The organism is Cohnella sp. 56, assembly GCF_037963805.1.
GTDB lineage: Bacteria > Bacillota > Bacilli > Paenibacillales > Paenibacillaceae > Cohnella.
This window is the reverse complement of the sequence record NZ_JAZDQE010000008.1, coordinates 173,015-230,685: the sequence shown is the minus strand read 5'-3', so window position 1 is coordinate 230,685 and position 57,671 is coordinate 173,015. Positions and strand designations below refer to the sequence as shown.

51 protein-coding genes and 1 riboswitch (1 of these 52 cut by a window edge) are annotated in these 57,671 nt (G+C 62.6%); of the genes, 10 read left to right on the top strand and 41 right to left on the bottom strand.

What is annotated here, in order from left to right; genetic code table 11:
* Positions 1-1,456: the 5' portion of an aminoacyl-histidine dipeptidase gene (locus tag VQ071_RS16010; RefSeq protein ID WP_340515096.1), read on the bottom strand. It extends 32 nt beyond the left edge of the window; 1,456 of the gene's 1,488 nt are visible here — the first part of the coding sequence; the start codon lies at positions 1,454-1,456; its stop codon lies beyond the left edge, outside the window.
* 284 nt (positions 1,457-1,740) lie between these two features.
* Here VQ071_RS16010 and VQ071_RS16005 point away from each other — a divergent pair, with 284 nt between their 5' ends.
* Both VQ071_RS16005 and VQ071_RS16000 read left to right on the top strand, forming a co-directional pair.
* Positions 1,741-3,003 (top strand): nucleoside recognition domain-containing protein, encoded by a 1,263-nt coding sequence (locus tag VQ071_RS16005; RefSeq protein ID WP_340515151.1) that lies wholly within the window; start codon positions 1,741-1,743, stop codon positions 3,001-3,003.
* Between the two features lie 88 nt (positions 3,004-3,091).
* Positions 3,092-3,952, top strand: coding sequence for an NAD kinase (locus VQ071_RS16000; protein WP_340515094.1), 861 nt, complete (start codon positions 3,092-3,094; stop codon positions 3,950-3,952).
* A 1,193-nt stretch (positions 3,953-5,145) separates the two neighbouring features.
* Here VQ071_RS16000 and VQ071_RS15995 read toward each other — a convergent pair.
* Both VQ071_RS15995 and lipA read right to left on the bottom strand, forming a co-directional pair.
* Positions 5,146-6,330 (bottom strand): YutD family protein, encoded by a 1,185-nt coding sequence (locus VQ071_RS15995; RefSeq protein ID WP_340515093.1) that lies wholly within the window; start codon positions 6,328-6,330, stop codon positions 5,146-5,148.
* A gap of 130 nt (positions 6,331-6,460) precedes the next feature.
* Positions 6,461-7,396: a lipoyl synthase gene (lipA, locus tag VQ071_RS15990; protein ID WP_340515091.1), complete on the bottom strand. Its 936-nt coding sequence runs from the start codon at positions 7,394-7,396 to the stop codon at positions 6,461-6,463.
* A gap of 108 nt (positions 7,397-7,504) precedes the next feature.
* On the opposite strand from lipA, the gene VQ071_RS15985 reads away from it, so the two are divergent.
* Both VQ071_RS15985 and VQ071_RS15980 read left to right on the top strand, forming a co-directional pair.
* Complete coding sequence (locus VQ071_RS15985) at positions 7,505-8,563, top strand: M23 family metallopeptidase (RefSeq protein ID WP_340515090.1); 1,059 nt, start codon at positions 7,505-7,507, stop codon at positions 8,561-8,563.
* Between the two features lie 885 nt (positions 8,564-9,448).
* A complete protein-coding gene (locus tag VQ071_RS15980; RefSeq protein ID WP_340515089.1) occupies positions 9,449-9,955 on the top strand; it encodes a hypothetical protein in 507 nt (168 codons plus the stop codon).
* A gap of 8 nt (positions 9,956-9,963) precedes the next feature.
* On the opposite strand, the gene rbsK is transcribed toward VQ071_RS15980, so the two are convergent.
* The 20 genes from rbsK to VQ071_RS15880 all read right to left on the bottom strand — a co-directional run bounded on the left by rbsK (position 9,964) and on the right by VQ071_RS15880 (position 29,076).
* Positions 9,964-10,878 (bottom strand): ribokinase, encoded by a 915-nt coding sequence (rbsK, locus tag VQ071_RS15975; RefSeq protein ID WP_340515088.1) that lies wholly within the window; start codon positions 10,876-10,878, stop codon positions 9,964-9,966.
* A 91-nt stretch (positions 10,879-10,969) separates the two neighbouring features.
* Entirely contained in the window at positions 10,970-11,245 is a 276-nt protein-coding gene (locus VQ071_RS15970) for a Fe-S cluster assembly protein HesB (RefSeq protein ID WP_340515087.1), read from the bottom strand.
* A 180-nt stretch (positions 11,246-11,425) separates the two neighbouring features.
* The gene (yunB, locus tag VQ071_RS15965) at positions 11,426-12,340 is read right to left on the bottom strand and encodes a sporulation protein YunB (protein ID WP_340515086.1); all 915 of its coding nucleotides are present in this window, start codon (positions 12,338-12,340) and stop codon (positions 11,426-11,428) included.
* Positions 12,341-12,440: 100 nt separating this feature from the next.
* On the bottom strand, positions 12,441-13,847 hold the full coding sequence (locus tag VQ071_RS15960) for an ADP-ribosylglycohydrolase family protein (protein WP_340515085.1): 1,407 nt from the start codon (positions 13,845-13,847) through the stop codon (positions 12,441-12,443).
* Between the two features lie 92 nt (positions 13,848-13,939).
* On the bottom strand, positions 13,940-14,800 hold the full coding sequence (locus VQ071_RS15955; RefSeq protein ID WP_340515083.1) for an AraC family transcriptional regulator: 861 nt from the start codon (positions 14,798-14,800) through the stop codon (positions 13,940-13,942).
* A gap of 155 nt (positions 14,801-14,955) precedes the next feature.
* Positions 14,956-15,486 (bottom strand): YceI family protein, encoded by a 531-nt coding sequence (locus VQ071_RS15950; protein ID WP_340515082.1) that lies wholly within the window; start codon positions 15,484-15,486, stop codon positions 14,956-14,958.
* A gap of 190 nt (positions 15,487-15,676) precedes the next feature.
* On the bottom strand, positions 15,677-16,504 hold the full coding sequence (locus VQ071_RS15945; RefSeq protein ID WP_340515081.1) for a hypothetical protein: 828 nt from the start codon (positions 16,502-16,504) through the stop codon (positions 15,677-15,679).
* Positions 16,505-16,630: 126 nt separating this feature from the next.
* Complete coding sequence (locus tag VQ071_RS15940; protein ID WP_340515080.1) at positions 16,631-17,557, bottom strand: AEC family transporter; 927 nt, start codon at positions 17,555-17,557, stop codon at positions 16,631-16,633.
* A complete protein-coding gene (locus VQ071_RS15935) occupies positions 17,554-18,765 on the bottom strand; it encodes an MFS transporter (protein WP_340515079.1) in 1,212 nt (403 codons plus the stop codon). Before VQ071_RS15935 ends, VQ071_RS15940 begins: the two co-directional genes overlap by 4 nt.
* Positions 18,766-18,856: 91 nt before the next feature.
* On the bottom strand, positions 18,857-19,816 hold the full coding sequence (locus VQ071_RS15930; protein WP_340515078.1) for an alpha/beta fold hydrolase: 960 nt from the start codon (positions 19,814-19,816) through the stop codon (positions 18,857-18,859).
* 141 nt (positions 19,817-19,957) lie between these two features.
* Positions 19,958-20,632 (bottom strand): MgtC/SapB family protein, encoded by a 675-nt coding sequence (locus VQ071_RS15925; RefSeq protein ID WP_340515077.1) that lies wholly within the window; start codon positions 20,630-20,632, stop codon positions 19,958-19,960.
* Positions 20,633-20,818: 186 nt separating this feature from the next.
* A complete protein-coding gene (gene groL / locus VQ071_RS15920; RefSeq protein ID WP_340515075.1) occupies positions 20,819-22,453 on the bottom strand; it encodes a chaperonin GroEL in 1,635 nt (544 codons plus the stop codon).
* A gap of 94 nt (positions 22,454-22,547) precedes the next feature.
* Positions 22,548-22,832 carry a co-chaperone GroES gene (gene groES, locus VQ071_RS15915; RefSeq protein ID WP_340515074.1) on the bottom strand — a complete coding sequence of 95 codons (285 nt, stop codon included), beginning with the start codon at positions 22,830-22,832 and terminating at the stop codon, positions 22,548-22,550.
* A gap of 244 nt (positions 22,833-23,076) precedes the next feature.
* Positions 23,077-24,354: a methyl-accepting chemotaxis protein gene (locus tag VQ071_RS15910; RefSeq protein WP_340515072.1), complete on the bottom strand. Its 1,278-nt coding sequence runs from the start codon at positions 24,352-24,354 to the stop codon at positions 23,077-23,079.
* A 715-nt stretch (positions 24,355-25,069) separates the two neighbouring features.
* Positions 25,070-25,864, bottom strand: coding sequence for a twin-arginine translocase subunit TatC (tatC, locus tag VQ071_RS15905; protein ID WP_340515071.1), 795 nt, complete (start codon positions 25,862-25,864; stop codon positions 25,070-25,072).
* A 169-nt stretch (positions 25,865-26,033) separates the two neighbouring features.
* Positions 26,034-26,261 (bottom strand): twin-arginine translocase TatA/TatE family subunit, encoded by a 228-nt coding sequence (tatA, locus tag VQ071_RS15900; protein WP_340515070.1) that lies wholly within the window; start codon positions 26,259-26,261, stop codon positions 26,034-26,036.
* Between the two features lie 117 nt (positions 26,262-26,378).
* Positions 26,379-27,407: a molybdopterin-binding protein gene (locus tag VQ071_RS15895; protein ID WP_340515069.1), complete on the bottom strand. Its 1,029-nt coding sequence runs from the start codon at positions 27,405-27,407 to the stop codon at positions 26,379-26,381.
* On the bottom strand, positions 27,407-27,901 hold the full coding sequence (locus VQ071_RS15890) for a MogA/MoaB family molybdenum cofactor biosynthesis protein (protein ID WP_090111088.1): 495 nt from the start codon (positions 27,899-27,901) through the stop codon (positions 27,407-27,409). The genes VQ071_RS15895 and VQ071_RS15890 overlap by 1 nt, the downstream gene beginning before the upstream one ends.
* A 51-nt stretch (positions 27,902-27,952) precedes the next feature.
* Entirely contained in the window at positions 27,953-28,396 is a 444-nt protein-coding gene (moaC, locus tag VQ071_RS15885) for a cyclic pyranopterin monophosphate synthase MoaC (protein ID WP_340515150.1), read from the bottom strand.
* A gap of 29 nt (positions 28,397-28,425) precedes the next feature.
* Entirely contained in the window at positions 28,426-29,076 is a 651-nt protein-coding gene (locus VQ071_RS15880) for a 5-formyltetrahydrofolate cyclo-ligase (RefSeq protein WP_340515066.1), read from the bottom strand.
* 228 nt (positions 29,077-29,304) lie between these two features.
* Here VQ071_RS15880 and VQ071_RS15875 point away from each other — a divergent pair, with 228 nt between their 5' ends.
* A complete protein-coding gene (locus tag VQ071_RS15875) occupies positions 29,305-31,245 on the top strand; it encodes an ABC-F family ATP-binding cassette domain-containing protein (RefSeq protein WP_340515065.1) in 1,941 nt (646 codons plus the stop codon).
* 7 nt (positions 31,246-31,252) lie between these two features.
* Here the strand turns inward: VQ071_RS15875 and VQ071_RS15870 are convergent, their stop codons facing one another.
* From VQ071_RS15870 to tsaE, 10 genes are all read right to left on the bottom strand, one after another.
* Positions 31,253-32,068 (bottom strand): class I SAM-dependent methyltransferase, encoded by an 816-nt coding sequence (locus VQ071_RS15870; protein ID WP_340515064.1) that lies wholly within the window; start codon positions 32,066-32,068, stop codon positions 31,253-31,255.
* Positions 32,069-32,418: 350 nt separating this feature from the next.
* A complete protein-coding gene (locus VQ071_RS15865) occupies positions 32,419-33,987 on the bottom strand; it encodes a 2-isopropylmalate synthase (RefSeq protein WP_340515149.1) in 1,569 nt (522 codons plus the stop codon).
* 1,008 nt (positions 33,988-34,995) lie between these two features.
* On the bottom strand, positions 34,996-35,709 hold the full coding sequence (locus tag VQ071_RS15860) for a hypothetical protein (RefSeq protein WP_340515063.1): 714 nt from the start codon (positions 35,707-35,709) through the stop codon (positions 34,996-34,998).
* Between the two features lie 144 nt (positions 35,710-35,853).
* Positions 35,854-40,146 (bottom strand): hemoblobin-interacting domain-containing protein, encoded by a 4,293-nt coding sequence (locus VQ071_RS15855; RefSeq protein WP_340515062.1) that lies wholly within the window; start codon positions 40,144-40,146, stop codon positions 35,854-35,856.
* A gap of 149 nt (positions 40,147-40,295) precedes the next feature.
* Positions 40,296-41,426 carry a response regulator gene (locus VQ071_RS15850; RefSeq protein WP_340515061.1) on the bottom strand — a complete coding sequence of 377 codons (1,131 nt, stop codon included), beginning with the start codon at positions 41,424-41,426 and terminating at the stop codon, positions 40,296-40,298.
* Positions 41,407-44,553 carry a histidine kinase gene (locus VQ071_RS15845; RefSeq protein ID WP_340515060.1) on the bottom strand — a complete coding sequence of 1,049 codons (3,147 nt, stop codon included), beginning with the start codon at positions 44,551-44,553 and terminating at the stop codon, positions 41,407-41,409. The genes VQ071_RS15850 and VQ071_RS15845 overlap by 20 nt, the downstream gene beginning before the upstream one ends.
* Before the next feature lie 57 nt (positions 44,554-44,610).
* Positions 44,611-45,648: a tRNA (adenosine(37)-N6)-threonylcarbamoyltransferase complex transferase subunit TsaD gene (gene tsaD / locus VQ071_RS15840; protein ID WP_340515059.1), complete on the bottom strand. Its 1,038-nt coding sequence runs from the start codon at positions 45,646-45,648 to the stop codon at positions 44,611-44,613.
* Positions 45,645-46,106, bottom strand: a complete 462-nt coding sequence (rimI, locus tag VQ071_RS15835; RefSeq protein ID WP_445293297.1) for a ribosomal protein S18-alanine N-acetyltransferase — start codon at positions 46,104-46,106, stop codon at positions 45,645-45,647. Before rimI ends, tsaD begins: the two co-directional genes overlap by 4 nt.
* 23 nt (positions 46,107-46,129) lie before the next feature.
* Positions 46,130-46,990, bottom strand: a complete 861-nt coding sequence (tsaB, locus tag VQ071_RS15830; RefSeq protein WP_340515057.1) for a tRNA (adenosine(37)-N6)-threonylcarbamoyltransferase complex dimerization subunit type 1 TsaB — start codon at positions 46,988-46,990, stop codon at positions 46,130-46,132.
* Positions 46,987-47,517 (bottom strand): tRNA (adenosine(37)-N6)-threonylcarbamoyltransferase complex ATPase subunit type 1 TsaE, encoded by a 531-nt coding sequence (gene tsaE, locus VQ071_RS15825; protein ID WP_340515056.1) that lies wholly within the window; start codon positions 47,515-47,517, stop codon positions 46,987-46,989. Before tsaE ends, tsaB begins: the two co-directional genes overlap by 4 nt.
* 786 nt (positions 47,518-48,303) lie before the next feature.
* On the opposite strand from tsaE, the gene VQ071_RS15820 reads away from it, so the two are divergent.
* Complete coding sequence (locus VQ071_RS15820) at positions 48,304-48,882, top strand: hypothetical protein (RefSeq protein ID WP_340515055.1); 579 nt, start codon at positions 48,304-48,306, stop codon at positions 48,880-48,882.
* A 109-nt stretch (positions 48,883-48,991) separates the two neighbouring features.
* Here VQ071_RS15820 and VQ071_RS15815 read toward each other — a convergent pair whose 3' ends face one another.
* Positions 48,992-50,434, bottom strand: coding sequence for an aminotransferase-like domain-containing protein (locus tag VQ071_RS15815; RefSeq protein WP_340515054.1), 1,443 nt, complete (start codon positions 50,432-50,434; stop codon positions 48,992-48,994).
* Between the two features lie 261 nt (positions 50,435-50,695).
* Between VQ071_RS15815 and VQ071_RS15810 the strand changes: the two genes are divergently transcribed.
* Positions 50,696-50,905: a hypothetical protein gene (locus VQ071_RS15810; protein WP_340515053.1), complete on the top strand. Its 210-nt coding sequence runs from the start codon at positions 50,696-50,698 to the stop codon at positions 50,903-50,905.
* 154 nt (positions 50,906-51,059) lie between these two features.
* Here the strand turns inward: VQ071_RS15810 and VQ071_RS15805 are convergent, their stop codons facing one another.
* From VQ071_RS15805 to VQ071_RS15795, 3 genes are all read right to left on the bottom strand, one after another.
* Positions 51,060-51,506: a hypothetical protein gene (locus VQ071_RS15805; RefSeq protein WP_340515052.1), complete on the bottom strand. Its 447-nt coding sequence runs from the start codon at positions 51,504-51,506 to the stop codon at positions 51,060-51,062.
* A gap of 226 nt (positions 51,507-51,732) precedes the next feature.
* Positions 51,733-51,933 carry a CsbD family protein gene (locus tag VQ071_RS15800; protein ID WP_340515051.1) on the bottom strand — a complete coding sequence of 67 codons (201 nt, stop codon included), beginning with the start codon at positions 51,931-51,933 and terminating at the stop codon, positions 51,733-51,735.
* Between the two features lie 98 nt (positions 51,934-52,031).
* Complete coding sequence (locus tag VQ071_RS15795) at positions 52,032-52,601, bottom strand: FAD-dependent oxidoreductase (RefSeq protein WP_340515050.1); 570 nt, start codon at positions 52,599-52,601, stop codon at positions 52,032-52,034.
* Between the two features lie 184 nt (positions 52,602-52,785).
* Between VQ071_RS15795 and VQ071_RS15790 the strand changes: the two genes are divergently transcribed.
* The gene (locus VQ071_RS15790) at positions 52,786-53,574 is read left to right on the top strand and encodes a DUF4362 domain-containing protein (protein ID WP_340515049.1); all 789 of its coding nucleotides are present in this window, start codon (positions 52,786-52,788) and stop codon (positions 53,572-53,574) included.
* 47 nt (positions 53,575-53,621) lie between these two features.
* Here the strand turns inward: VQ071_RS15790 and VQ071_RS15785 are convergent, their stop codons facing one another.
* Positions 53,622-53,798, bottom strand: coding sequence for an H-type small acid-soluble spore protein (locus VQ071_RS15785; protein WP_340515048.1), 177 nt, complete (start codon positions 53,796-53,798; stop codon positions 53,622-53,624).
* Positions 53,795-53,980 (bottom strand): hypothetical protein, encoded by a 186-nt coding sequence (locus VQ071_RS15780; RefSeq protein WP_340515046.1) that lies wholly within the window; start codon positions 53,978-53,980, stop codon positions 53,795-53,797. The genes VQ071_RS15785 and VQ071_RS15780 overlap by 4 nt, the downstream gene beginning before the upstream one ends.
* A gap of 149 nt (positions 53,981-54,129) precedes the next feature.
* On the opposite strand from VQ071_RS15780, the gene ku reads away from it, so the two are divergent.
* Positions 54,130-55,140 (top strand): non-homologous end joining protein Ku, encoded by a 1,011-nt coding sequence (ku, locus tag VQ071_RS15775; protein ID WP_340515045.1) that lies wholly within the window; start codon positions 54,130-54,132, stop codon positions 55,138-55,140.
* Between the two features lie 225 nt (positions 55,141-55,365).
* Positions 55,366-55,493: riboswitch (cyclic di-AMP (ydaO/yuaA leader) on the top strand.
* 12 nt (positions 55,494-55,505) lie between these two features.
* Complete coding sequence (locus VQ071_RS15770; protein ID WP_340515044.1) at positions 55,506-56,297, top strand: CAP domain-containing protein; 792 nt, start codon at positions 55,506-55,508, stop codon at positions 56,295-56,297.
* An 81-nt stretch (positions 56,298-56,378) separates the two neighbouring features.
* Here VQ071_RS15770 and VQ071_RS15765 read toward each other — a convergent pair whose 3' ends face one another.
* Complete coding sequence (locus VQ071_RS15765) at positions 56,379-56,606, bottom strand: hypothetical protein (protein WP_340515043.1); 228 nt, start codon at positions 56,604-56,606, stop codon at positions 56,379-56,381.
* A gap of 77 nt (positions 56,607-56,683) precedes the next feature.
* A complete protein-coding gene (locus VQ071_RS15760; protein ID WP_340515042.1) occupies positions 56,684-57,649 on the bottom strand; it encodes an ATP-dependent DNA ligase in 966 nt (321 codons plus the stop codon).
* Between the last annotated feature and the right edge of the window lie 22 nt (positions 57,650-57,671).

Below are 57,671 nucleotides of genomic sequence, written 5' to 3'. Positions count from 1 at the left end.
GCACCTGCAGCAAGTAATGCCAGGTGCGCTCTACGGAGGAGATGCGGAACCGCTCGTCGGGCGTATGGATGTCGTACAGGTCGGGACCGTAGGAGACGGCGTCCAGACCCGGCAGCCTGTCGGCGAGAATGCCGCACTCGATGCCGGCATGGACCGCCTTGACCTCCATCGGCTTGCCATACTCGCGCGCATATACGTCCAGGAAAACATCGCGCAGCCTCGACGATGACCGATAAGGCCAACCGGGATAATAATCGCCGGAGGCAAAATCGCAGCCGAGCGCGCGGGCGAGCGCCTCCATCCGGCTCACGACCGCGTCCAGCTCAGAGCGGAGCGAGCTGCGCGTCGCGCTCTCGAACCGGATCCCGTCCTCCCCGGTGGCTACGACGCCGACATTGGTCGAGGTGCGGGGCAGGCCGGGAATCGCCTTGTCCATCCGCATGACGCCGCTCGGGACGAGCAGGAGCGAATCCACTGCCGTGCGCTTCGTCTCCTCCGTGAACATCCGGCTGCCGTCTTCTCCCAAGGCCGCCGCCGGCTCGAGCGAGACCCGGATGCCGGGATCGACGAGTTCGTACTCGGTCTTGAAAATCGCCGCCCACTCGGCCGTAATCCGCTCGGCCTCGGCGAGCCGCTCCTCCGGAACGTACAGCAAGGCCTCGGCCTCTCTCGGGATGGCGTTGGACGCCAATCCGCCCCGCACGCCGGCGAGCCCGTAGGGCATCCGTGCGCGCAGGCCGTTCAGCACGCGGCCGAGCAGCTCGCAGGCGTTGGCGCGCTCGTGGACGATATCGTCGCCCGAATGGCCGCCGACGAGCCCCGCAATCCGCAGCCGGCGCCTCGCCCCCGCTCCCGCCGCGTCCGTCCATGCGACAGGGACCGTATGATACACCCGCGCGCCGCCCGCGCTGCTGACATAGAGGATGCCCTCCCGGTCGGAATCCAGGTTAATCATTCTCCTTCCCGTCAACTGCCCGACATCAAGCTTCCTGGCGCCTTTCATAGACGTCTCTTCCTCGGTCGTCAACACAATCTCAAGCGCCGGATGCTCCGCATCCCCGGCGTCGAGCAGCGCCATCGCATACGCGACGGCCAGCCCGTCGTCCCCGCCCAGCGTCGTCCCTGCCGCCGTCATGAAGTCCCCCTCCACCCGCAGCCTGATCGGATCACGCAGGAAGTCGTGCACGACACCTTCATTTTTCTCGCCAACCATGTCCAGATGCCCCTGCACGATCACCGTCGGCGCATGCTCGTAGCCCGGCGTCGCCGGCTTGCGGATGATCAGATTGAACGTCTCGTCCTGCAAAGCTTCGTACCCGCGGTCCCGCGCGAACTTCGCCACAAAGTCGCTCGCCGCCCGCTCATGGCCCGAGCTGCGCGGGATCGCCGACAAAGCCTCGAAATGCCGGATTACCGGACATGTCCCTCCGTAGACGCTCGCTGTCGCGTTATCCATTCTTATGCCCCCGTCTCGTTATTCCTCATGTCCGCAAATATATAGCAGCCGCACGCTTTAAGCAACCTCACGGCAGCCGCGCCGCGAACGTCCGATTTGCCGTCTCCATGAAATTTTCCCCGCATACGGCGCATATAATCGGACAAGAAAGCAGTGTTGTCCACGGAAGGAAGTGCGCTGTGACCTACTTAACCTTGTCAGGCCGGGGACGAAGCGGCATCGTCCGCAAGCTCCTGCGGCTGGCCGCCGTCTCCGGCGCCGGCCTGTGCGTGCTGCTCGTCGGCATGCTCGCGCTCCTCATGCCCCAGGTCGCGCTCGACGCTTCCCTGAAGGGGCTGTCCGTATGGTGGGAAGTGCTGTTCCCTGCCTTGTTTCCGTTCTTCGTGCTGTCGGAGGTGCTGCTCGGATTTGGCATCGTCCACCTCGCGGCATCGCTGCTCGACCCGCTCATGCGGCCGCTGTTCCGCATTCCCGGGGCGGGCGGCTTCGTGCTGGCGCTGAGCTTCGGCGCAGGCTATCCGATCGGCGCGAAGCTCACCTCGCGGCTCATCGAGCAGAACCTGCTCACCCGCGGCGAAGGCGAGCGACTCGTCGCGATGACGACGACGAGCGATCCGATTTTTCTGATCGGCGCGGTCAGCCTCGGCTTTTTCGGGCGGCTGGACATCGTGCCGGTGCTCGCGGCGGCGCATTACGGCGGCGCGATGCTGCTCGGGCTGCTGCTCAGATGGCGCAAGGACGGGCCGGACGAGGCGGATGGGCGGAATGGAGCGGATGGACGGAATGGATGGAATGAAGCGGATGGGCGGGATAGAGCGGATGGGCAGGATAAGCAGGATGGCCCGGCGGCTGGAGCCACGATCCGGATCGCGGCGGCGGGCCCGGTGGGGCGTACCCATCTGCGTGAACGCGGCGCGGTACCGGCGCGGGGCCACGATAATAAGGACGGGGCGAGGCAAGGTCGCGGCTACGGGCACGGGCGCGAGTCTGAACGCGAGCCCGGATCAGGCCGCGTTTCCGGACGCGGACCCGGTCGCATCAAGCGTTCGATCCTCGCCATGCACGAGGCGCGGATGGCGGACGGGCGTCCCTTCGGCATCGTGCTCAACCAGGCCGTGAAGTCGTCCCTCGCGCTTATGATCGTCGTCGGCGGCCTGGTCGTTTGCTTTTCCGCCACGCTGCAGCTGCTCCTCCACAGCGGGCTGCTCGCCCCCTTGAAGCACGCCATCGCCCTGCTGCTGCAGGCGGCCGGTCTCGAACCCAACCTCGCCGCCGCCTTCGTGCAAGGCACGTTCGAGGTCACGCTCGGCAATGCCGCAGCCGCGTCGGGCGCCGGTGCGGACGGCGTGCCCGCCGACCTCATCGACCGGGTCGCCGCCGCCTCGTTCGTGCTATCCTGGGCCGGACTGTCCGTCCACGCCCAGGTCGCCGGACTGATGGGCCGCACCGGCTGGCGGTACGGACCGTTCCTGCGATCGCGGCTGCTGCACGCCGCGATGAGCGTGGCGCTCGTCTATTTGCTCTGGCCCTGGCTGTATGGAGCGTGAATCTGGCCGCCATTGTTTTGGGCGCCGATATTGTTTATCATCTATGTCAGATAACGACAGAGCGCTGAAGCTGGGAAGGAGCATACCATTGAAGTACGCGCTGCTTGACCGGGGCGACTCGCTGTCCCGCGAACTTGCGGAACAATTCCATAAGCTCGCCCGCGAACGCGGGCTGATATCCAACCCCGGCAGCCCGGATCTGATCGTCTCCATCGGAGGCGACGGTACGCTGCTGCAAGCGTTCCACTCATTCTCGGACCGTGTGCAGGACGTCGCCTTCGTAGGCGTGCATACAGGACATCTGGGATTTTACGCCGACTGGAAAAAAACCGAACTGGAGGAGCTCGTAACCCTGATCGCCACCTCCGAGCCGCAAAAGGTCAGTTATCCCCTGCTGCGGATCCAGGTCGTCACCGATACGGAGACCAAGTCCTATCTCGCCTTGAACGAATTCACGCTCAAGCGCCCGGGCGGCACGCTCGTCGCCCAGCTCAACATTAACGACGAGCCGTTCGAGATGTTCCGCGGCGACGGCATCGTCGTCTCCACCCCCTCGGGCAGCACCGGCTACAACAAGAGCGTGCACGGTGCCATCATCCACCCGTCGCTCGAGGCGCTGCAGATTGCGGAGCTGGCGTCGATCAACAACCGCGTATACCGGACGCTCGGCTCTTCGGCCATTTTGCCCAAGCACCATCACTGCGACATCGTCACCGATCCGTCCGACGATCTCGCGCTGCTCATCGACCACCTGACCTTGCGGTTCCAGGGCGTGCGATCCATCATCTGCTCCGTCGCCGACGACAAGATCCATTTTGCCCGCTACCGCCCGTTTCCCTTCTGGAACCGCGTGCGCAACGCCTTCATCGGCTCGCCCAAAGAGATCACCGGACAGAACTTTCCCAAGAAAAAATTCACCGGGCTGGACGATGCGGGGGAGGAAAAATAGAGAGGCTGCTGGATGGCGGGACCATGAGCTGAGAGTAACGCGTTGTGCGGCAGTACCGTACAACTCGCACGGGTTGGCGCTGCGCTGGCCCCGTTGTGCGACAGTATCGCACAACTCGCCCAGGTTGGCGCTGCGCTGGCCCCGTTGTGCGGCAGTATCGCACAACTCGCCCAGGTTCGCGCTGCGCTGGCCCCGTTGTGCGGCAGTATCGCACAACTCGCCCGGGTTCGCGCTGCGCTGGCCCCGTTGTGCGGCAGTATCGCACAACTCGCCCAGGTTGGCGCTGCGCTGGCCCCGTTGTGCGACAGTATCGCACAACTCGCCCAGGTTCGCGCTGCGCTGGCCCCGTTGTGCGGCAATATCGCACAACTCGCACGGGTTCGCGCTGCGCTGGCCCCGTTGTGCGGCAGTATCGCACAACTCGCGCGGGTTCGCGCTGCGCTGGCCCCGTTGTGCGGCAGTATCGCACAACTCGCGCGGGTTCGCGCTGCGCTGGCCCCGTTGTGCGGCAGTATCGCACAACTCGCCCGGGCGGCGGCTCCGTTTCACGGTAGCGCCGCGTATCTCCCACAAAACCACACCAACTTGATTCCGTTACACGATAACACCGAGCATCTCGCACAAATTACGCCTCCGCGGCTCCGTTACACGGTAACATCGTGTATCTCCCACCTAATCCCCGCCGCCACAGCTCCGTTACACGATAGCACCGTGTATCTCCCACCTAATCCCCGCCGCCACAGCTCCGTTACACGATAACACCGTGTATCTCCCACCTAATCCCCACCGCCACAGCTGCGTTACACGGTAACACCGTGTATCTCCCACCTAATCCCCACCGCCACAGCTGCGTTACACGATAGCTCCGTGTATCTCCCACCTAATCCCCACCGCCACAGCTGCGTTACACGGTAACACCGTGTATCTCCCACCTAATCCCCACCGCCACAGCTGCGTTATACGATAGCTCCGTGTATCTCCCACAAAATCCCGTCTCCGCGGGCTCCGTTACACGGTAACATCGTGCATCTCGCACATATTCCCGCCGCAGCTCAGCTACGCGGCAATGCCAGCACGCTCGCGACCATTGCACGCTACGACACCGCGACGCCAAAAATGCCCGCCTCAACCGAACGATGCGCAACAGGCAAAACGCATCTTCGAATGAAGCGGGCATTGCTATGCTCCCTATGCTACTCGCCGGTCGGCGATCCCCGGTCCGGCCTGCCGGCCCGATCGGGCCGCGGCGCGCCTCCGGAGCGGGACGGCCCCCGCTGCCCCTGCTCGGGGCGCGAGCCGCCGCCCTCATGGCGCGGCCCGCCCTGGTCGAAGCGCTGCCCGCCGTCCGGGCGCGACCGGCCATGCGCCTGACCGCCCGGCTGCTGCCCCGAGCCGTACGGCCGCGGCGGGTACCCGCCGCCACTGTCCCGGCCCTGCTGGCCGCCGGACTGGCCGCCGCCTTGCGGTCCGCGCCGCCGGTTCTTGCTCTGCCACTTGCCCGGCGCGCCGCCGCCGCGTTGGCCCTCGCCGGCACCGCCTGCCGCATGACCGCCGCCCCCGCCGCCGCGGTAACCGCCGCCGCCTTCACCGCCGGACCGGGGCGGACGATCTCCGCCGCCGTCCCGGCTATCCCGGCGCTGCTCCTGCTTGCCGTAGCCCCCGCCGGAGGATCGGCGCTCGTAGCCGCCTCCGCCGCCTTGGGAGCCGCGGTAACCACCGCCGCCCCCGGACTTGCGTCCGTCTCCCCGCTCATAACGCGTGCCCTCATAGCCCCCGCTGCGGCTGTGCGACTCCTCGCGCGAGCTGGCTGCGGCAGTCTGCGCTGCCGCGGCACGGCGCTCCGCGCCCTCGGACACGGCGCGCGCCACGGCGGACGGGCTCGTCCCCGGCACCCTGCCCCCCGGCCGTTCCTTCAGCGGCCAGCGCATGATGATCCCGCCGCTTGGCGCAGGGAGCGAGATCGCCGCTGCGGGCGCAGGCGGCACGGGTGAGCCCGAGTCGCCTTCTTGCGCATCCGCCGCTTCCCCTTCCTGCGTCTCGGATACGACGGATGTCGAAGGCAGCTCCTCCAGACGTACGCCGGCTCCCTCGGGAACGGTCGCCGGATCCAGCCGCTCGATCACAAAGTACGCGCAGCCGAAGTTGCAATACTCATGTATATAATCGTACAGATGCGAGATGACCGATTCCTTCGGCGCCTTCGGCTGCGGTTCCTTAAAAAAACCCCTCAGCCGAAGCTGGTTGTATCCCCAATCTCCCACGATATATTCGTATCGCTCCAGCACCTCGCTGAATCTTTCCCGGAACGCTTCGGGGTTCCATCCGTTCTTGTGGTCGTGAACAACCGAATAAGCGTTGTTCCCGGTCAGATAGATCACGCAAGGCTCTCCTTCCGTATCCCGTGCCGATCCATGATCGTCCGGGTTGTTGCGCGCGCTCGCGAACCTGGCCGTCTCCGGCGCAGCCTGACATGCCGCTGCGCCGACAGGCCGGTCCGCCAAGGCGGCGTCAGTTCGAGCAGCCGCCCGAAGCTGCGGCGGCCGGCACGGCTTCGCCCGGCGCCTGATCGCGGGAAGCCGCTGCGGACTTCACCTGCGAATGCGCGTGATAAGAGCTGCGCACCATCGGCCCGGACTCGACGTGGGAGAATCCGCGCGACATGCCCTCGCTCTTGAGCTGCTTGAACTCGTCCGGGTGCACGTACCGCGCGATCGCCATATGGGCCGGCGAAGGCTGCAAGTACTGCCCGAGCGTTAAAATATCGACGTCGTTGGCACGCAGATCGTCCATCGCCTCCAGCACCTCTTCATAGGTCTCGCCTACGCCGAGCATGATGCTGGACTTGGTCGGGATGTTGGGCGCCAGTTCCTTGGCCCGCCGCAGCAGCTCGAGCGAACGCGCGTACTTGGCCTTCGCCCGCACACGGTTCGACATACGCGCCACCGTCTCAATATTATGATTCAGAATATCCGGCTTCGCGTCCATCACAATCCGCAGCGACTCCAGATCGCCCTGGAAGTCGGGGATCAGCACCTCGACGCTGCATAGCGGCAGCTTCCGGCGGATCGCCTTGATCGTAGCGGCGAAGATGGAGGCGCCGCCGTCCTTCAGATCGTCGCGCGCCACCGAGGTGACGACGCAGTGCTGCAGGTTCATCTGCTCCGCAGCCTCCGCCACGCGTTCGGGCTCCTGGAGATCGAGCTCCGTCGGCAATCCCGTTTTCACCGCGCAGAAGCGGCATGCTCTCGTACATATATCGCCTAGTATCATAAAAGTCGCCGTGCGGTTCGCCCAGCATTCGTATATATTGGGGCATCTTGCTTCTTCGCAGACCGTGTGGAGCGTCTTGGTCCTCATCATCTGCTTGATCTCTTGATAATTGTCGCCGGTCGTCAGCTTTATGCGCAGCCAGTCGGGCTTAGGCGTCTTTACGCCGTTCTTCATGCCATTCCCCCGCTTTCTGTCCTTTATTATAGCATGATTCACATAAAAACCAACGTTCTGCGAAGGCTACATATACCTGAGAAGGGAGAGCTGAATGGAGGTAGCGCGATGTTAAAGCGGTATGAACGGCGGATGCGGCGGCTCCAGCGTCCGCTGCGTCTCTTCATGGCGGCGGCCGCCCTTGTCTGGGCGTGGGGCGATATGCCGATGACAGCCAGCGGACAGGTTCCCGGCGGAGGCGACCAGGCGCGGCGCGAGCTGTACGACCGGATCGCCGCCGTCACCGGGCTGACATGGCAGAAGGTCGCCGCCATCGATCAATACGAATGGACGATGTCGCGCCTGCGGCCCAAAGAACGCCCGCTGAACCCCCACGCAGTCAGCGGCGCTTATATCTCGCCGGAGCGATGGGCCGGCGCGCTGAATCCGAATCCCGAAGACACCGCTCCGCTATCCATCGCCTATTTCGGAGGCATCGGACAGGACGGATCGGGCGACGGCAAGGCGGACCGGAGCAGCGACATCGACCGTCTCTACTCGGTGGTGAGGCAGACGCTGCTGCAAGGGCCAGACGCGGACAATATGGGGATCGGCTTGTGGACGTACTATCAGAACACCCGCGCCGTCCAGCGCATCCAGCAGTTCGACAAGCTTTATTCGACTTACGGCAAGCTCGTTCTATCCAAGCATGTCTTCCCGCTGCCGCTGGGCAGCGTGTACGCCTACCGCAGCACATGGGGCAACAGCCGAGGCTGGGGAGGCGTGCGCATCCACGAGGGGACCGATATATTCGCGGGTCAGGGCGTACCCGTGCGCAGCACGAGTTACGGCGTCGTGGAGGTCAAGGGATGGAACAAATACGGAGGCTGGCGCATCGGCATCCGCGATATCGACAACCTGTATCATTATTACGCGCATCTGTCCGGCTTCGACAAGAGCCTGAGAACCGGCGACGTCGTCGAACCCGGCCGCATCATCGGCTGGGTCGGCAGCTCGGGGTATGGCAGACCGGGTACGCAGGGGAAGTTTCCTCCCCACCTGCATTACGGCATCTACAGAGATCGGGGACTGGTGGAATGGGCATTCGACCCGTACCCGCTGCTGCACAGCTGGGAACGGGCCGAACGGCAGGCGATTCGCAACCGGAACAGGAACGGCGGCGGTTAGGCACGTGGCGTTACGGACGCGACAAACCCGCCCGCTCACGCTGAGCACGTCTACCGGCGCAGCAATCCCAACGCTCGCGGCAGGCTCGCGCGAATCAGCGCGTTGTGACTCCGTTGTGCGACGATACCGCATAACTCCGCACGAATCGGCGCCTTGGGGCTCCGTTGTGCGATAGTATCGCACAACGCGCACGGATTCGCGCTGCGCTGGCCGCGTTGTGCGACGATACCGCATAACTCCGCACGAATCGGCGCCTTGGGGCTCCGTTGTGCGATAGTATCGCACAACGCGCGCGGATTCGCGCTGCGCTGGCCGCGTTGTGCGGCAGTACCGCATAACTTCGCATGAATCGGCGCCTTGGGGCTCCGTTGTGCGATAGTATCGCACAACGCGCGCGGATTCGCGCTACGCTGGCCGCGTTGTGCGGCGGTACCGCATAACTCCGCACGAATCGGCGCCTTGGGGCTCCGTTGTGCGATAGTATCGCACAACGCGCGCGGGATTCGCGCTGCGCTGGCCGCGTTGTGCGGCGGTACCGCATAACTCCGCACGAATCGGCGCCTTGGGGCTCCGTTGTGCGATAGTATCGCACAACGCGCACGGATTCGCGCTGCGCTGGCTCCGTTGTGCGGCGGTACCGCATAACTCGCGTGGGTAGCTACTCCGTTACACGACAGCATCGTGCATCTCGCACAAAATCCCGCAGCTGCGGCTCCGTTACACGACAGCACCGTGCATCTCGCACAAAATCCCGCAGCAGCGGCTCCGTTACACGACAGCATCGTGCATCTCGCGCAAAAACCCGCAGCGGCGGCTCCGTTACACGACAGCATCGTGCATCTCGCACAAAATTCCGCAGCAGCAGCTCCGTTACACGATAGCATCGTGCATCTCGCGCAAAATCCCGCCGCTGCGGCTCCGTTACACGACAGCATCGTGCATCTCGCACAAAAAACCGCAGCTGCGGCTCCGTTACACGACAGCACCGTGCATCTCGCACAAAATTCCGCAGCTGCGGCTCCGTTACACGACAGCATCGTGCATCTCGCGCAAAAACCCGCAGCGGCGGCTCCGTTACACGGCAGCATCGTGTATCTCGCGCAAAAAACCGCAGCTGCGGCTCCGTTACACGGCAGCATCGTGTATCTCGCGCAAAAAACCGCCGCTGCGGCTCCGTTACACGACAGCATCGTGCATCTCGCGCAAAATCCCGCAGCGGCAGCTCCGTTACAAGACAGCATCGTGCATCTCGCGCAAAATTCCGCCGCTGCGGCTCCGTTACACGGCAGCATCGTGCATCTCGCACAGCCGCCGCAGCGGCTGCCGTACCGCGCAACTACGCAAAGAAACGGCGCCGTCAGGCGCCGCTTCTTTGCCGTCTTTGCCGTATGAGCCCGCGCTTACTCCCGCTCCCGCAAAAATCGCTCGATCTCCGCCTTGTCGGGGATCGAGCTCTGGGCGCCCGGCCGCGTGACCGAGATCGCGGCGGCTGCCGCCGCGAACCGCAGCGCCTCCGCCATCGGCCGCCCTGCGGCGCCCGCCGCCGCATAGGCGCCGATGAACGTATCGCCGGCGGCCGTCGTATCCGCCGGCTCCACCTTGAAGGCCGGCACGCGGTGCACCGCGCCGCCTCGCTCCAGCGCGATCGCGCCGTCGCCGCCCAGTGTCACGATGACGCTGGCGACCCCTGCGCCCTGCAGACTGCGGGCCGCGCGCTCCGCATCGTCCGCGCCATGCACGGCGAGCCCGCTCACAACCTCCGCTTCGGTCTCGTTGACGATCAGCGTATCGATCAGCGGGAGCGCCTCTTCCGGAATCGGAGCCGCCGGCGCGGGATTGTAGTACACCGGGATCCCCCGCGATGCACATAGCCGGAGCGCATGCAGATTGACTTCGGGAGGAATCTCGTTCTGCAGCAGCGCGATCTTCGCACCCGCAAGCGCGTCGTCCGAGATATCCGCCGCAGCCAGCTTGCCATTGCTGCCGGCCGACAGCACGATCGTGTTCTCCCCGCTGCCGGATACGGTGATGAATGCCAGCCCGGACGAGCCTTCTTTGACCGATACGAATAACGTGTCCACGCCGCGCGAGCGCAGCGAATCGGTCAGCACGCCGCCGAATGCATCCTCTCCCACCGCGCCGACCATCACCGCGCCGTCTCCCGCCAAGGCGGCCGCGACTGCCTGGTTGGCGCCCTTGCCACCGGGCTGGTAGGACGTTCCACGTCCGTGAATCGTCTCGCCGGGCTGCGGGAATGCGTCGACCTTGTTCACGATATCCATATTAATGCTGCCAATGACCGCAATCTTGCCCATGTTCCGACCTCCGTCCATTAATCAAGGCCGTCCCCCGGTCGTCTCCCGACCAAGTGACGGCCTTCGCCCGCTGCGCACCTCGCGGCGCCTCTCATCCGACCTTGAACGAGATGCCGCCGTCATCGCAATCGATCGACAGCATGCCATGCTCGATAAACCATATATCCTTGTCTTCCATATAGAAATGAAGACCGTTCGCTTCGGCCTGTGCGGCCGGATCCACCGGATCGTCCAGCATGATGCCGAAGCCGTACGGATCGGTGCCGCCGCTAATATAGCGGACGAAGATGCGGACATTGTCCCCGCTGCGATAGCCCCATTCCTCCAGGAAGCAAGCCGCCGCGGCCTGTGATATGCGAAGCTCCATGCTGCCGACCTCCGTTTCCCGCGCTGCGATATGTGCTGCCTGTATTATAGCAGGCCGCCGCCGGAGTGAACAAGGCGACTGCGCCTCGTCAGCGCGCCGCCGCCACCGCTGCATGGCCGCTCCTGTCGGCGGCCACGCGGCCCATACGATGGCGGCGCCCACCTGCAGCTGACAGCATGCTCACCGCTGAGCGGGCTCCGGCAGGCTCAGCATAGGCGCCTGCGATGCGCCGCTGCCGACCGGATTGCCGCTGCCGTCGTAATAATAGACGGGCGTATCCCCCGTCACCATCACGTACGAGAGCGGGATGTCCGTCTCGATCCGATTGGGCTCCCGGTCGAACGGAATGACGATCGCGATGTCGGTCGTAATATGAATGTACACCTCGACGAGGACGTTGTTGATGCCTGCGCTCGACTGCCGGGTCCGCACCTCCGCCTGGACGGTGCTGATCGGATGCAGCCTGACGGAGACGCTGGGGCCGAGCGAGGACAGGAACGGGCTGTTCACGGCATGACCGATCGGGATCCGCTCGTGAATCGACTCCTGCTGGCTGAGCGTCTGCTCGACGACCTGGATCGTCTGGGCCGTGATTTGCATCTGCTCTTTATAATCGATCTCGAGGCCGGTCGTCTTGCCGTCGGCGTTCGTCTTCCAATGGACCATCTTGCTGCCGTCCGCGCCAGCTGCGATATTCTCGGTGATGGCGGCATTGATCGCATGAACGGCCATCTCCGTAATCCGCTGCTTGGCGAGGAACATGAGCGGTTCTCTCAGATAGCGGTCCATGAACAAAAAGGTTTGAACCGCTGCCGCCAGCGCAATCGCGAGCAGCGCGAGATAAAAGTACCTTCGCGGCAGACGCGGCCCTCGTCTGGCATAGCCGCCGGCCGAGCGCCCACGGCCCCGAACGCGGATCGCGCTCGTCTGCAAGGCCGGTCTGCGCCTGGACGGACGCGCGACGAAACCTCGGCCGCTCCCCTGGCCGGACGCGCCCGGCGCCCGGAAGTACGCGCGTCTCCAGCTTCGCGCAGCCGGCAGGCGCAGGCGCCAGCTTTTGCCGACCGTCAGCCGGCTTCCCCATTTTCTCCGCATCCGGACGGTCACATCCTTCCCTAAGCATGCCGAGTTCCGGACGAACTCTCTTCATGCTTATGTCGGGATGCCGCAAAATAGATCGGCAGACGCCTCGATTCTACCGGCCGCTGCGCGCCGCGGCCTGCTCGCGGATGCGGAGGAATACCTGGTAGCTCCGCTCTGCGCAAGCCGAGATCGAGATCGGATCGAAGCCGGTCATGTCGGCATAAAACGTATCGTGCAGCGGCTCGGTCCAGGATGCGGGCAGCGCCTGCGCACCCAGGCTCGCGCCGAGGATCGAGCCGACCGTCGCGCCGTTGCAGTCGGTATCCCAGCCGCCGAGCACCGCGGTCGTGATGCCTGTCTCGAAGTCGCCGCCCGAATGGATGAGCGCCGCCGCGACCAGCGCCGCATTGTTGTTCGTATGGACGGGATCGTAATGCTTGAACGCCTCCCAGACGCGTGCGACGAGATCCAGCTGATCCCGGGCGCTCCTGGCGATGTCGACGGCTTGTTCAATGTCGCCAGCAAGCCTTGAGGTAGCCGGTATCTCCCGCAGGCCGGCGGCGACGATCCGCTCGGGATCGGTCTCCGTGAAGGCGGCTGCGATCATGGCAGCGGCGAACATTTCCCCGTAGATGCCGTTCTTCACATGAGAAAATGAAGCGTCCCGCCACGCCAGCTCGGCTGCAAGCTCCGGGTTGCCCGCCGCGCCGTAGGCGAATCCGTCGGCCCGAATCTGCGCGCCGATCCATTCGCGGTACGGATTCAGATGCGTGCGCACCCACTCCTGCTTCAGCGCCCAATCGGCCGGCTGCTCCGCGTTCATATGCGACGTGACCTGCGCGAAGTTCAAATATGCCTGCGTCTCGGCCGTGCACACCTGTTGATAGGTCAATCGGGCATGCCAGAGCTTGCCGATATCCCAGCTGTCCCAGTCCAGGCCCTTGTCCTCCAGCATGAGCAGGCCCAGCACCGTGTAGCGGACATCGTCGTCGCTCTCCATGAACTTGATCCGCTCGCGCGTGCTCTTCATGCACCACTTCGCCAGATAGATGTGCTCGGACTCCGCCCGCGACCGCTCCGGCGTATAGCCGCGAATCGGCCAGGCGTCGGCTCCCTCGAACCAGCGCTGGACGTTGCGCCAGCCCGGATTGCCGTTCGAGCCGGCCATCATCGACCACGACTCCAACGGCTTGCCGAGCGCGCAGCCGCTGAGTCTGCCCGCCCATGCGCCGCGGAATTTGTCCCGCCACTGCGCATCCGTCATCGCATCGGCGGTGCCGCCCGAGTGACCGCTCTGCGGGCGGAGCGCCCGGATGCCGGCCAGGTCCGAAGGCTCGACAAAAGGAAAATCCGACGAAGGCTCAAGCGCCTGCAATTCCCCGTAGAGCGCCATGAGCTTGCCTTCGTCTTCGCCGCAGACTGCCCTGCGTTCCTCGTATCCTTCTACGTTACAGCCTTCCTCGCCCCGCTGGATGATTTCCCTGCGTATCAATCCGCTTAAACTTTCCCAGCCCGCCATTTGCCGCACCCCTTCGATATGAATGGTTCCACTGACATCACCATATCGCGAACAGGGTCCGGCGTTCATCTCGTTTTGGATGCGGATGCCTCTTAAAAACGGCTATCCTGCTCCCTGTGCCTGTCGCGGAACCGCTGCGGGCTGAGCCCGACCAGCTGCTTGAACGACCGATAAAAGGGCGCCGCGCTCTCGAAGCCGCAGGCCAAATATACGTCCGTCACCGAGCGTTCGCCGGTCGCGAGCATCCGCTTCGCTTCCTGCACCCGGACGAACGTGAGGTATTCCTTGAACCGCTTGCCCACTGCGCTGACGAAAAGATGGCGCGTCCGCGACTCGCTAAGCGACAGCAGCTCCGCCGCTTCGCGCAGTCCGAACGGCTCGCGGAACCGGGCTGCGATCGCATCCAGCGCGGGACGCAGCCGCTCGAGCGCGTCATGGCGCTCCCGCCATTGCGTATGGCCGAATCTTCCCTCTCCGGCCCGGTGCAGCCAGACGGCGAGCGTCAGCATCGAGGCGCGCAGCAGCGCGACGAATGCGGATGACTTCGCCTCGTATTCGGCGAGCATCGATTCGAACAGCGGCCGCGTCGGCCCCGGCATCCCGGGCATCCGATCGCGCCACTCGGCCTCGCTCCAAGCAGCCGCGCGCACGAACGGCCGCAGCAAATATCGGTCCTCGGGCTGGAACAGCTCCTCACTGAAATAAACGAACGCGAAGCGGCAGCCGCGCTCCCCGTCCGCCATGGCGATATGCGGCTCATAAGGCGGAAACAGCAGCAGCGTACCCGCTTCTACCGGTACCGTCTCCTCCCCGATAAAAAACGTGCCGCGCCCTTCCAGGCAGCAGCCGATCTCGTAAAAGGAATGCCAGTGCTGCTCGGTCCGTACGGGCTTTAAACGATATTCGAACAGATGCAGGGGAACGGCCCCGTCGAAGCTGAACATTTCCAGCATGTCTATATCTCCTCGCTCCCGCGCTGACGGCAACCCGCGCTTATCGCTATTATATATCCGAGAGCCCACCGCCGGGTCAACTGCAGGACAACAAAAAGAAGCGGCAGATTCATCTCTGCCGCTCCGGTAAAGCAACGTATTCGGTCGGTCGACGCTTAAGCCTTGACGGCTTCCAGCTCGAGCGAGATCGCGACATCGTCGCCCAGCATGACGCCGCCTGTCTCAAGCGCCGCATTGTACGTCAGGCCGAAGTCGCTGCGCTTGATCTTGCCCTTCGCGCTGAAGCCTGCGCGCTGGTTGCCCCAAGGGTCCTTCGAGGCGCCTTCGTAGGTCACTTCGAACGTCTCTTGCTTCGTGACGCCGTGCAGCGTGACGTCGCCGGTCACCTTGTATTCGCCGTCGCCCGTCTTGGCGATATTCGTCGCCTTGAAGATCAGCTTCGGGTGCTTCTCGACGTCGAAGAAGTCGGCGTTGCGCAGATGCGCGTCGCGGTCGGCGTTGCGCGTGTCGATGCTCGCCAGGTCGATGGACAGCTCGATGTCGGCCGTCGTCAGGTCGTCGGCGTCGGCGTTGACGTTCGCTTCGAACGTGTGGAACGTGCCTTTTACCTTCGAGATCATCAGATGGCGGATCGAGAAGTCGATCGAGCTGTGCGATGCGTCAATATTCCATTGCGATTTTGCCATTTTAATTTTCCTCCTTATAATTAACTAACATTTTGGAACATGCTTTATTTAGTTAAGTAACATATCCTAAATATAGAGTAATATCGCGCGGCTGTCAACTGTGTATTTCAGGATTACACTTAGCCGATTGCAACCGAAAAAAAAGAGCCGCCCGCCTGTTCGTCTGGCGGACGACGATTCAAAATGCGATTTACTCTCTGGGCAACCAGCCGATCAATTTTTGGGAGGCGCGATCGAATACAGCTGTAATCGGCCCGAGCAGGGCATCGTTTTGGGTATGAAAGGTCACCGATTGCAGCGAGCGGCCGTTCAGCGATTCATCGTCTTGAAACTTCTCTTGCACAATCAGCAAGGACACATGGGCTGTATCGAACATCTCCACCTCCGCCTCCCGCCAATCGCCGACCACGGACTGCTTGTCGCCCTCGGTCAACGCTTCCCAGGCCAGCTCGCGCAAAGAATCAGCTTCGTCGTCGCCTTCGACATGCAGTCCGAAATAATAAGGCACCGCCCCTTGCGGCCAGGCCGCGTTGATCACGTACAGCTGATCTCCCGCGCCTGCAGCCGCCCGGAAGGCTCCGTCCCGCAGCTCGACGGCCTCATCCGGCCGCTCCTGCCCGGGAAACGACACATGCGCATTGATCCCGTCCGGCGGCGGCTCAACCGACCAGGCCAGCGAGATCTCATCCCCTGCCTGCGAGCGCGGCACAGCATTCAAGTTCTCGAACGATGGCGGCATGGCCGCATCCGCGCATACGCCTTTGCCTTTGACATCGTCATGCCAGCAGTAGCTGCCCATCTGCGCAACCACAACTTCTCCGCCGACCGTCACGTCAAGGCGCGGGACCAGATCGGTGGCGGCCGCTTCGACCGATGCCTTGGGCAGCTGCGCATTCGGGGCCGACGATGAAGGCGGCGGTGAATGGCCGCCCTCCGCAACGGGCTGCGCCGTCCGCTCGCCGCAGCCCTGCAGCAGGAGCAGCGCTGAGAGGACCGCGACTATCGCTTGTTTTCTCAATGGAATTCCTCCGTCTCCAGCACCTTCTGACATCCAGACGATTCCAGATCAGGAAAGGTTGCTGTGCGCAGGAGGCCGTCCCGCAGCGCCCGGTCAGGCCGCTGCGCGATCGGCAGCCCTCCCCCGCTAGACGCCGAGCAGGGCGATGACCGCCGCCACTGTCACCGTGCTGACCGCCGTCGAGGCGAACACGGTCTGCGAAGCGAATTCGGGCTCGTTGTCGAACTCCACGGCGAGCAGCACGCTGCTGAGCGAGGTCGGCACAGCGGACGAGACGATCAGGGCGGACGCCAGCAGGCCGTCGGCCCCGATGACGACGCAGGCGAGCCACGCGAGCAACGGTCCGGCCGCCAGCCGCAGCGAGAGCGACAGGCCGATATCCGCCAGCAGGCTGCGGCTGATGCGCCAGGTCATGCCTCCGAGCTGGACGCCGAGCGTGATGAGCGCGGTGCCGATGAAGGCGTTCGACAAGTAATCGACAGAGGTGGCGACGGAGCCGGGCAGCGGGACCGCAAAGTATCGCATCAGCAGCGCGACGGGGATCACGTAGATGACCGGCATCGAGAGAATGACGCGGCGGATCTGAGCCCAGTCCGACTTGTGCGCGTTGACGCTGTAGACGCCGTATGTATTCGGAATGAGGGACTGCATCATCATGATCAGCACCTGGACGGACAGCGTATACGGATTGCTGTGAAAAGCCAGCTGGTTCAGCGGAATGCCGTAGTTCGCGCTATTGTAAAATAGCACGCTGCACCGCATCGCGCTGCGCATCGAAGGGCCGTAGCCGCGAAGGCGGACGACGGCCGCGACAAGCGCATACTGGAGCAGCATGAACAGAGCGAAGAAGGCCATGACCTTGCCGAACAGCGAGAGCGAGATGGCCGTATTGTACAGCAGCTTGAACATGATCGCCGGAGAAAATAAATAAAAGTTCAGCTTCGACAGCGTGCGGATATCCAGCTTGAAGCTCCGCTCGAGCACGATGCCCAGTGCGATGAGAATCGAGATCGGGAGCACGTTGCTCACAAGAATATGAAGAAATATCGTCATACGCCGCCCTCCTCCGCTCCGCGTCCGGGGCGATCCAGCTGCCGCTGGCGGAACAGCAGCGCGGACGAGCACAGCAGCATGACGCCGTTAAGCACAAATATCCAGCGAATCGGCATCCAGCCGGAGAGCAATCCGCCCAGCACGGGGCCGAGCATCGTCGCCAGCTGCGTGGACGACTGGCTGAGGCTGAACGCCCGCCCGCGGAATTCCGGCGCCGTGACCCGCACGATCATCGCGTTGAGCGCCGGATAGACGCCCGCGAAGAACAAGCCGTATATGAAGCGGAGCGCCCCGAATTCGGCATAGTGCCCGACGAAGTATTGCAGCAGGTTGCCGATGCCGCCGCCCGCCAGGCCGATGACGAGCACCTTGACGAAGCCGATCCGCTGCCCGATCTTGCCCCACTGGGGCGCCGCGATCAGCGTCGCAATGCCGACGGCCGAGAATACGATGCCCGCCTGCAAGGAGGCGTCGGACCGCTCCCCGCCCAGCTGCGTCATATAGATCGTCAGCAGCGGCTCCAGAATCATCACGGAGAACGTGCTCAGCCCGACCAGCAGCAGCAGCGTGATGAAGGCGCGATTGTGCAGCGCCTGCGACAGATCCGCGCGAATGTTCGAACGTTTGCCCGACCGGTTGAACTTCTCTTCCTTGACGAAGAAGCTGGCGATCAACGCCGAGATCAGCACGACAGCCGCGGAAAATAAAAAAGCCTCCCGGTTGCTCGTCAGATGGCTGACAATGCCGCCGACGAGCGGCCCGACGATGCCGCCGCTGGCGCCGGCCGTCGCCATGATGCCGAGCGCGTAGCCCGATTTGTCCTCCGGCGTGTTCGTCGCGACGAGGGCGATCGATGCCGGCACGTAGCCTGCCAGCAGGCCCTGACATACACGCACGATGAGGAACACATACGGGTCCTGCACAAAATAAGTGACCAGATAAAGTGCAGCCAGACTGTAGCCGGAACGGATGAGCATCGGCTTGCGTCCGTACTTGTCGGCGAGCGAGCCCCAATACGGCGCGATGAGCGCGCTCGCGAGAAAGGTAACGCCGAACGCGAAACCCGACCACTGATTGACATGATGCTCGACGCCCAGGTCGTTTTTCAGGAACAAAGGGATGAACGGTATGGCGGCCGAGTATGCCATGCTGCAAAAAAACACACCGGTCCAGAGTACGTACAGATTCCTTTTCCACGAAACGTTCAAAGCTATTCACTTCCTCGGGTGAAATAACAAAAGCAGACCCCCCCGCGCTGGGAGAGTCCGTACGCTAATGAGTATACCACGATCGACAGGATTAGTCCTGCAAAAAGAACTGCATCGTCTTGTCGCCCGAGCCGGGCAAGCCTTCGTGACCGAAGTCCGGGTAGATCACCAAATTTTTGTTAGCCGTTATCTTGTTGTAGGCAGCGAACTGCGTCGAAGGCGGGCAGATTGAGTCCATCAGCCCGACGAACATGAGCACCTCGCCTTGAATGCGGTCGGCCAGGTATTGAAGATCGATGTACCCGAGCTTGGTGAACACTTCGTCCTCCCGCTCGTGCGTCGGGTCGAAGCGGCGGAAGTAGTCGCGCAGCTCTTGATAGGCATCCTTCGCCAGGTCCATCTCCCAGACCCGCTTGTAGTCGCACAGAAAAGGGAACACCGGTGCAAGCTTGGAGACGCGGGGCTCAAGCGCCGCGCACGCAATCGTCAGCGCGCCGCCCTGCGATCCGCCGGCCGCATACACGCGGGAGGGATCGACTTCGGGCAGGCCGAGCGCGATGCGCGCCAGCTGGGCGGTATCAAGGTAGACATGCCGGAACAGCAAATTGTCGGGGTGATCGTCTAGCCCCCGGATGATATGCCCGTTGAGCGTATTGCCCTTCACGCTGCCCGCGTCCTCCGACTGGCCGCCTTGGCCGCGGACGTCCATCGCCAGCACGGAGTAGCCGAGCGAAGCGTAGGCGAGCTTGTCGTTCCAATCGCCCGCGCTGCCCGAATAGCCGTGGAACTGCACGACGGCCGGATGCGGCTCCCGCACGTTTTTGGGACGTACGTACTTGGCGTGGATGCGGGCGCCCCGAACGCCTGTGAAGAAGAGGTCGAAGCATTCGGCCTGCGGCGTCTGGAACGGGCTGGGGACCAGTTCGACCTGCGGATCCGTCGCATCCAGCTCGGCGATCGCGCGCTCCCAATACTCGTCGAAGTCGCTCGGGCGCGGGTTGCGTCCCCGGTACTCTTTTAACTGCTCTAACGGCATGTCAAGCAACGGCACAGTGAATCTTCCCCTTTAACCGAATGATGTGCGGGATGGACTAAGTCCCGGTTCCGTCCGTATTGAAGCGTATTCATTGTACCATAGGCTGGAAAAGATGTCCCTTTACATTTCTTGCGTTTTTTGCTCACTTTTATCGCTTTATTGCCACTCAATATGGCGTACGCATGCGAGGTTCTGGAGCACCGGCAGCAGCTGTTCTTTGCCGCACGAGGCCGGCAGCTTGACGGACAGCTCGACGGACAATTCGCCCTTGCCGTCCCGCGTCGTCTCGATGCCGATCAACGCTACCTGCAGTGCCCTCAGCCGACCGAGCAGCTCGTCAATCGCGCCTTCCTCGTCGGCCAGGCGGATGCCGATATGATCGGCGGCGGCGGTGCCGCCGGGCCGGCCCAGGCCGCGATGCAGCAGCGTCTGACCGAGGACGATCAGCAGCACGGAGCCGATGCCCACAATATAAAGCCCGGAGCCGATCGCCATGCCCATGCCGGCCGTCGACCATACGCCGGCAGCCGTCGTCAGCCCCTTGATCGTCTGCTTCTGCACCATAATCATGCCCGCTCCGAGGAATCCGACGCCGCTGACGACCTGCGCCGCGATCCGGGACGGATCGAGCGACAGATTTGCCCAGTCCAGCTGGTCCCTGAAGCCGTATTTGGACAGCACCATCATCAGCGCCGCACCCATTCCGACGATAAAATGCGTTTTGATTCCCGCTTCTTTCATTCTGCTCTTGCGTTCGTAGCCGATAATCGCCCCGCAAATGCCCGCGGCCGCAATGCGGAACAGCCACTCCCATTCCCATCCCCATAACATCCGGATCACGCTCTCTTTCTAGCTTGGATTCAAAATTTCGGATTCAAAAAGGGGCTCATAAACGTTCCATTACCCTCCCCCGGCCGACATGCTCAGCCCGCAATGACAGCCCGATACAGTCCGGTGACAGCGCAAAAAGACCGGACTCCGAGCGGAGTCCGGTCTTCTTGTATGCGGGGACATGGCTTAGAATCCGCCCATGCCGCCCATATCGCCCATGCCGCCAGGCATGCCGGCAGGCGCTTTGTCCTTCTCAGGCTTGTCGGTGACGACAGCTTCGGTCGTCAGGAACAGGCCTGCGACGGATGCTGCGTTCTGCAGCGCGGAGCGGGTCACCTTCACCGGATCGATGATGCCGGCTTCGAACATGTTGACCCATTCGCCGGTAGCGGCATTGTAGCCGACGCCGACTTCTTCCTTCTTGAGACGCTCGACGATGACGGAGCCTTCTTGGCCCGCGTTGGCTGCGATCGTGCGGATCGGCTCTTCGAGCGAGCGCAGGATGATGTTGACGCCCGTCTTCTCGTCGCCGACAGCTTCGACCGCTGCGACAGCGTTGTATACGTTAACCAGCGCCGTGCCGCCGCCGGATACGATGCCTTCTTCGACGGCTGCGCGAGTCGCGTTCAGCGCGTCCTCGATGCGGAGCTTGCGCTCCTTCAGCTCGGTCTCGGTAGCCGCGCCGACCTTGATGACGGCTACGCCGCCGGCCAGCTTGGCGAGGCGCTCTTGCAGCTTCTCGCGGTCAAAGTCGGAGGTCGTCTCTTCGATCTGAGCACGAATCTGATTGACGCGCGCCTTGATGTCGGCAGAGTCGCCGGCACCGTCGACGATGATCGTGTTTTCTTTGTTGACGCGAATCTGGCGGGCGGAGCCCAGTTGGTTCACGTTCGTGGACTTCAGCTCAAGACCGAGCTCTTCGGTGATCACTTGACCGCCGGTCAGAGCCGCGATGTCCTGCAGCATCGCCTTGCGGCGATCGCCGAAGCCAGGCGCCTTGACGGCGACGCAGGTGAACGTGCCGCGCAGACGGTTGACGATCAGCGTCGCTTGCGCTTCGCCTTCGACGTCCTCGGCGATGATGAGCAGTTGCTTGCCGGATTGTACGACCTTCTCGAGAACCGGCAGAATCTCCTGGATGTTGGAGATCTTCTTGTCCGTGATCAGGATATACGGGTTGTCCAGCACGGCTTCCATCTTGTCCGTGTCGGTGATCATGTACGGGGAGACGTAGCCGCGGTCGAACTGCATGCCTTCGACGACGTCCAGCTCGGTGTAGAAGCCCTTGGACTCTTCGACGGTGATGACGCCGTCCTTGCCGACCTTCTCCATCGCTTCGGCGATCAGCTTGCCGACTTCGTCGTCAGCCGCAGAGATCGCTGCGACTTGAGCGATGTCGTTGCTGCCTTCGACTTGCTTGGAGATTGCCTTCAGTTGCTCGACTGCCGCGCGGACAGCCTTGTCGATGCCCTTGCGGACGCCCATCGGGTTCGCGCCGGCCGTGACGTTCTTCAGGCCTTCGCGGATGATCGCTTGCGCCAGGACGGTAGCAGTCGTCGTGCCGTCGCCTGCGACGTCGTTCGTCTTCGTAGCGACTTCCTTGACGAGCTGGGCGCCCGCGTTCTCGAACGCATCCTCAAGCTCGATTTCCTTGGCGATCGTCACGCCGTCGTTCGTGATCAGCGGGGAGCCGAACTTCTTCTCGAGCACGACGTTGCGGCCCTTCGGTCCGAGCGTTACCTTAACGGCGTTGGCCAGTGTGTCCACACCGCGCAGCATCGCGCGGCGAGCGTCTTCGCTAAACTTGATTTCTTTAGCCATTCTTCAATAACCCTCCTCATAATTGGTTGCCAAATAGGTATGGCTTGCGTGCCAGCACAGCTGGCGAATGCCTATGTCAGCGACAAACCGGCGCTTAGCCGACGATCGCGTGAATGTCGCTTTCTTTCATAATCAAATACTCTTTGCCCTCGTACTTGATCTCGGTTCCCGCATATTTGGAGAACAGAACGCGGTCGCCCACGCTGACTTCCAGCGCGACGCGCGCGCCGTCTTTGCCGACTGCGCCGGCGCCTACAGCGATGATAGTGCCTTCTTGCGGCTTTTCCTTGGCCGTATCCGGCAGTACGATACCGCTCAGCGTCTTTTCTTCCTTGGCGCTTGCTTCGACAAGCACGCGATCACCCAAAGGTTTGATCATGAAAATAGCCTCCTTTTTTGCTCCCGCTCGGGAGAAGTATGCGAAGTTTAGCACTCATTAGAGTTAAGTGCTAATAACCAATTCCTATAATACTGATTTTGGATAACCATTTCAAGTCCCTTTGTTCTAAAAAAATAACGCGGAACCGCATGAAGTGCGGTTCCGCGCCAGTTCGACACCGTTCTATCTTTTTCTGGAGCATAGCCGCCGGCCGCATAGCGCTGCGGCCGGCATCGGCTGCGTATTACGTTCTGAAGTTGCCGACCAGCGTCTTGAGGCGAGCCGCCATCGTGCTCAGCTTGTCCGCCGTGCGGGCCATCTCCTCGGTAGAGGACAGCTGCTGCTGGCTCATCGCCGTGACCTGCTCGGTGAAGGACGCATTCTCCTCCGTAATCCGCGTGATGTCGGAGATCGACTGCTGCACCGATTGGCTGCCGGCCGACATCTGCTCGACGGCCGCCGCCACATCCACGATATTGCCGCTGAGCTTGCCGACCTCGCCGACAATCTCGCGGAACGCGGACTCCGCGTTCTGCATGCCCGATACCGCGCCGAACACTTGCTCCGCGCTCTGCTCGAACATCACCGCCACCTTCGTGATGTCGCCGGACATCGCCTCGAGCGTCGTCGCGATCTGCACGGCGGACTGCTGCGTCTGATCGGCCAGCTTGCGGATCTCGCCGGCGACGACGGCGAAGCCGCGTCCGTGCTCTCCCGCGCGCGCAGCCTCGATCGCCGCGTTCAGCGCGAGCAGATTCGTCTGACTGGAGATCTCGGAGATATAGCCGATGACCTCGATCACCTTTTCCGACTTCTGGTTAAGCCCTCGCACCGTGCCCTGCAGCGAACGGAATGCCGCTTCGACCTGGACGATATCGCTCGCCGTCGTCTGAAGCAGCGTGGAGCCGCCCTCGGCGCGATCTCGCGTGAGCTGAGCGGCGTCCGATACGCCGGTCGTCGTCGAAGCGACCTGGGTCAGGCCGCTGATCGTCTCGGTCATGACTGCCGAGATCTGCTGCGACTGCGCAACCTGGGTCTCGGAGCCTGCGGCTACGCGCTCGACCGCTCTGGACACCTCGCTGCTGACTCTCGCGTTCTCGTCCGCACCCGTCTTCAGGTGAATAGCCGAAGCCGCGAGCTCCGCCGTATTGTCGCGCAGCTCCTTCATCATCTTCTGCAGTCCGTCGAGCATTGCGTTCGCGGCGTTCGCCAGATCGCCGACCTCGTCCTTCGTGTACACGGGAATCCGCTGCGTCAGATCTCCTCCGGACCCGGCGATGTTCTTGAGCGTGCCCGTGACGCCTCCGATCGAGTGAAGCAGCTTGCGCGAGACCGTCAGCAGAGCCGAGCCGCCGCCGATCAGCAGGACGGCATAAATAATGATTACTTCAATCAGCAATCCCGCGTGGCCTTTAAAAACCGAAGCGGCAGCCAGCAAAATAAACGACAATACCAGCAACACAACCATGGCGATATAACCGATCAAAAACTTCGTTTGCAAGCTGAAACCCGAATTGCGCATGCTTAACCCCTCCGAATTAAAATCGCTTGCCGCAAAGCCGTATGTAAGCCCTTCCATCATGTCGTACAGTCACATTCTAGCACAAGATGACTATGGATAATATCGGAATATGTCGAATTAATGACGGGATTTTAATTTTTTGTCGCCGAGGCTGGTTGGAAGGCAAAAAGTCTTATGTCCGCAGGCGCAATGCGTAAAAACAAATTCGCCGCTGCGGCGAAGGCGAGGCCGGGTTGGCGGGCGAATAAGACGATGGCACATTCTTATTCTGCACGCGGGGCCGGTTGGCGGGCAAATAAGACGATGGCACATTCTTATTCGGTGCGCGGGGCCGGTTGGCGGGCGAATAAGACGATGGCACATTCTTATTCGGTGCACGGGGCCGGTTGGCGGGCGGATAAGACGATGGCACATTCTTATTCGGCGCGCGGGGCTGGTTGGCGGGCGGAGCTGGTCGGCGGGCGAATAAGACGATGGCACATTCTTATTCGGCACGCGGGGCTGGTTGGCGGGCAAATAAGACGATGGCGCATTCTTATTCGGCGCGCGGGGCTGGTTGGCGGGCAAATAAGACGATGGCACATTCTTATTCGGCACGCGGGGCTGGTTGGCAGGCGAATAAGACGATGGCGCAGCAAATACGCCTGCCGCGGCATGTCATGCCGGCATCAGCAGGCATGACGTACTGCGGCAGGCGTATGGCCCAGCCGACTGGTCAATCGTCTTCGTCGTCCAGCGCCGCCTCGCGTTCGGCGGCGCGCAGGACGCGCTTGCGGTAGGCGCGCGCCGACAGCAGCACGCTAATCTCGTACAGCAGGATGAGCGGCACGGCGACGAGCAGGTCCGAGATGACGTCGGGCGGCGTCACGACGACGCCTACGACGGCCATGATGAACCAAGCAAGCTTGCGCACCTTGCGCAGCAGGTTCGGACTCAGGATGCCGATCCGGGTCAGAAACAAAATGACGATCGGCAGCTCGAACAGCAGCGACATGGGCACCAGTATGTTGAACAGGAAGCTGAAGTATTGATTGGCCCCGTACACCTGCTTCAGACCGAGATTCTCGGTCACGCGCTCGGTAAACGAGTAGGCCATCGGGAAGATTACATAGTACGCGAATGCCAATCCCGCGAGGAACATGAACAGCGCGCCAGGCACGTAACGCAGCGTCGCGCGCGCTTCCTTGGCCCCCAGCGCCGGCCGGACGAAGGCCCATAGCTGGTACAGCGTAAACGGAATCACGACGACGAACGATATGATGAAGGCGAACTTCATATACAGGCTGATCGCGTCCCATGGCGAGAAAGCGCTGAGATCGACCTCGCCCGACGGGGCCGCATCGACCAGATAGTCGAACAGGGGCTCCGCGCCGAACAAGCCCCCGACCAGCGCGAGGACAAGCACGATAATGATGTAAATGACTCTTTTGCGCAACTCGCCGATATGCTCCATGAGCGGCATCCAATCCCGCTCCCGGATGCCGGCCTTGGCGCTCGAGCGCTCCGCCATAAGCGACCTCCGCCCTACCGGGCACAAAAAATTAGGACGGCTCGGTTAAATCAAGCCGCCCTCCGTATTCGTCAACCTGACCGCATCGGATTCGTCCGCGCTCTGCGGAAGAGCTGTCTCCCGGGCCCGCGGCCGATCATGCCGCAGAAGCCCGGCCGCTTGCGCCGGATTATTCCGGCAGACGACGTTCGGCCTTCGCCGGCTCCGCCTCCGGAGCCGCCGCGACTTCGCTCCGCGCCGGACGCTCGCTGTCGTCCATCAGATCGTTCGCGCCTTTTTTGAATTCGCGCAGCGTGCGGCCAAAAGCTCTGCCCAGCTCGGGCAGCTTGTTCGGACCGAACAGCAGCAGGGCGATTAGAATCAGCAGGATCAAGCCTGATGCGCCAATGCCTCCCATGGTGTATCCCTCCCCGTCTCAATGTCCTCAAAATCTGCAAAGCCAATCAAGTAGAAAGCGGCCGACTGTCATCCTAAATGACAATCGTCCGATGAGAGAGCGCATTCAGATGGGCAATCAGCGATGTAGACCGCCGTACCCCATGGCCGCGATCTCCTGCCGGGTAATCGCCTCGCCCGCCAGCACACGGGGCAGAAGCACGTCGAACGACGTATAAGGATCATGCATGACGCACCCGGGCAAGCCGAAGATCGGTATGCCCTCCAAATATCCGAAGAGCAGCATCGAGCCAGGCAGCATCGGCGTGCCGTAGCTCACGATGTCGGCGCCGGCATCGGCGATCGCGCCAGGCGTCCTGTCGTCCGGGTCGACGGACATGCCGCCGGATACAAGTATCATATCATAACCGCGTTCGAGGAAGTAGTGCAGATGGTTGACAATTGTATGTCGATCGTCCGGCGAGAACCGCTGCTCGGCCAGCTCGGAGCCGTACTGCGCCAGCTTCGCCTTGACGGCGGGGCCGAACTTGTCGGCGATGCGCCCCGTGAACACCTCGGTGCCCGTCGACAGCAGCCCCGCGCGCATCCGGCGCAGCGGCTTGACGGCGACGGCGGACGCTCCGCCGTGCGCCGCGCGGTATCGCGCGACGATGTCTTCGGCCGCCGCGATCTTCGCCTCCGGCACGACAAGCGGGATCGCCCTGGACGCCGCGAGCGGCTCGCCGGCCCGCACGAAGCGCCCGCCGACGATCGTGGCGAGCGCGATCTCGCCCAGCGCGTTGATCGCGTCCACGACCTCGCGCGCGATGACGGCCAGCCCGTCCTCTCCCGCCTTGAGCGTGACCTTGCCCTCGTGCGGCTCGCCATAGACGACGCGCTCTCCGCCGAGCGCAGCCGCCAGTCGAAGCGCTGCGTCGTCTTCGTGAAGATCGCCCTCCGCGAGCTCGATCACGTACAGATGCTCCTTGCCGATATCCTTCAGCCTCGGGATATCGTCCGCCGTGACGCGGTGCCCCTTGCGGAACAGCCTGCCCTTGAACGCCCCCGGCACGATCTGCGTCAGATCATGCGCGAGCGCGAGCCCGATCGCTTCCTCCACCTTGACTTCGCGCAGCACGGTCTCCCGGACAATCCCCGAATCGCCCATCAGTAATCCCTGTCCTTCCCGATGCCGGAGACGAGCAGCAGCGCGTCCGGCAGCTGATCCATGATCGCCATCAGCATATCGTTGACGCCCTTCGGGTCGCCGGGCAGATTGACGATGAGCGAGCGTCCGCGGATGGCGATGACGCCGCGATAGAGCATATAATGCCTGCTCCGCTGCATGACGGCCGCCCGCATCGCCTCGGTCATGCCCGGCACCGTGCGCTCGGACACCATCAGCGTCGCCTCGGGCGTCACGTCGCGCAGACCGAGGCTCGTCCCGCCGGTCGTCAGCACCAGGTCGGCCTGAAAGTAGTCGCACATCTCGATCAACGCGGCCCGCAGCTCGTCCTGTTCGTCAGGCACGACGCGATAGTCGACGATCTCCCCGCCCAGCTCCTCCTCGACCAGCTCCCGGATAACCTGCGCGCTCGTATCCTCGCGCTCGCCCCGGGAGCCTTTGTCGCTGGCTGTCAGCAGCGCTACTTTCCATATCATAACGATCCCCCCCGATTCCCGTCCCCTCAATTGTTCGCCGCGCGGCCTGTATCAGCCGAGCGCGCCGTCCGCGCGGTAGTCCCCGCTCTTGCCGCCGGTCTTGCTCCGCAGCAGCGTCGGCCCGATCACCATGTCCTTCTGCAGCGCCTTGCACATGTCGTATATCGTCAGCGCGGCAGCCGAGACGGCGGTCAGCGCCTCCATCTCGACGCCCGTCTTGCCCGTCGTCTTGACCTCGGCCTCGATCGTCAGCGTATCGTCGCCCTCCGTGCCAAACCGCACGTTCACGCCCGTCAGGGGCAGCGGATGGCACATCGGGATCCAATCGGACGTCCGCTTCGCCGCTTGTACGGCCGCGACCTGCGCGACGGCCAGCACATCGCCCTTGGCGACGGTCCGGTCCAGCACCCGGGACAGTGTCGAAGGCGCCATCACGATCCTGCTCACCGCCACGGCTGTCCGCGCCGTCGACGCCTTGTCCGATACGTCTACCATGACGGCACGGCCTTGTTCGTTAAAATGCGTCAATCGTTCCCCGCCGTCCACCCGAGAGCTCCCCCTTTCGCAAACCAAATCAAGCCGTTCTCTGTCGCCAAGCCGTGAAGCGCCAGGTCGTGCGGCTCCGCGGGCAAAGCCTGCCGCGCAATCTGAAGCTCGTAAGCGAAGCCGATCCAGAGCGGCAGATCGCCCGGCCCGATCGCCTCCGCGAGGCGATCGTAATAACCGCCGCCGTAGCCGATCCGGCCGCCGCGCCGGTCGAACGCCATGCCCGGCACCAGCACGACATCCGGCCGCTCGTCCGGCGGCAGCGGCGCCGTGCGCAGCGGATCGGGGGCGGGTACGCCGTATCGACCGGTCTGCCAATCCGCCTGCGAAGCGACGATCCGCAGCTCCATGCCGCCTCCGTCCGCGCGAATGCGCGGGGCGATCGTCCGATGTCCCTCTGACGCGCACCAAGCGAGCACGGCTGCCGGATCGGCCTCGGAGCGGAAGGCGCCGTAGACGGCGATCGTCAGAGATCGGCCCAGCCGCATGCCGAGCGGCTCAAGCGCCTCGCGGATGACGGCGCCGCATAGCCTGGCCGAGCGGTCCGCACGTTCCTCCGGCGGGAGCGCGTCGCGCCGCGCAGCCATCGTCTTGCGCAGCTCGGCCTTCACGGATTCCATAGCGCCCATGCTGTACCTCGCGATTATGAATTCATAGATAGCAACAGTGTATCACTTTTCCATGCGGTTCGCCAAAATCCTTTTCGCCGAAAATCCGAGCGCCCCGGCACGCTGCCAAGCCCGCATTTTGGACGGAAATCCGGATTTGCGATAAACTTGAGGAATGGCGCCAGATCACATACGACGGCGCAGTTCGGCGCGACAGCGACTATATGAATTTATTCGGAGGGAATCCTCTTGCTGCTACAAGCATCCGGCATCGTCAAACACTATGGCGTCACCCCTATATTAGAAGGCGTATCCCTGCAAATCGGAGAGCGCGACCGCATCGGCCTCGTCGGCGTCAACGGCGCAGGCAAATCGACGTTCCTGCGTATTCTGGCAGGAGAGCTCTCCTCCGATCAAGGCTCGGTCTCCAAGCCGCGGGAGCTGCGCATCGGCTATCTGGCGCAGAACAGCGGGCTCGCTCCGCAGCTGTCCATCAAGGAAGTGATGGACGCCGCATTCGGCCCGCTGCTCGAGCAGGAGCGCGCGCTGAACCGTCTGGAGATCCGCATCTCCGATCCGGCGGAGCAAGCGGACGCAGGGCGGTACGAGGCGCTGCTCATCCAATACGCCGAGGCGAACGACCGCTTCCGCGAGGCCGGCGGCTTCGAGATGAACAACCGCATCCGCAGCGTGCTGCACGGCATGGGCTTCGGCGAATTTCCGCAGGAGACGGTCGTCGCGTCGCTGAGCGGCGGTCAGCGGACCCGGCTCGCGCTGGCCAGACTGCTGGTCGTACAGCCCGAGCTGCTGCTGCTCGACGAGCCGACGAACCACCTCGATATCGATACGCTCACCTGGCTCGAGCAGTATCTGCGCACGTATTCGGGCGCGATGGTCATCGTGTCGCACGACCGTTATTTCCTCGACGCTACCGTCTCTTCTATTGTAGAGATCGAACGTCATGCGGCGACGCGCTACACCGGCAACTACACGCGATTCATGGAGCTCAAGGCGGCCGTCTTCGCCCAGAAGGTCAAGCTGTACGAACAGCAGCGCAAGGATATTCAGCGGATGGAGGAGTTTATTCAGAAAAACATCGTCCGCGCCACGACGACCCGCCGCGCGCAGAGCAGGCGCAACGCGCTGGAGCGCATCGAGCGGCTGGAGCGGCCGGGCACGCTGCGGCAGGCGAGCTTCTCCTTCACGGCCGAGCGGCGCACGGGCAAGGACGTGCTGCAGGTATACGATGCTGCCGCCGCGCCGAAGGAAGACGTGAGTCCGCTCTTCCGCCACGTCGGCTTCGAAGTGAAGCGGGGCGAGCGAATCGCGCTGCTCGGCCCCAACGGCGTCGGCAAGACGACGCTGCTGCGCGCGCTCGTCGGGCAGCTCCCGCTGACGGCAGGCACGATCCGCTGGGGCACGGGCGTACAGCTCGGCTACTACGATCAGGAGCAGCGTGGGCTGAATCCGGCCAACACCGTGCTGGAGGAAGTCTGGAGCCGCTATCCGACGCTGCCGGAGGCCGAGATCCGCACCGTGCTGGGCAACTTCCTGTTCAGCGGCGAGGACGTGCGCAAGACCGTCGGCTCCCTCAGCGGCGGCGAGAAGGCGCGCGTCGCGCTGTCCAAGCTCATGCTGATGAAAGCCAACGTACTCGTGCTCGACGAGCCGACGAACCATCTGGATCTGTGGAGCCGCGAGGTGCTCGAAGGGGCGCTCGAGGAGTATGACGGCACACTGCTGTTCGTCTCGCACGACCGCTACTTCCTGAACCGGCTCGCAGACCGCGTCGTGGAGCTCGGGCCTGAAGGGGCGGCGCATTTCCTGGGAAATTATGACGAAATGGTCGCGAAAAAGCGCGAATTGGAGGAATGGGCTGCAGCTGCCGCAGCAAGCGCGGGCGGTTCGGCCGGGTCCGGAAGTGCGAATCAGGCCGCTCAGGCGCCCCTCACCGACTACGAGGCCGATAAACAGGCCAAACGCGAGGAACGCGCCAAGCAGCGCAAGCGCGAACAGGCCGAAGCGGACATCTCGCGTCTGGAGGAGGAGGTCGCCGCGCTGGAGGAAGAGATGGCGCTACCGGAAGTATGCACCGACTTCGTCCGGCTGCGCGAAGTTCAGGCGAAGCTCGAAGGCAAGCAGAAGGAGCTGGAGGATACCTTCGCCGTCTGGGAAGCGCTCATGGAATAGCGGTTCGTCAGCGCGCGGGCACTTGGCCGACATACAGCAAATGCGGAGAACCGCCGAGCACATAGGGACTTTCGGCCAGCTCCGCGAGTAGCCGGACGATCCGACCGAACTCCGCCTCGCCTCGGGATCGCCAAGCCGCCAGCTTGTCGGGCGTCATCCCGCCGACGCTCTCGGAGGCGACGAGCTTGATCGTCTCGAAGCCTTGCCTTTCCATGAAAGGTACGATCTCCGCGAGCGGAAAGGCGTAAGCTCCCGTAAACCTGCCTTCGTCCCGATGGTTGAAAACGCCAGTATCCATAAATTCCCGAATGCCCGCATACGTGTCGCAAGGCGGCCAGCTCGCGGGCTCGAGCAAATACGTCGCCGCCTGCTTTTCCCTGGACATAAAAGCCACGAATACAATGCCGCCCGGCTTGGTCACCCGACGAAGCTCCCGGGCGGCTTTTTCCCGCTGCGACTCCTCCCCGAGATGATACAGCGGCCCCATCATAAGCGCCGCATCGAACGTCCCGTCCTCGAACAGGCCCAAATCCTGCGCATCGGCGATATGACACCCCTCGAACCGGTCGCCCCATTCGCTGACGGCGATTCTGGCTCGCGCCTCCGCCACCAGTCTGGGCGACAGATCCGTCAGCGTCATCCGATAGCCGGCCTGCGCAAGCGCCATGGCGTACTTCCCCGGTCCTGCGCCGTTGTCCAGAATACGCCCTTGCGCAGGCAGATGACTGCGAATCACATGCAGGTTCAGCAAAAATTCGATCGGCTCCCGGTCCAGCCTGCCCCACTCGTCGAATTGGTCGTAATACTTCAAAACATCGTTCAACGCTAACGCTCCTTTCTCAAAAAAAATTGTTATGCACAGCATTACCCACAGGCTGTTCGCAACCGGAGGTTCGGACTTTGCAGACCATGATCCAAAATAAAGGCCGCGCAGCGCCATTTTTAATTAATCTGCCATCATGGCGAGGCGCAGCCGGGAAGCGTTATCCCCACAATCCCCAATTTTGATATTTCCGGTTTGAAAATATCGTCCCCGTTTTCAAAATTACACCGCGTTTACTCTCCCAACACATTTCCATCACTTATCCCCATTACGCACAGGGGATGTGGATAACTTTACCCACATCCTCCATACCCCGATTTGGGATTCGCAACCATTGACAGGGTGCCGGATCAGGCACCCGACTCCATGAGCGCCTCGGACCCAACCGCCATAATCGCGCTGTTGCACGCCGCGACATAAGCGCGCGCTGCCGCCAGGATAATATCGCGGTGAATCGCCGTACCGCGGAAGCGCCGCCCCGCATGCTGCACCGTCACGACGGCTTCTCCCGCCGCGTCTTCGCCGGAGGACAGCGAGTGCAGCTCCAGATCCTCGAACGCCGCGCCCGCAGGCATCGCTTCGCGAATGCAGCCGATGACGCTCTCCAGCGGTCCTTGGCCCGCACCTGTATAAGTCCGCTCGCTGCCGTCCTCGGTCCGCCGGATCGTCACCGAAGCGATCCGCGTCCGGTTCGTACCCGCCAGCACCTGCAGATCAACCAGCGTATACGGCTCGATCTGCACTTGCGTCGATTCGCCGACCAGCTGGAGCAGGACGTCGTCCGTCACGATTTTCGTCTCGTCCGCCTTCTCCTTGAAGCGCGCGTACACATCCTCCAGCTCTTGCTCCGCGAGCTGAATCCCATACTCCGCCGCACGATGCTTGATCGCATGCCGCCCGGAATGCTTGCCCAGAATAATCATGCTGCGCGGGATACCCATGGCTTCCGGGTCCATGATCTCGTACGTATTGCGGTTTTTCAGCAAGCCGTCCTGGTGGATGCCCGACTCGTGCTGGAAAGCATTGCGCCCGACAATCGGCTTGTTGAAGGAGATCGGGAAGTTCATCGCCCGGCTGACCATCCGCGACGTCTCGAAAATCTCGGACGAGCGGATGCCCGTCTCGATGCCCAGAGATTCGCCCCGCGTCTCGATCGCCATGACCAGCTCCTCCAGCGCGCAGTTGCCCGCCCGTTCCCCGACGCCGTTGACGCTGACCTCGACATGCGTGGCGCCGTGGCGGATCGCAGCCAGGCTGTTGGCCAGCGCCATCCCCAGATCGTTGTGACAATGCGTGCTGTAGGCGACCCGATCGCCGCCCCTGACATGCTGACGGACCGCGCTGAAGAGCGGGCCGAACTCCTCGGGCAGCGCGTAGCCCATCGTGTCGGGAATGTTGATGATCGTGGCGCCCTCGTCGATCGCAGCCTCGATGATGCGGTACAGGAAGTCCCTGTCGGCACGGGAAGCGTCCATCGGAGAAAACTCGATCGCTTCGACGAACTGCTTGCCGTAGGCGATCATCTCGCGCACTTGGTTCACAACTTCGTCCTGCGTCTTGCGCAGCTGGAAGTCCAGATGAATCTGCGAGGAGGAGATGAACAGATGCAGCCGCCTGAACGCCGCGTCCGCGGTCGCCGCCACTGCCGCGTCGATGTCGCCGCGGACGCAGCGGGCGAAGCCGCAGATCTCCGTCTGCTGCAGCTCCCGCGAGATCTGGCGGATCGCATCGAACTCGCCGGGGCTCGAGATCGCGAAGCCGGGCTCGATCGTGTCCACGCCGAGCCGAGCGAGCTGGCGGGCGATGACGATCTTCTGCTCGGGCCTCAGCGAAGCGCCGGGCGCCTGTTCGCCGTCGCGCAGCGTCGTGTCGAAGATGCGGATTCTTTTTTTGGCGGGCGCTGGGTTGGATGGGGTCATCGAGCCGGCTTCGGCTGGAGCATTCAAGGCTGCGGCGATTGCGTCGGCGGTGTTGCGGTTAGGGTTGGCGTTGGTCATTTTAAAAAACCTCCATTTTTGTGCGAATATTCTGAATCGTCAGTCTTGTGTGGGACAGCGGGTGAAGCCCTGCCTCCTGGCACGGTGCCTCCCCGAGTATGAAACGAAACATCCTGCAGCTTGCTGCAACAGCGATTCTCCAGCTTGCACAACATACTGCGCCTGCCGGCGCACGGCGGATTGACATCGGACAAACAAAAAAACCCGTCGTCTCTCCTGATGCTGTCAGAAGAGACGACGGGCTCGATGGCCGCCGCGGTACCACTCTCATTGGAGACGCACGAAGCACGCTCCCTCTCGATGCGCCGGCTGACGGTTCCTTCCGGAAAGATGCCGTCAGCCGGCGGCGCCCTGTATCGGGGGCCGGCCGTATGAACGTAGTGCCGCCGCGCGCTTGCCGCGCGGGCGGGGTTCCGCCCATCCGCTCCCAGGCGAGATTCGGATGCCCTTCGGCTGCGTCGCACCATCCCGCAGCTCTCTGTGATTCCCGGGCCTTTCCTACTGCTCCTGTTCATCGCGTTGATTGTATTGTCGTGATCATTGTGCCGCGCCGGTTCGATAAAAAACACAAAACCCGCCGCCTCCTAAGAGACGGCGGGCTCGAAGGCCTACCGCGGTACCACTCTCGTTGACGATCGTCCGGACGCCGAAGCGGCGAGCGAAGGTCCACCTTAGCAGCAGCGCGCACACACCGCACTGCCGCGCCCTCTGACGGAGGCTACCCGTACAGACCTAACGCCATGAAGGCGCTCAGCCGATCCGCTCCCGGGCGAGTTCGGGGTTGCCGTCTGCTGCGTCGCACCATCCCGCAGCTCTCTGATTCAGGCGAGTTCCCTACTGTTCCCGTTCAACGCGTTTAACGTTTGTTCGATTGGTCCTTATTATATGCGAGCGCCACGACGGAAGTCAACCTGATTTTAGGAAGATCGCTTAACGGGCGATCAGCTCCCTGATATCGTCGTCGATCAGTCGGATACCGTCCGGCGAGAAATAAACCTGTGTGCCGTCATCAAACAAGAAGCAGCCCAGTGCGAAGGGACTGTCCGTATAAAAAACCATCATGCGGCTGAACCCATCCCCCGACCTGTTCACCGGAGAATAGCCGGACACATCCGTGCCGGAATCGAGCAGGCGGATAAATGCATTCTTTTCATCTCCAATCAGCGTTCGATACGGTTCGGTCTCTTGGCTGTCGAATAGGGCGACCCGCTCGATGCTGTCCTTGGGGAGACGCATATAGCTGAGCGACAGCCGGTCGCGCTGCCCGTCCTCCACATAGACGCGATAGCCCCCGATGTGCGTCTTGTCCTCGGCCGCGATCGCCTCATCGGGCGCGTATCCTTGAATACGAAACAGCTTCGTGCCTTTGGGCAAAAAAGCGGCGTCTCCCGGCTTCGTCCGGTAATTCGGGTTGGTGACGACGTCCGCGACCTTGAATTTCACCGTTCCGACGACCTCGTCCGTAACGAGCGCAGGATCGGCCAGCACCGTTTCGTATTCGCTCGTATAGCTGTCCTTGCCCAGTTTGACAAAATCGACCCAATCGATGTCGGCATGGCCCATAAACGGATTGTGGGCCATATGGCTGCAGCCGCTTAGCAGCAGCGCGGTCAAAACGAGTAGTGCCAGCCATCTTGTGCGCATCGCGCTCGCCTCCTGTTGCACATAAGACGGAGACCGCTGCAAAAAGGTTTCCATTATTTTGTAATGCCCTATACAGCATAAAAGCGTCCGGACGATCGACTGGGTCGTGTCGAATGCGTCCGGACGCTTTCTTAGTCTGCCAAGCTATTCATTGCTCCCTGCGGCCTGGATATCGGCAAACGCCCAATGCCCCAATGATACGTCCGACCAAAGTTGAGCAGCCTGTCCGGAAGAAGGCATGCGCCCTGTCAACCGGTTAAGCAGCACGGCGGCTTCGGCGCGCGTGAGCGCCCGCTCGGGTGCGAAGCTACCGTCCTCGTAGCCACGCATCAATCCCGCCTCAGCTGCCGCGGAGATCGAGGCCGCCGCCCAATGTTCGCTCGTATCCGAGAAAGGCGCCGCTTGAGCAGCGGCAGACAGGCCGGCGATTCGTGCGACCAAGGTCGCAGCCTCGGCGCGCGTCACGGCTTTGCCGGGACGGAACGTACCATCTTCGTACCCTTGCAGGAGGTTCAGCGCAGTCGCCTGGCCGATCGCTTCGGCGGCCCAGGAGGCGAATCCGGCCTGATCCTTGTACGTTGAAGCATAGACCGTGCCGTTTACGGATGCGTCGCCGTACAACCGCGCCAGCATCGCAGCCAGCTCGGCCCGGGTGACAGATTGATTCGGTCGGAAGGTGCCGTCGCCGAAGCCGTAAATATAAGCAATCCCGTTCGAGCCGGCAGCGCTGTCGATAACAGTAAAGGTACTGAACTTAGAAACGTTGAAAGCAATGGCTGTGCCACCGTCCTCAGCTTTCGCAAGCTCGCCCTTCACCCACTCCTTGGAACCGTCGCTATGCTCGATGTAAATCCGCAGCAGATTCACCTTGGCCGCAGGATAGTCGCCGAGCGGCAGAGTCAGCGTCACCGGCTGCCGCTGCAGATTGGTCTCGATCGTCATCGGTCGGCCGATGACGGAGATGCCGGAACCGACGGCGGGTGCACCGTTCGCCTTGGCGCGGTCAGCCACTTCATGCTGCTCGGCAGCGTCCTTGACCGGTACGACCCTGAAGTACAGGTCTCCCGAAGACGCCTTCAGCGAAGCGGCAGGAATCGAGATGGTCGCTCCGCGCGTCACGATCGTCAGCCCGATGCCGCCGTCCGTCAATTGCTGAAGCGAGGAACGCGGCAGCGAGAGATTCAATTCGGCCACCTCGTCCTTGACGTCCGGGATGACGATGACAGCCTTGTCGGAGCCGGCTGCCTTGAGCTGTGCTGCGGACTTGGCCGCCAGTTCGTCCGTCAGCTTGACCGCGTCGGACTTGCGGCCCTTCGTGTCTGTCGTGCGGACGATCTCGACCTTTGTGACGAGCGCGCCGTCTTTACTGCCGCCCCGTACCTCTGCGGTGACGATCTCCGAGGTTGGCGATGGCGTGGGAGCGACATACGTCGGGGGCGGATCGTTCGGACCCGTCTGGTCCGTCGGATCGTTCGGGCCTGTCGGGTCCGTCGGATCGGTCGGATCGGTCGGATTCGTCGGGTCCGTCGGATCGATTGGATTCGTCGGTTGTGAAGGATCGACAATCGCCTGCGTCACTTGGGCATCCGGGTAACCCGCAGCCTTAACCGTCAGCTGCACCGTACCTACCGGCAGCGTGCCCGGCGCGAAGGTCAACGCCCCTTCCGACAGCGTATAGATGCTCGAGGCAGCCGAGACCCCGTCGTATACGACGTCAGTCACAGAGCTGCGCCATACCGGATTATCCGGGAATGTAATGATGATATCGTGCACCGTATCGTTATCGGTCGTATCGGCGGCGAGCACGGGCGCAGTCCGCGTGACGACCTGCGTGACGGTCGCCTTGGCGTAGCCGGTCGCCGTTACCTCGATCGTGTACGTGCCGGCCGGCAAGCCATCGGCAAGCTTCAAAAGACCTGTCGACAAATCATACGAAGACTGCACGACCTCCGCACCCTTTTTTACCGTTACGTTCGTCACAGCCGCGCGCCAGTCCGGATCGTCCGCGAAGGTAAGCTCCAGCGCATGCTTGTCGTCGTTGTCCGTCGTATCGGCCAGCAGCTGCGGCGCTGCGCTCGCCCCGATGTAATGGGGGTTGGTCGTTCTAAGCGTCTGAACCAGTCCGGAGTTCTGCGTCATGACGCCCTTATCCAGCGAATAATAATATCCGGCTTCGGCGGTCATGCCGAACAGTGCATCGTTATAATCGCCAAGCGTAGCACCCGGTACGAAGTCCGAGTCGTCGAAGTCATAAATATAGGGTACAGGCTGCTGTATGCCCGTTGTCATCGAGACGGATGCGTGAATGCCCCAAGCGCTATCCGTCGCCAACCGGAGAAAAGGCTCCGGACCGTCGGCAACCTTGGTCCATTCGTTATTGATATACTTGTACAGCGCCGATGTTCCGATGAACGGGCCGTTTTTCGGCTGCTCGTTGATCGTGGCGTAGAGCGTGCCGTCCGATGAGGCTGCCAGCCCCGTGATGGAGTACACCTTCACGTTCGTATCGGGAATCGAAGCGATCTCCGACCAGTTCAACGTCATATTGCTCATTTTCCACACTTTTTTGCCGTTGTTCAGGTATACATCGCCATTCTTGTCTACGACGGCCGGATTAATAGCCTGCGCCTGACTCCCTCCAGGAGGCGCCGGGAACGCATCCCAGGTCTGTCCTTGATTCGAGCTGTACTGTACCCGAATTCCGTCCGTCAGGTTGACGGTCGTCAAGTACCACATACCGGAGCGAATCTGGAATCCTACCAGCATGGTCATCATATCGAACGGAAGCTGAATTTTTTGCCACGAAGCATCCTGCAAGCCTTTGTAATAAATCGCTTTATCCAGCGTGCTCGGAAGCGCGTAGACGGTCTGATCGTCGCCTACGAAGACCGAGTTGATCGTCGCCGGCAGCTCTCTGTTCGGATCGAGCTCGTACCAGACGGAAGGAACAAGCGATACCGATTGCGAGACGGTTGCAGGCGCATAGCCGGTAGCGTTAACCTTGATCTCGTAGGTCCCTGCTTTGTCCAGAGGACCGATGGTCAGCTTGCCATTCTCGCCCGCAACATAAATCGGAACGGCCGCGCCCCCGTTGCGGGAGACTGTGACGCCCGTAATCGCCGAGCGCCAAACCTCATCCTCTGCGAATGTAAGCTCGATGGCATGTGCCGTATCGTTGTCAGTCGTGTCGGCGGTTAGCGTTGGCGTCACGGCCTGCATAACCGTCTGGAGGACTGTCGCGTCCGCATAGCCGGTCGCCTTGACTTCGATGATGAAGTCGCCTGCCGTAGTCAATCCGGTAACGCTCAACTTCTCCGCCTCCACCATGTAATTGACAGGAGAAGCCGCGCCGCCGCTTTGGCGAGCTGTAACACCGGTAATTGCATCCCGCCAGTCGGCATCGTCGGCGAATGTAAGCTCGATGGCATGTGCCGTGTCGTTGTTCGTCGTGTCGGCGGTCAGCGAAGGGGCAGATTTGCCCGTACCGAATGTGGGATGGTCGGTGCGGATAACGGGAGGATTCGTATTATTGGCTAAGAAAAAGAAAGTTCCGTCTGATGCCGCACTGAAGCCGAAAAACTGTGGACTGTCAGCTGTCTTAGCGATTGTTGCATTTATCTGAGTACCGTCCATTTGCAGTTTGTAAATATCTTTGGCCGTCATTGGCGACATCATAAACATACTGAAAGCCGGCGCAAAGAAAAGGCTGCCGTCGGGATCACTGAACAACGTGCCGTATACATAGGGTGAAGTCCACTTGCTCACCCAGCTGGAAGTAGCGGTATTGTACATGAAAACTTCGCTTTTGCTCGGACTCGTTGCGTTAAAGTAGTTGGCTGTCGTAATGCTCGCCAACAAGTTGCCGTTCGCATCCGCAATGGCATCCTGAATCCGGTATACGTTGCCGTATTGCACATCTGCCATTTTATCTACTTTGGACCAGACGCCGGCCGGCGTCCGCTTGAAGATGCTGACCGCCGTGTATACGTACAAATTGTCGGAAGCGTCAAAAAAGATTCCTTGCAGCAAATACTGATAATAAGGCGTATCCGAATACCCTCCGCTCGGGGCGGATAATTCGGTCCAGGTCTGCCCATTGTCGGAGCTATAGATTACTTTGCTGGGGACCTTGGGCGTGACATTGTTGTTGCCGTAGTCGACGACATAAACTGCGTTTCCATGGAAAGCCATCCCAATCGGGTTTGTGACATTCGTGAGCGTCGCATAGGTTTTCCAGCTCGACTCGGTATAGCCGCGCGCTTTTATTTGCTTGGTTGTTGCGTCCAGCATATACACATGATTGTCATTCACGACTATCTCTCTCGCGTAGGCCCCTGCATCACCCGTCACATCGCGCCAGCTCGAAGTGGCAGCAGCCCTGCCCGCTCCCACCGTCATGCCGGACCATGCCACCGCAACAGCAAGCAGCACGCTCATTATGCGAGTCCAACCCTTTTTAACGCTCATTTACCCAGCCCCTGTCTTAGAAAATGTCGAATTTCCTCGGCAGGTAAACTATAGCAAACAGCGTTGAACCGATTCTGATCATGCCACTTAACTTACGTATCTCGGCAGGCGCTTCGGTGTCATGCTCCCGCCAGAGCCGCATAAGCTTGCCTGAATGCCTCTGAAGGCGCCTCCCCAAGCTCGCGCTCGATATAGGCGTAAAAGGTCTCGTACTTGCGCTTCATGCCCGCCGTGTCTCCGGATGCCAGCAGACAATGCAGCTCCGACGCTGCCATCTGCTCGGAGAACGGCGCCAGCTCGCAGGACCGCCTTGCCCGCCTGAGCGCCATTCCGGCCTTGCCTTCTTTCAACTCATGGCGGACGAGCCTCTCGGCCAGCTCGACATAGGCCTGCAGCAGCCGCTCTGCGCGCGGCTGCGCCCATCCGAAGTCTTCCTGCTCCAGATAATGTCCGCGGTACAGCGTCCAGCACTTCAAGGCGGATTCGTACGCTGCGGGCGTCCACGCGCCGGACAACGCTTTTTCCGCATCCCGCTCGAACAGGTCGGCATCGCTCTCCAGCCCTCCGCCCGCGAGCCGGTAGCTCTCCAGCGAGTAGTCGAGCGAAGCGGCATCCGCGAAGCTCTTGAGCGCTTGCCGAACCTGATAGACGGCGGTATGCAGATGGACGAGCGCCTTGTCAGCTTCGTACGCCGGCCATAGCTCTTCGAGCAGCAGGCCGCGCGGCAACCAGCGATCGCGATGCTGAAGCATATAAGCGAACAGCTCCTTGGACTTCAGCGTCCGCCATCTGAGCTTGGCGCCGTCCATCGCCGCGGGGGCGATCGCGAACTGGCCGAATGTCTGCACCGCGTATCGTTCCGGCTGTACCTCCGGAGGACCGGCATCACCGCCCAGCGTCTCGCGAATGCGTGCCAGCGTCTTGGCGAAGCGGATGGGATCGATCGGCTTCAGCACATAATCGAGTGCGTTCACCTCAAAGGCTTCGAGCGCGTACGAGGCATAGGCGGTTACGAATACGACCCGCGGCCCGCCCCCCGGATCCGCCAACGCGGCAGCCGCCTCCAGTCCGCTCATCCCCGGCATCTCCATATCCAAAAAGACAAGATCGACCGGCTCCCGGCGCAAATGCGCGATTCCCTCGGCAGCCGTCTGATAGGAACCGACGATCGCGATATCGGACTCCTTTTCAAGCAGCCACTGCAACTGAAGAAGCGCATGTCTTTCGTCGTCAATCAGTATCGCCTTCATCCCAGACGCCTCCCGGTATCCAGTAGCTGACGCGGGTTCCTTCGCCCGGCCAGCTCTCGACATGCAGCTTGCTGCCGTACAGCAGCTTAAGACGCTGTCCGATATTGATGAGACCGACGCCCCCCGTCTCGCGCCGCTCTCCGATGTCCGCCAGCACCTGCGCCGGAATGCCGACGCCGTCGTCAGAGACCGTTACCGCGCATCCGCCGTCGGCCGTTGTCACCGAGATGCGCACCGTGCCGCCTTCGGGCTTCTTCATGATGCCGTGACGGACCGCATTCTCGACGAGCGGCTGAATCGCGAGCGGCGGTACGGGCGAGCCTGGACCGGCCTCGATCTCGTAGACGATCCGCAGCCTCTCGCCGAACCTGGCTTGTTCGATCGCCAGATACGATCGGACCAGCTCCAGCTCCTTGCGAAGCGGCACGCGCTGCTCCAGATTGCCGAAGTCGAAGCTGGCTCTGAGATAGCGGCTCAACTCCAGCAGCAGCGTCTCGGCCTGCGCAGGGTCCAGACGGCATACGGTCATAATCGTGTTCAGCGCGTTAAAAAGGAAGTGCGGCTTGATCTGCGCCTGCAAAAAAGCAGTCTCCGTGCGCACCAGGCCGCGCACGGACCGACGCAGCGCAAGCAAGGTGCCTACGCGCGCGCTCAGCTCCGCCGTGTCATACGGCTTGACCAGTATGTCGTTGGCGCCCGCTTGAAAAGCCGCCAGCGCTTCGTCCGGCCGCCTGCCTTCGGACAGCAGCAGGACGGGCAGCTCGGAGAGCGCATAGCGCTCTCTGATCGCGCGGGTGAGCGACAACCCCGACATATCGTTCATAAACAGATCGGCGATGACCAGGTCGCAGCCCTGCCCGCGCTGCAGCATCGACAGCGTTTCCGCCCCGCTACCCGCCTTCGCGATGACGATGCCTTCCGCGCCGAGCAGATGAGCCGTGACGGACGCGCCCAGCGCGTCGCCTCCCGCGATCAGCACCGTGCCCTCGGATCGTACCGCCGCGGCCTCGGATCGTGCAGCCGTGCCCTCGTACGCGGTCCTCTCTGTCGCTTCCGCCGCCGCCGCGACCATGAGCGCCGCAGTCTCTGTCATGCGCCGATCCGAGCGACCGTCATCCCCCGTCTCACGTTCGTCTGCGAACGGGGCATCGGCGGCGACCGGCCACGATACTTCGATTGCCTGCATGCCGTCCGCCGGCCGGCGCCGGCTGTATCGGCCGTCGCCCAGCTCGATCAGCCGCTTCGTCACCGACAGCCGCAGCGCCTCGGCAGCCTCGCTCCCTTCCGGTGCGGACGGCAAGCCGGGCAATGGCTCGTCGCTATTCATCTCCCATAGCCCCCCGAGATGCGAAGCCGAGATCGTCAAGACGGCGCGGTCGCCTTCTCTCGCTGCGCTCACCAGAACGCCCCGGCCGTCGGCATGCCGGGAGGCGCCGTCTAGCAGGTTGTACACGATCTGTCCGAGCCGCTTCGCATCGCCCATGATCGCGAGCTCGGCAGAGACCGTCTGTCCGTTCGCGGGTACGACCGCAGCCCCGGCGGGCAGCGTCTCGCACACCGACCGCAGCAGCAGCGCCAATCGCACGGGTGCAGGGCGATAATCGACTTCGCCGCTCTTCAACAGGCTGTAATCGATCATATCGTCGACCAGATAAGAGAGACGGCGCGCCACCACCTCGATCGAAGACAGACGAATATCCGCCGCTTCGGTCTCCTCCCGCTCCGGCTCGGCCGCCGGAGCGCGGTCCGACAGCGCCATATTGCGTATCGTCCGGAGCGGCTCGCGAATCTGATACGACGTATTGAGCATGAATTCGTCCTTCATCTCGTCCAGACGAAGCAGGCGCTCGGAGATGCGCTCCGAATGCCGCAGCAGGTCTGCGAACCGGGAGACGAGCAGATATGCCTGGGATACGACGAAGCAGATGATCTCGTACGGCAGCAGCGTCTGGCTCTCCATTCTTCCGAAGCCGTAGAGCAAATAGACCGCCAGCATGCACAAGATGCTCTGCAAGCTGATCGCCAGGACGAGCGCCTGGGCGCTTCGGGCCAGGATAGCCCGGATGAGGATATGTACGATATAAGCCGTCACCGACAGCGCGAACAGCAGCAACAGCAGCTCGCCCCGCGAGAATAGGTAGGTTGGCATGAACAGTCCGACTGCCGTCAGCGCGACGACGATGACAATCATCGAGCGATTGATCAGCCGTACGCCGAACTGCGGGTAGAGAAGGACGACATAACGCGCCAGAAAATAATAAACGAAGTTGGAGGAGATCAGTTGGATGCGGAGCACGGCTTCGTACGGAATGTGCGGCAGTAGCGCGAGCATGTTTTTCTCGCCGTGCGTCAGCACGTACACGAGGCTGAACGCACAAAAAGCGCCGATATGCAGCAAGGGCGCTTCACGCCGGCGGAGCCGGTAAAACAGCAGAAAAAAGAGCGCGGGAATAAGAAAGCCGCCGGCCGTCAGCCAATATTCGAACAGGGCGGACTCCCGTTGAGCGACGATGTCGCTCTGCAGTCCGAACCAGACCGGCAGTACGATGCCTCCGGATGAATAGCTGAAGTTGGCCGTATGGACGACAATATCGACCGCAGACGAATTCAGTGTGAAGTAGCCGGCGAACGGCGTATTGCCCGGCACGGTATCCGCGCGTGACAGCCCCGGACGGCCGCTCGCGCCGATCGGCTCCCCGTTGACATAGATCGCACTGGACATCCGGATATTCGTCATCCGAATGCCGTATGTGCCGTGGGTATCGGACGGCAAGAGCAGCCGCAGGCGATAGGTCGCGGCGCCGAGCCCCGACGACAGGCCGGGCGCTCCATTCCAGTCGCCGGGCACCTTGATATCGGCCGGCTGCCGGACGGGCGGAGCGGATGGTGCTCGCATCGCGCCTGCATCATCCGCAGGAAGCAGCTGGCCGGGATACAGCTCCCAGACTCCGTTCAGCCGGAGCGCCCCGCGGCGTTCAAAGTCCCATCGCCTCAGATCGATCGTGCCGCGCTCGGCCGAAGGCAACGAATCCGATGTCGCCGTATGCAGATCGATTACCAGCCAATAAATGGGGAGGGCGGTAATCAACATAAAGCCGGCTAGCAGCTTGATCCAGTATTTGTCCATTGGATCGCGGCCCCTCTCTGAAGTCGGCATGCTGAACCGGCGTCTCGCGACAAGCCGCTAGACCGACCATTCCTCCAGCGACACCTGCGCGGAGGCGGCCAGATCGAGCGTTGAGAACTGTCCTCTGCGCCACTTCAGCTCGGCAGCCGCGCCGATCATGGCGGCATTGTCGCTGCAGAGCGCCATCGGCGGCACGAGCAGCGGCAGTGCGGCCGCCTCGCACAAGGCGGCCAGCCGTTCGCGAATGCCGCGATTCGCCGCGACGCCTCCGCATAGCAGCATCTGGCGGGCGCCGAATTCGGAGGCGGCGCGCATCGCCTTGGTCGTCACGACGTCGACCACCGAGTTCTGGAATCCGCGCGCGAGCGCGGCGAAGGAAGGCTCCAGCCCCTTCATCTTGGCCCGGTTGATCTCCGCGAGTACGGCGGACTTGAGACCGCTGAAGCTGAAGTCGTACGAGCCCTCCTCCAGCCAGGCGCGCGGCAGCGCGATCTCTTCTTCGGCTTGCCAGGCCAGCTTGTCCACATGCGGACCTCCCGGATAGGGGAAGGACAGGGCACGCGCGACCTTGTCGTACGCCTCTCCGACCGCATCGTCGCGCGTACGGCCGATGATACGGAAGACGCCTTCCTCCGGCAGCAGCACGAGCTCGGTATGGCCGCCGGATACGACCAGCGCCAGCGCGGGATATACGATCTCCCCGATCAGACGGTTCGCGTAAATATGACCCGCTATATGGTGCGTGCCGATGAGCGGCACGTCCCAGGCCATCGCCAGCGCTTTGCCGGCCACGACGCCGACGAGCAGCGCCCCGATCAGGCCCGGCCCCTGGGTGACGGCGACCGCGTCGATGTTCTGCCGCGATACGCCGGCTTCCGTCAGCGCCTCCTGCACGATCATCGTGATGCTCTCGACATGCTTGCGCGAGGCGATCTCGGGTACGACGCCGCCGAAGCGCCGATGCGTCTCGATCTGGCTCGAGACGATGTTGGAGAGCACCGTGCGGCCGTCCCGTACGATGGCTGCCGAGGTTTCGTCGCAGCTCGTCTCGATGGCCAGCAGCAGGCTTCCGTTTTTATTTTCAGCCGACGTCATGACGATATCCCCTCGCTCTCGCGGCCGAGCGACGGGTGCAGATCCGCCCACATGATGAGCGCGTCCTCGTTGTTGTCCGAATAATAGCCAGGTCGCAGCCCTGCCGGACCGAAGCCGAGCTTGCGGTACAGACGCTGCGCACGCTCGTTCGACACCCTCACCTCGAGCGTCATGCGCGCCGCGCCAAGCCAGCTCGCCGTCTTCATCATCTCGCGCAGCAGCCGCTCGCCGAGCCCGCGGCCCCGATAAGCCTCGCGGACCGCGATGTTCGTGACATGCGACTCGTCCACGATCAGCCACATGCCGCCGTAGCCGAGCACCTTGTCGCCTTGCGCCATTACCATATACTTGGCAAACAAATTTTGCGTCAATTCGTTATGAAAAGCTTCGGCCGTCCACGGCGCGGTAAAAGCCTCCCGTTCGATCTCGACGATCGAATCAATGTCCGCCAGCGTCATCGACCGAAACTCGATCCTGTCGCTCAAGGCTGTCCCTCCGTCCGGGCGCCGCCGAGCTTGGTCTCCGCTTCGGTCAGCTGCGTATAGTTGGGCGCGAAGCTATGAACGTCGTCGGTGAGACCCTGTGCCAGACGCGCCGACGCGAGCAGCCCCATCGTGCCCGCATCCATCGCCAGCGGCAGTGCGGATGCGCCCGGCAGCGCCGCGATCGCCCGCTCGTGCGGGGCCGTCTCGCCGACGAACAGCAGCCTGACGCCTGTGTCCAGCGCGCGGTCGGCCAGCTCGCTGCCCCATTCGCCGATGAGCCTGATGCCGTCCTCGTCCAGCCGGCGCCAAGCCGCACCGTCCGTCGTCTCGAAGCGCGCACCGTACACTTGCCCGCGCCTGGCGTCCATGATCGGGACGACCCAGACGGGTTGTCCCGGCGTGTGCGCGACCCGGTTGTCGGTGTCCTTCAACTGCTCCGCGTCGCTCGCACTCGCCCTGGCGTCCGCATTCGCATCGCTATCCGCCGCTGTGTTTTCCCCGCGCAAATAGGGCCCGGCCGACATCGCCAACGTCTCCAGGCTGGAGAGGCCGACGAGCGGCTTGTCCCAAGCCCAGGCCAGCGTCTTGGCCGCGGACACGCCGATGCGCACGCCTGTGTATGAGCCCGGACCGCGCCCGACCGCGATCGCGTCCGCCGCTCCGGCGCCCGCTTCCGCCAGCAGCGCCTTCAGATCGGAGACGATCCGCACGGCGTGATTGCGCTCGGCATGCGAATGCCGGCTCGCGAGCACTTCGGCGCCGCGGCAGACCGAGGCGGCCAATACGGCTGTGGACGTGTCGAAGCACAGCACCAGCGGACTTCCCGCCGGCGACTGCTCTCTGCCGCCTATTGTCATCGCCGTTCTCCTCCTTCCTCCGCCGACCGGAGGTTCAGTTCCCCGCACCATGCTTCATATCGTGCGCCGAGCGGCCTGATGACTGCCAGCCTGCTCTCGGCACCGGTCAGCTCGAGCCGGATATGCAGGCGCTCCGGGGGCAGGAGCGGCGCGATCTGCGACGCCCACTCGACGAGCGAGACGCCGTTGCCTTCGAAGTATTCTTCCAGCCCCAGCTCGTCCGCCTCCTCCAGCGACAGGCGATAGACATCCATATGATAGAACGGCAATCTGCCGTCCTCGTATTCCTTCACGATTGTGAATGTCGGGCTGTTCACCATCCCGGGCACGCCCAATGCGGCGGCAAAAGCCTTCGCAAACCGGGTCTTGCCCGCGCCGAGATCGCCGTCCAGCGCGATCAGCGCGCCTGGGACGCACAAATCCGCCAGACGCTCGGCCAGCTGCACCGTATCCGCCTCGGACCGCAGCTCAAGCGTATATTCATGGACGCCGGCGGCACGCTCGCCGCTTCCGTACCCGTCGTTCATCGCGATATTTCTCCTCACCTATGCGGCTTGCCGCAGGTTGCTCTTAATTATATCGGGGCAGGGGCGAAGTTGCAAAGCTTCGGAGAGGCGGCGCCGCGACCCGCGTCGGCGCATTTTTTCCGCACCTGCCGGTCGCTCGGGCTGTCCGGAGGCAGACGGCCTTGGCTGCGCGCTGCCGCGCCGGCTGGCGCGGGAACCGCACGGTTCGGGGCGGTCCCGGGAGCTCTCGAAGGCGCTCTCGCGGGCGCTCTCCCCTCTCCCGCCAATGTTGTCAGGTTAAGGATCCTGTCGCTCCCCCGCGCGATCCTGACGCTCCCCGGCGCGTGGTCTTCATGAATGTATTGTCCTTGGTCTGTTTGTTGCGTGTGAACGAGCGATCCTGGACAACAGGGATGCGGCTACGTTGAAGTTCTTCCCCAAACCGTTCGTGCAACACAGCCTTGAAAGGGGAGATAACTGCCAAACCGCAGTTATTTCTCCTGCGACAGGACATCTGGCGGCGATAACTGCATTTATACAGTTATTTTCGAGTCTGAGCCGGATGACGGTCGATTTTCGCGAGATTAACTGTATATTCGCAGCTATCGCTCCGATAAATGCCGCCACCACGGAGATTAACTGTATATTTGCAGCTAACCTGACAACATTGCCTCTCCCGCCGCCCTCCCCAGGTCGATCGCTCGCCCCGTCCGAGGTCGGAGCCCAACTATATCCCGGGTACGTGCCGGCGGACCGTGTCGGCGGGTTATGATAGCAGTAGTTAACGACGAGAACGGAGGAATTATCGTGTACAGCGCCCTATTCGGCATGGAGTCCGCATTTTTGCTGCTCCTGCTCGCGTTCGCATGGACGGCCGGCAGCAAGGCTTCCCGGCTCTTGTACTTCGGGTCGGCGGAGCGGCTCGCCCGCAGATCGCGCAAGCTGCTGTCGTGGACGGTCTTCGCTTCGCTGGCGGCGATCAGCGCGGCAACCGCGGTCTGCCTCATGACGCGTTCGTATGACAGCGCCTTCTGGACCGGCCGTGCCGCGCTGCATCTGCCGCTGATCGCGCTGCCGGCACTCGGCATCTGGCTGTCTTCCCTGCCAAGCGTATGGCGCCTGTGGCGGGGAGCCAAGCGGCTGAACGGCGCGCATGTGCCGGCCGAGCTCGCGAAGCTGTCCGCCTCTCCGGCGATGATCGTGCCCTACCAAGCTGCCGCCATCGGCGCAGGCGCGAGCCTGTATTTCTTGTTTAACGCTCCCGTGCCGTGGGGAACGACCGACATCGCCGCCTTCGTGCTTGCCTATATGGCGCTCGCTTCGGTCCTGTGGGTCCTCCATCGGCGCAAAATGAAACGGCTCCGCGAACAGCGGGTCGCCGTATAAACGTATAGCCTGATCGGCATAAACTCTGATCGGCATAAACTCCGGGCCGGATGGCGTCGCGAGGCGACTCCTCCGGCCCAGTGCCGCCGAAGACGCGCCTCCGCACATGCTAGCCGCCGAGCAGCGTCTCCTTCAGCCTTATGACGCCGCGCTCGATCTCTCCGTCCGCCGGCTTCGCGTAGCATAGCCTCAGGCTCGATTCCTCCGCGCCGAATACCTGTCCCGGCACATAGGCCACGCCTGCCGACATCGCGCGCTCCAGCGTCCGGAGCTGCCGCGGATCACCTGGGCCCAGCCACCGGACCCACAGATTCAAGCCGCCAGCCGGCGGCACATAGGACACAAGCCCGGGCAGATGATAGTCGAGGCTGGCCCGCAGCTCGTCCATGCGACCGGCCAATTGTCCCCTGAGCCAGCCGATCTGCCGGTCGAAGGCATCTCCTTCGATCAGCTTGGCGGCGAGCCACTGCGGGATGACGCTCATCCCGAAGTCCATCTGCTGCCTGGCGTCCGCCAGCCTCGATACGATCTCCTGGGGTCCCGCCAGCCATCCGACCCTCAGCCCCGAAGCCGCCACTTTGGACAAGGACCCGACATACAAGATTCGTCCGCCCGGGTCCTCGGCCTTCAGCGGCAGCGGCGGCTTGCCGTCGAACGCGGTCAGGCTGAACGGGTCGTCCTCCACGATCGGTATGCCCGCTTCCTCCGCGATCCGCAGCAGCCTCGCCCTTCGCTCGGCGGACAGTACCGTTCCCGTCGGATTCTGATAATTCGGATTTAAGAAAAGCATCTTGAGCTTGTGCCTGCGATGCAGCCGCACAACGTCGTCCGGATCGATGCCTTCCGCGCCTACGCGAAGCGGAAACACCCGCAGCCCGGCCGATTGAAGCAGCGGCAGGGAGAAACAGTACGAAGGCGTCTCCACCGCCACCGCGTCGCCCTGGCTCAGCAGACATTGCATGATCAAAAAAAGCGACTGCTGCGAACCTGACGTAATGAGCAGCGAAGAGGCCGACGTCCCGATGCGCAGATGCCGCCACAAAAAAGAGGCCAGCGCCTCGCGAAACGGACCGTAGCCCTGCGGGTCGTCGTACCCGAGCGGGCCGTCGTAAGGCCGGCCGGCAAAAATACCGCGGACCGTCTCCCCGGGGAACAAAGTGTCCGCCAATTCCCCGCTCGCAAAATTCACCAGTCCGGCATCCTTGCGCAAGCCGGATCGGATGCGCCGCATCGCGTCCGAATTGGGCAGCATCGTCCCGACATCGAGATACTTCCGCCAATCGGCCGAGCGCAGCGGGGAAGCGTCCGCCTCCGGCTCCGTTCCCGCGACGAGCGTCCCGCTGCCGACCTTCCGCACGACCAGGCCCGAAGCCCGCAGCTCCTCATAGGCCTGGATTACGGTCGTCCGGTTGACTCCCAGCTCGGCAGCCAGCTTGCGCTCCGCTGGCAGCGCAGTGCCTGCCGTCAGCTCTCCCCGCCCGATCCGCTGCTCGAAGTAGTCGGCGATCTGCCTGTATACCGGCTTGTCCAGACTTCGATCGGGTAGCCACACGCTGCATCCCTCCATGACCTCCATTATCCGCTGTTCCGTCCCGACGGGCAAGGAAGAGCGTCCGCCGGCAGCTGCCGATCAGGGGGCTGTCGATCTTAGATCTGTCAGATCGGACAGCTCTAAGATCGGACAGCTATCAGATCGGAGGCCTGTCCGATTGGAGGATGAATTGGATGGGCTGCAAAACCGGCGAATTGGAGGATGCGGACAAACGAAAAGCCTCCTATGCTGGTAGCAAAACCGCAAGGAGGTGCGCCAACCATGAACGTCGCCTATCTGATCGGCGCGGTGGTGTTCGTCATGGCCGCCGGATTCGCGGCCACGCTGGCCGTCGGCTGGTCGAATGCGAACCGCAGCGAGAACACCGGCTACGGCAGCGGCACAGGCAAGAAGTGGACCCGGCTCGGCTTGATTTATGTATTGTGCGTCGCCATCGTGCTGGCCGTTTTTTTCGCCATCCTGAATCGTTAGCATAAAATGCCGGAGGTGAACCGCATGCTTTATATTGTCATCCTGTCGTTCTGCATGGCGGCGGGTATCGCCGCACTATTCGTCGCAGGCAAGTCGATCATCGATTCCGAAGGGGACTAAAGAGACCGGGGCTCCCTTCACCGGGTCGGCTCTTCTACAGCCAGTGCATAAACCGTCCCTGCCTGACGGGCACGCCCTGCTTCTCCGCCCAGCGAAGCAGCAGGAGGCCCGCGCTCCTGTCCTCCAGATCCAGACACAGGCGCACCGGCACGACGCGCTTGCCCCGCGGCAGCAGACCGACGAGTCCGCGATGGATGCGCAGCTCCCGCAGCGCCTCGCCGGTCAGCGTGACGCCGTTCACTGTCAGGCGGCTGCCTGCCAATACCATCTCGGCCTTCAGCGCCGTTCGGCGCACCAGCAGGTACACCAGACAGCCGGCCGAAAAAGCCACCAGCGCGCCGTGCATATACCAGAGCGAGCCGTCGGCTTGATGCAGCAGATTGCCGAGAGACAGCAAGAACAGTAACGTGAACCCCGACAACTGCTTCATATCGAGCGGGTATTTGACGGGTATTATACGGATCGCCGCCTTCTTTTCCATATTGATCGTCCCTTCAGGCGCACGCCTGTCCGAATCCGAGCTTGGGATCATCCTATGCGGACAGCGTGCAGATTAGAACAGCAATCCGTATCGCCCCTTCGATGCTCTGTTCCTGCCGCCTCCACAACCCACAACCGCAAAGACACAGCCCCCTCGGCTGTGTCCAAATGCGTCCCGCCGGCTTCAACCGGCAAGAACCTATATAATAGAAGAATGCACGCGGCGCTTAGCGATCGGTGCGATCTCTGGTGTTTTCCTTCCACTCGCCGATCTCCTGCTGCACCTTGCCCTTGACTTTGTCCCACTTGCCTCTGGCCTGCAGTCCCGCGTCATCGGTGAGGTTGCCCCATTGATCCTTGGCCTCGCCCTTCGCCTGGTTGACTGCACCTTTGATCTTGTCGCTCCAGCCTTCCGTATTGCGATCCATACAGAGCCTCTCCCTTCCTGTGCATGAGTTGGTTATACGGATTGTTACCCGGGAGACAGCGTTTCCAAACATCGGTCAGCCCTGCCGAATGCGGGAAGTTATGTCCCCGGCTTCTGAATATCGTGGTCGACGTAACGTTCGCCGTTCAGCTCGCTGATGACGTTGATCGCTACCTTGGCCCCGTCGCCGGCCGTGATGATCGTATGGACGCTGACGCCCGCCGCCGTACCCGCCGCCCATACGCTGCCGATGCTCGTGCGGCCGTCAGGCGCCGCATCGACGACAGTTTTGATCCGCGGCTCCGTGCCGGGCTTCGTGCGGACGCCGCTCGCTTCGGCCAGCTCGGCCATAAGTCCCGTGGCGAGAATCACATGCTGCGCTTCATAATCGCCGCCCTCCGTCTCCACTCTAATGAAGCCGTCTCCCGCCGTCAGCCGCGTGGCCTTGGCCTGCACGAGCTCTGCGCCGAACTTCGCCGCCTGCCGCTTGCCCGTCTCGACGAGCTCCGGTCCGGAGATCGCTTCGACGCCGTAGTGGTTCTCCACCCAGGCGCGCTTCGTGATGCTCTGGTCGCTGTCGATGACGAGGGTCGACTTGCCCGCCTTCGCCGTGAACAGGGCCGCGCTCGCTCCGGCAGGACCGGCGCCGATTACAATGACATCATACATATTCCTCTCTCCCTTCGGATATGCGGATATTGAACGCACGCCTGCCCATATATTCTAGCACGTTCTGCCAAGCCTTCCCAGATCCACAAGGGCTCATGGCAAGATTGCAGCAACAAATGCTGGAAGTCGACGTCTGTATATGTAAAAAAAGGCGGTGTCCAGCGTGCCTCGAACGAAACTCCCAATGAATACGCGAACAGTCGGCGTCCTTATCCTGCTGCTCGCCGCGATCGCGCTGGCGGGCTGCGAGAGCAAGTCCGGACAGGATTGGAAGCCGGCTGCGGCCGCTGCGCGGGGCTATGTTGTGCTGTCCTTCTCGGGACCAGTGAATCCGGGTCCCCTGCCCAAGTTCGTGCAGTCGGTAGCAGCCGGCGAACCGGCCTCCGTCAAGCTCGTTCACTATACGGTCGAAGGCGATCCGATCCTCCTCGAAGCGCAGTACGACGGAAAGGAGATCCGGTATGCGAAGGACAGCAGCATGGATGCCTTCGGCGCCGGCAAAGTCGTCAAACAAGTATGCCGCGGCGCGGAGATGCGCAGCGGGACGGACGGGACCGTATATGCGCTGACCGGCTGCGAAGGCGGGGATGTAGAGCTCGCTACGCTGCCTAAGCTTGATCTGCCGCAGCGGGTGGAGACGGCAGCCTATGCGGCCGAGCTGACGCTCGTCCCGGAAGAGGGCACGGGCGCCTACAAACCCGTCATCCGCAACCTGGGCGACGCGGACCTCGTATGCGGCGTGGAGTATGCCATCCAGAAGCAGGAATTCGGCACCTGGATCGGTATTAGCCCCAAGGAAAACGCGGCTTTTCCCGCGAACCAGCTGACGCTGAAAACCGGCGAATCGTACGAAATGGACAGCCTTGGCGGGACGTACGATTGGCCGCCGGCCCCGGGACAGTACCGCGTCGTCAAGTCGATTGAACTGGGCTCGACCTCACTGCGGCTTGCGGCAGCGTTCAAAGTTCCTTGAACCTACAGAAGGGCGCCCCGACGGGGCTCCCTGGTCCAATCGATATGCTATTCCGTCAGCCGGTCCACAGCTACCGTCTGAACGTCCGTCGGCTTCTGTCCGACCTGGACGGTCGCCATGCCGTTCGCCTCGTCGACTTCCTCGATCCAGACGGGCTGTCCTTCCAGCTTCACCGCGATCATGTCCTTCGATTCGAATATTTGCTTGGCCCGTTCCGTGTTCACGATGGATCGTCCCCTTCCTTTTCCCGCATCGTATCGGTCGTCGTCTCCTCGATCAAGCCGTTGTCGAACGTGACCTGTCCGCCGCCGAGCCCTTCGTTGATCATGCGGTCGATGTCCATGTCGTAGTTGTCGCGGCCTTCATAGATGTGATCCTGGACTGGAGCTGCTTCGTCGTCGCCCATGGTCATCCGGCTCCCTTCGCTTGTCTGCTATGGCGTCTGGCGCATGCATCGCGTTTCAGGATGCCCGATTCGGCCGCTTCGTATGAATCATGCGCCGCCCAGGGAACCCTGTAGAACATACGGACCTACCCAAGGAGGCCAAGAAGCGTATGCATACCGTATGGAAGGGCGCCATCAGCTTCGGGCTCGTGCATGTGCCCGTCAAGATGTTCACCGCGACAGAGGACAAGGACGTGCATCTGCGCCAGATTCACAAGGTGTGCGGCACGCCGATCTCCTATACGAAGAGCTGTCCGCACTGCGATCGGGCGGTCGAGACGGATGAGATCGTGAAGGGCTACGAGTACGAAAAGGGCCGCTTCGTGCTGTTCGACGAGCAGGAGCTTGAAGCGATCAAGCCCGAGAATACGCGTACGATACAAATTTTGGACTTTGTCGCGCTCGAAGAGATCGACCCGATGTTCTATCAGAAAACGTATTATCTGGCGCCGGATCAAGCGGGTGCGGGCGCGTACGGGCTGCTGCTCGAGGCGATGCGGCAGTCCGGGCGGATCGGCATCGCCAAGATCGCGATCCGCAGCAAGAGCAGCCTCGCCGCCATCCGCTGCGTCGACAACTGCATCTGCATGGAGACGATGTTCTACCCGGACGAGATCCGTGCGATCTCGGGCGTGCCCGGCCTGCCGCAGCAGCAGGCGGTCAACGAGCGCGAGCTCGACATGGCCAAGCTGCTGATCGAGCAGCTGTCCGCGCCCTTCGACGCCGCCAAGTATACGGACGACTATCGGGCTGCGATGCTGGACGCCATCAACCGCAAGGTCGCCGGGCAAGGCGTCGATGTCGTGACCGCGCCTGCGGCCGAGCGGACCAATGTCATCGACCTGATGTCCGCGCTGCAGGCGAGTCTCGCCGCCGTCAAGACGGGGGACGCGGCTGCGAACGGCGCGCCGGCTGCGGCGGCCGGAACGCGCGGCGCCGGGCGCAAGTCCGCGATTCAGGGCGACACGGGCTTGCCCGGCGCAGCAGCGGCAGACAAGCCGAAGCGCTCGCGGGCGAAGCCGGCTGTGCCCGGCGCCGCAGCGGCGGGCGGCGATGCCGCTGGCGGGGCCCCGGCGGGGACGCCGTCCCGCAGGCGCAAGGCGAGCGAGCCTAAATCTTGAGCCGAACCGGCGATGAACGGGCATGCATATACTTGCATCGCACATCAATCGCGGACAAATTGCGCATTTCATGACGCGGCCGCCACAATGAGAATATTTTAAGAAGCGGCGAACGCCCCTTCCGAATCCCGCGCGGGACAAGGAAGGGGCGTTTTCAGATTTTCTAATATATGGATCATGGTAATATTTATGCCGTGAACCGGCCGGATTCGGCTGATAGAATGTGAAGCATCCGAGCCGAAGCCCGAGAGGGCACGGGGGAACCAGGCATATGGGGTGAAGCCGCTTCATGCGGCAGGGCGTTCTCCGACCTAACCCGTCAGCTAACCTCGCAGGCTTAACCTATAAGGGGGAATTAAGCTTCCATGAAAAACAATCGTATCGGTCAACTGGCACTGTCCGGCGCTCTCGTCCTGTCGCTGGCAATCCCTTTCAGCGCATCCGCAAACGCCGCGACGACCTCGGGCACGCCGACGGTCCGGACTTACACATATACGCTTAACGCATCTACAATCGACGCATCGCAGCTGCAGCAATATCTCGGATCGTTCGACTGGCAATCGCTGCTGGCCGGGTTGAACGGCGGCGGAGCCAACGGCTCTGCACCGACTGTGACGCCTGCTCCGACAGCTAGGCCTGCTCCGACCGTGCAGCCCACCGCTCCGGCAGCCACGCCTGCACCGACCGTGCAGCCATCCAAGCCGGTTGCCACGCCCGCACCGACCGCGCCGCCATCCATCCCTGCCGGCGCCGGCAGCGGGACGACAGGCTCGGGCACATCCGTGCAGCAATCCGACTTCGCCGCACAAGTCGTCAACATCGTCAATCAAGAGCGCGCCAAAGCCGGCCTGTCCGCACTGAAGACGGACGCGAAGCTGACGACGGTCGCCGATGCCAAGGCCAAGGATATGTACAGCAACAACTACTTCGACCACAACTCGCCGACGTACGGTTCGCCGTTCGATATGATGAAGCAGTTCGGCGTGACGTACAGCTATGCCGGCGAGAATATCGCCAAAGGCCAACGCTCGCCGACCGAAGTGATGACCGCGTGGATGAACAGCGCTGGGCACAAGGCGAACATTATGAACGCCAACTTCAAGTCGATCGGCGTAGCCTACTACAACGGCGAATGGGTGCAAGAGTTCACGGGCTGATCGGCCCGTACCGCCTCACAGGGGCCGTCCCGCAAGTCATGCGAATGACTTCGGGGCGGCCCCTTTTTTGGGGGCGGGCAGCTACAGGAGCAGCGGCAGCGCCAGCACGATCAGGCCGGCCACACTCATCCAAGCGCCTTGGACGCGGATGCGCAAGCTGGCTTCTTCGGCCTCCTTGTCCGCTCTCCTCTGCATACGGCTGCCCGCAGCCAGTCTCAGGACAGCCCTCGGATGCAGCACGGCGAACAGAGCGGTTCCTGTCCAGAACACAAGCACGAGCGACAGCAGCGCGCCCGCCTGAGGCGGCACCGGAATAAACGTAGCGATCCCCTCCCTGCTATTGTTCTATGAGGGAAGCGGAGCAAAAGTGCGGGGCATCGCCCGTATTATTCCGGCTGCGCAAAGGAGCAATCGGCCGCTCCTGCGTCCAGGAACCCCTGGAGCACCGGATGGCGCAGCGTGCCGCCCGTCGTCCACTCCAAATAGTTCACCTTCACGGCTACGCGGTCCGGCGCGATCCACACCGCCTCCCGCTCCCGCTCGGTCCTGTTGGCGAACGGCTTGCGGGCGATGCGCAGCTCGGGCAGCCGCGCGGTCAGCGACCGGTAGTCCTCGTGCGTCAGCTTGCCCGCGCCGGCGTGGCCGATATAACAGAAGCAGCCCGCTTCGTCGTAGAGACCGAGCAGCAGCGCATTGACGATGCCGCCCTGCAGCGTGACGCCGCCGACGCCCGCCGCGAGGTCGCGATCGATCTTGTGCTTCATCCATCGGCCGTCCTTGCCGCCGATCAGGTAGCGGCTGTCCAGGTCCTTGGTGACGATCCCCTCCATCCGGTGCGACTTCATCACCGCCAGCAGCGCGGCCGGATCGTCGTGATCGGCGACTAATTGCACCTGCGGATGCGCCTTCAGCAGACTGCGCAACACCGCCTGCCGCTCGCGAAGCGGCTTGTCCGTCAACCATTCGCCCTCGCAATAGAGAACGTCGAACACCATATAAGTGACCGGCACACCGGCGACGCCGCGCGAGATCGTGTCGCTCTTGCGGGCGCGGTCCCGCCGCATGATCTCGTGAAAGGAAGGCCGCTCCCTGTTCATCGCGATCAGCTCGCCGTCGAGAATGGCGGAGCGGGCGGCGATATAATCGGAAGCGCGCGCGAACTCCGGATATTGCAGCGTCTTGTCGTTCAGCCTGCGGTTGACGAGACGGGTCGCGGCGCCGTCCCAGTAGGTCAGCATGCGCACGCCGTCCCACTTGATCTGCGCCGTCCAGCCGCTCCGGACCGTCAGCTGCGCGGAGGATACGGGCTCGAACGGAACGATCGGTTGCATCGGGTTGTTGCGGTCGGACATGGATGGTCGTTCGCTCCTCGGT

What these genes read in the sequence shown, in the direction of transcription:
- VQ071_RS16005 (WP_340515151.1), top strand. Translation starts at nt 1,741, where the DNA reads ATGCTCGCGCTCCTCATGCCCCAGGTCGCGCTCGACGCTTCCCTGAAG.
- lipA (WP_340515091.1), bottom strand. Translation starts at nt 7,396, where the DNA reads ATGAAGAACGGCGTAAAGACGCCTAAGCCCGACTGGCTGCGCATAAAG.
- VQ071_RS15985 (WP_340515090.1), top strand. Translation starts at nt 7,505, where the DNA reads ATGTTAAAGCGGTATGAACGGCGGATGCGGCGGCTCCAGCGTCCGCTG.
- rbsK (WP_340515088.1), bottom strand. Translation starts at nt 10,878, where the DNA reads ATGGGCAAGATTGCGGTCATTGGCAGCATTAATATGGATATCGTGAAC.
- VQ071_RS15970 (WP_340515087.1), bottom strand. Translation starts at nt 11,245, where the DNA reads ATGGAGCTTCGCATATCACAGGCCGCGGCGGCTTGCTTCCTGGAGGAA.
- yunB (WP_340515086.1), bottom strand. Translation starts at nt 12,340, where the DNA reads ATGCGGAGAAAATGGGGAAGCCGGCTGACGGTCGGCAAAAGCTGGCGC.
- VQ071_RS15960 (WP_340515085.1), bottom strand. Translation starts at nt 13,847, where the DNA reads ATGGCGGGCTGGGAAAGTTTAAGCGGATTGATACGCAGGGAAATCATC.
- VQ071_RS15955 (WP_340515083.1), bottom strand. Translation starts at nt 14,800, where the DNA reads ATGCTGGAAATGTTCAGCTTCGACGGGGCCGTTCCCCTGCATCTGTTC.
- VQ071_RS15950 (WP_340515082.1), bottom strand. Translation starts at nt 15,486, where the DNA reads ATGGCAAAATCGCAATGGAATATTGACGCATCGCACAGCTCGATCGAC.
- VQ071_RS15940 (WP_340515080.1), bottom strand. Translation starts at nt 17,557, where the DNA reads ATGACGATATTTCTTCATATTCTTGTGAGCAACGTGCTCCCGATCTCG.
- VQ071_RS15925 (WP_340515077.1), bottom strand. Translation starts at nt 20,632, where the DNA reads ATGTTATGGGGATGGGAATGGGAGTGGCTGTTCCGCATTGCGGCCGCG.
- groL (WP_340515075.1), bottom strand. Translation starts at nt 22,453, where the DNA reads ATGGCTAAAGAAATCAAGTTTAGCGAAGACGCTCGCCGCGCGATGCTG.
- groES (WP_340515074.1), bottom strand. Translation starts at nt 22,832, where the DNA reads ATGATCAAACCTTTGGGTGATCGCGTGCTTGTCGAAGCAAGCGCCAAG.
- VQ071_RS15910 (WP_340515072.1), bottom strand. Translation starts at nt 24,354, where the DNA reads ATGCGCAATTCGGGTTTCAGCTTGCAAACGAAGTTTTTGATCGGTTAT.
- tatC (WP_340515071.1), bottom strand. Translation starts at nt 25,864, where the DNA reads ATGGCGGAGCGCTCGAGCGCCAAGGCCGGCATCCGGGAGCGGGATTGG.
- tatA (WP_340515070.1), bottom strand. Translation starts at nt 26,261, where the DNA reads ATGGGAGGCATTGGCGCATCAGGCTTGATCCTGCTGATTCTAATCGCC.
- VQ071_RS15895 (WP_340515069.1), bottom strand. Translation starts at nt 27,407, where the DNA reads ATGGGCGATTCGGGGATTGTCCGGGAGACCGTGCTGCGCGAAGTCAAG.
- VQ071_RS15890 (WP_090111088.1), bottom strand. Translation starts at nt 27,901, where the DNA reads ATGATATGGAAAGTAGCGCTGCTGACAGCCAGCGACAAAGGCTCCCGG.
- moaC (WP_340515150.1), bottom strand. Translation starts at nt 28,396, where the DNA reads ATGGTAGACGTATCGGACAAGGCGTCGACGGCGCGGACAGCCGTGGCG.
- VQ071_RS15880 (WP_340515066.1), bottom strand. Translation starts at nt 29,076, where the DNA reads ATGGGCGCTATGGAATCCGTGAAGGCCGAGCTGCGCAAGACGATGGCT.
- VQ071_RS15865 (WP_340515149.1), bottom strand. Translation starts at nt 33,987, where the DNA reads ATGACCCCATCCAACCCAGCGCCCGCCAAAAAAAGAATCCGCATCTTC.
- VQ071_RS15860 (WP_340515063.1), bottom strand. Translation starts at nt 35,709, where the DNA reads ATGCGCACAAGATGGCTGGCACTACTCGTTTTGACCGCGCTGCTGCTA.
- VQ071_RS15855 (WP_340515062.1), bottom strand. Translation starts at nt 40,146, where the DNA reads ATGAGCGTGCTGCTTGCTGTTGCGGTGGCATGGTCCGGCATGACGGTG.
- VQ071_RS15850 (WP_340515061.1), bottom strand. Translation starts at nt 41,426, where the DNA reads ATGAAGGCGATACTGATTGACGACGAAAGACATGCGCTTCTTCAGTTG.
- VQ071_RS15845 (WP_340515060.1), bottom strand. Translation starts at nt 44,553, where the DNA reads ATGGACAAATACTGGATCAAGCTGCTAGCCGGCTTTATGTTGATTACC.
- tsaD (WP_340515059.1), bottom strand. Translation starts at nt 45,648, where the DNA reads ATGACGTCGGCTGAAAATAAAAACGGAAGCCTGCTGCTGGCCATCGAG.
- rimI (WP_445293297.1), bottom strand. Translation starts at nt 46,106, where the DNA reads ATGACGCTGGCGGACATTGATTCGATCGTCGAGATCGAACGGGAGGCT.
- tsaB (WP_340515057.1), bottom strand. Translation starts at nt 46,990, where the DNA reads ATGACAATAGGCGGCAGAGAGCAGTCGCCGGCGGGAAGTCCGCTGGTG.
- tsaE (WP_340515056.1), bottom strand. Translation starts at nt 47,517, where the DNA reads ATGAACGACGGGTACGGAAGCGGCGAGCGTGCCGCCGGCGTCCATGAA.
- VQ071_RS15810 (WP_340515053.1), top strand. Translation starts at nt 50,696, where the DNA reads ATGAACGTCGCCTATCTGATCGGCGCGGTGGTGTTCGTCATGGCCGCC.
- VQ071_RS15805 (WP_340515052.1), bottom strand. Translation starts at nt 51,506, where the DNA reads ATGGAAAAGAAGGCGGCGATCCGTATAATACCCGTCAAATACCCGCTC.
- VQ071_RS15800 (WP_340515051.1), bottom strand. Translation starts at nt 51,933, where the DNA reads ATGGATCGCAATACGGAAGGCTGGAGCGACAAGATCAAAGGTGCAGTC.
- VQ071_RS15795 (WP_340515050.1), bottom strand. Translation starts at nt 52,601, where the DNA reads ATGTATGATGTCATTGTAATCGGCGCCGGTCCTGCCGGAGCGAGCGCG.
- VQ071_RS15790 (WP_340515049.1), top strand. Translation starts at nt 52,786, where the DNA reads ATGAATACGCGAACAGTCGGCGTCCTTATCCTGCTGCTCGCCGCGATC.
- VQ071_RS15780 (WP_340515046.1), bottom strand. Translation starts at nt 53,980, where the DNA reads ATGGGCGACGACGAAGCAGCTCCAGTCCAGGATCACATCTATGAAGGC.
- ku (WP_340515045.1), top strand. Translation starts at nt 54,130, where the DNA reads ATGCATACCGTATGGAAGGGCGCCATCAGCTTCGGGCTCGTGCATGTG.
- VQ071_RS15770 (WP_340515044.1), top strand. Translation starts at nt 55,506, where the DNA reads ATGAAAAACAATCGTATCGGTCAACTGGCACTGTCCGGCGCTCTCGTC.
- VQ071_RS15760 (WP_340515042.1), bottom strand. Translation starts at nt 57,649, where the DNA reads ATGTCCGACCGCAACAACCCGATGCAACCGATCGTTCCGTTCGAGCCC.